This is a genomic window from Pseudomonas baetica (assembly GCF_019733355.1).
Lineage (GTDB): Bacteria > Pseudomonadota > Gammaproteobacteria > Pseudomonadales > Pseudomonadaceae > Aquipseudomonas > Aquipseudomonas baetica_A.
In genome coordinates, this window is sequence record NZ_JAIHLQ010000008.1 from 111,329 (window position 1) to 168,999 (window position 57,671).

Below are 57,671 nucleotides of genomic sequence, written 5' to 3' on the forward strand. Positions count from 1 at the left end.
GGCTTCACCTGGCGCCGCAACCTGCGGCGTCAGCCCTTCTTCATTCGATAGAGAGAAATATCCATGTCCAAGACCAACCACGGCACCGTTGAAGTCACCCTCGGCGACGAAGTCTTCACCCTGAAACCTACGTTGAAAGCCATGAAAGCGATTGAAGGTCGCTTTGGCGGCATCCTGCCTGCAATGCAATCGGTGGGCACTGCGAATCTGTCTACCATCGCCTTCATTGTCGCGATCGGTACCGGCGTAAATTTGGCCAAGAAAGATGCTGCCACTCCAATCGAGGAAGCTGTGTTCGAGGAAGGGATCGATAGCGCCGGCGCCCAAGTCATCCCGTACCTGAAAGGTTTCTTGAACCCTGCCGGTAAAAGTGACGCCGAGCTGGAAGCGCAGGCCGAGTCGGGAAACGAGTAAAGCGGGATCCCGACCTCAGCGTAGTCGATGAGCTATTCAACATAGCCACCGGCTGGCTGGGGTGGTCGCCGAGCGAAGCTTGGAACACGCCCGTCGTTGAGATCGTCATGGCCTGGGATTCGAAGCGTCAGTTCTTGATCGACACGAACCCATTCGGCGGTGGTGGGGAGAAGGACAAGATCGACAGAAAGGCCGTGGCCAAGGAAGCGCGTATGGGGTTTCGTGTTGCGGCCATGGGCAGGAAAAAAGACTAGACACCGATTTACCCAAACCGCGTTGTGCGGTTTTTTTTCGCCTGGAGGAAAGTAAATGGCTGACGCCGACGTTCAAGGCATGCTGATTCGTATCGAGGCTACTACGGCACAGCTCCGCCAGGAGATCGCCCGAGGCGAGGCGGCGGTTGCGCAGTCGGCCGGCAAAATGGATACGAGTCTTGGGCGTATCGATTCTGCGTTTGATCGCGCAGGGGCGAGCGCGCAAAGCGCTGGCGGGCTTATCAAGGGTGCCTTGGCGGCTGCCATTGGCGCCGCTTCTATCGGTACCATAATCAAGACTGCCGACTCCTACTCGCAGATGTCCGACCGTATTGGTCTGGCGACCAAGAGCTTCGGCGAGTACAACACGGTGCAAGAGCGATTGCTTGCCACCGCAAATCGCACCTACCGTCCACTTGAAGAGGCGCAAGAACTCTACATCCGCACCTCCGACAGCCTTAGATCTATGGGGCTTAGCGCTGACCAGTCCATGGATGTCATGGACAGTTTTAGCTACCTTCTGGTGACAAACTCGGCATCTGCTGACAAGGCCAGCTCTGCCATCGATGCGTATTCGAAGTCGCTGCAGACTGGCAAGGTTGAGGCCGATTCCTGGCAGGCGATACTCGCCGCGATGCCTACGATTGTCGACACTCTCTCAAAATCAACAAACAAGTCTGCCGAGGAAATCCGAAGCCTGGGCGCGCAAGGCAAGCTCAGCCTCGACACCTTGACTCAGGGTTTGCGCAAGAGCGCTGAGGCGAACGGCCTGCTCGCTGACAGCATGGGCGTAGCGGTTCGCGATGCAATGGTGGCGCTCAACAACGCTTTCACTGTGTACATCGGGCAGCTCAACGAAACAACTGACGGCACTGGGCTTCTTGCGTCCGGAATATCAGTGCTGGCTGAGAACTTCGGAACAATTGCTGAGGTTGCTGGTGTCGCTGCTGCCGGTGCTCTCGCAGCTTATGCTCGCGGGCTTGCCGCGTCGGCTGCAGGTGCTGTCCTTGCGACGAAGGCGGCCATTGACGACGCGATGGCTCGTCGAGCCCAAGCTACAGCCATATTGCTCGCGGCCCAGGCCGATCAGCAAAAAGCGCAAACGGCGGTTTTCCTTGCAGAGAAGGAGCTTGCCGCCTCGAAGACCCGTATCAGCGGCATGGCAGTTGAAAAGCAACTGTCGCTGCAGCTTGCGGAAGCTCGCATGTTGGAAGCTCGCGCTACGACAGCGGTAGGAGCAGCGCAGGGAGCCATCGTTGGAACTGGTCGAACTCTGCTCGGATTGCTGGGTGGCCCGGCAGGTATAGCGATGCTCGCCATTGGCGCAGCCACTGCGTTTCTCACCCTGCGAGACAATACCGGCTATCTGGAAAAGAAGCTGGGTGATCTTGCTGACCCTATCGAAAAGCTTACCAAGCGGTTCAACGAGCTTGATCGTGCCGGAAAGTCGGTGACTCTGCGCGGGCTTCAGGAAAATATCGCCGATACGCAGAGCAAGGTTGCTCAAATGTCTGGCGCTATGGCCGACAAATTCGAGAATGACCTTCGTAGCATGGGGGCTGCGGGGGCTGACGGCCTCATGGCAGGGTTGGTTAGTCTGCCAGGGGACACACAGGCGGCGCTTGATCGTGTGCGCAAGGCGTCAAAGGACCAGGCCTCTGGCATCGTAGTGGACTGGAAGGCGGTGGCTGATGAGCTGCGGCTTGTTCCTGGTGTCACGGAGGAGATGGCAGTTTCTATTGAGGAAAGTGGCACCTCCTCGGCAACTGCGGCCGCACAGCTCGCCAAGCTGAAGGATACGGTCTCTCAGCTAGCCGGTGAAACCAACGCTCTCACCCAGGCCGAGCGTGAAAACGCTGCGGCAAAGGCGGAAGCGGCTGGCGTGGGCCAGAAATATCTGGAGCAGCTGCAAAAGCAGCTCGCGACCTCTCAGGACAAAACCGCAGTAGAGGCTGCTAATCGATTCATTTCCGAGAACAAGCTTCTCACCAAGGAAATGGCGGCCGAGATCCTTAAGGTTGCGGCCGCGAAGGACGCCCAGAAGGCTGCGGACGATGCAGCCACTAAGGCAACCAAAAGCGGCACTAGTGCCGCTAAGGAAGCGGCGACCGAAGCGAAAAACCAGGCTAAGGCCCTTACCGACCTCAAGGCCCAGGCCGATATCGCCATCCAGTCGGCCACCGGTTTGGCGGCGGCATACCTGGCCGGTACGGACAAATCCCGCGAGTTCAGCCTTCAGCAAAAGGTCGAAGAGGCCCTGCTTAAAACCGGCGCGGCGGCACGGGCGGAAGTGGAGAAGGCACTGAAGGCCCAACAGGACGCGCAGGACAAGCTCAACGTCAGCCAGTCGGCGTACAACCTTCAACAAGAAACGGCGGACTTGATTGCGCAAGCCAAGGCCACCCTGATGGGCGCCGATGCGCTGGCTGCGTACAACGCGGAAAAGGCGCTGACCATTGCGCTTGCCGGCAAGAACATCGAAGTCGGCAGCGAAGAATATAAACAAATGCTGGCTGCGACCGAGGCGCAGAAGGAGGCGCTCAAACTTGTTCAGCAGGCAGGTAGCGCTGGCGGAATCATGGAGCGCCTGTATCCTGAGGCGAAGCTGCTCAAGGATTACACCGCTGATCAGGAAGCACTCAACGCTGCAATGGCGCTGTATCCAAAGAATGCAGCGAGCTACCAGGATGCCCTCGCCAAGCTTGGCAACGAGTACGAGGTCAACCGCAGCAAGGCCACGATCTGGGGGCAGATGACCGAGGGCGCAATCGATCGTATCGACGAGGCCTTTGCCAGTGCTTGGGGCAACATTGGCAGCGGTGCGGAAAGCCTGTGGGATAACCTGAAGAAAGGTTTCAAGCAGACCTTGGGCGAAATCGCTCACATGCTCACCACCAAGCCCCTGCTGGCCTCGATCAGCAACTGGCTGACTGGTTCCGACAACGGCCAGGGCTTATCTTCGGTATGGGGCAAGCTTCTTGGTAGCGCAACGGGTCAGGGCGGATCCGCGGGCGATGCTAACGGCTGGGGTGGCATGGTCAGCCTCGGCAAAAACCTGTATTCGGCGTGGAGCAATCTCACTGGCGTCGGATCTTCCATTGCGTCGGGCTACGCGTCCGGCGGTGTCAGTGGCGCAATCTCGGGCGGTGCAGGCTACTACGGCAACATGCTTTCCAACATCGCCAGCACATTGAGTGGTGGTTTCACCAGCTTGATTGGCGGCAATATCGCTATCACGGGGGCGACCGCTGCCGGGACTGCTGCGACTACCGCCGCTTTGACTGGGGTGACTGCTGCTCAGGCCGCTGCTGCCGCTGCGACGGTGGGCGCCGAAGGGATCACGGCGGCTGCACTTCAGGGCGCTATTGCCGAGGGTGCGGCCTCTATAGGCACGAACATCGGCGTGGCCGGTGCGACCACGGCGGCGGCCTCTCAAGGTATTGCCGCGTCAATCTCGGGCGCACTCAGCAGTGCAGCAGCAATGTGGCCACTGGCAGTCATCATGGGCATGTACCAGTCCGGCAAGCTGTACGATGCCGGGGTTCGCCCAAGCATGAGCGAGATGCAGGCCACTGGCGGCGACACTGCGCTGGGCAAGGCCACCATGGCACCGATTGCCCTGCAATCCGGAATCATGGAGCTGACCGACAAAATCAACAGCAAGCTGGTGGGTGGCAAGCTGGCTGCAATCATCAGCGGATCAACCTTGCACCAGGCGGTTTGGGGTGCGGTGGGCAAGAAGCTGTTCGGCGGCGCTTGGGAAACCAAGGACGGCGGTATCTCGCTCGGCGTGGAAGATGGCGAGTTCGATGCTCAGCAGTACATTTACCAGAAGAAGAAAGGCGGCCTGTTCTCCAGCAGCAAGAAGCGCACGCGCTACAGCGAGCTGGATGCAGACACGGCCGCTTCGCTCGGTGGCGCCTATAACGAGAAGATCCTCAATTCCATGGGGTTGTTCTCGGCACTCGGCGTTCAACTCAGCGAGTCGGTCTTCGACGGGCTGAACGTGGCGGCCACCAAGATCAGCACCCAGGGCAAGACGCCGGAAGCGATCCAGGAGGAGCTGGACAAGTGGTTTTCTGGCTTGGGTGACTCAGCCGTTTCGGCGATCAATGCGGCGACCAACTCCGGCCTGGAGAATTACAACTTCGAGGCGCTGACCACGTTCGTCAACAACCTGTACAGCGTCAATGACTCTTTCGACATGCTGGGTCTGAAGCTGTACGACGTGTCGGTCAGCACGGGCTTTATGGCTGAGCAATTGATTGCCATGGCGGGCGGGCTGGAAGCCCTGAAAGCCGGAGAAATTTCCTTTTTCGAGAATTTCTACACGGACACGGAAAAGGCCGACTACGCGCTGTCGACAGTGAACAAGCAGTTCGAAGCGATGGGCGTGAAGCTGCCGGGTACACGTGATGCGTATCGGGACATGGTCGAAGCGCTGGATCGGACAACCGAGTCGGGTCGGCAGATGTACGTCACGCTTACCGGCCTGTCTGGTAGCGCTGCGCAGTCGTTTTCTATCCTCGAGCAGCGGGCCACGGAGGCGCAGCAGAAAGCGGCCGAGGCGGCTCAGGCCATTATCGATTCGCTGATGGGTGCAGTGACTGGGGCCAGTAGCGCCGTACAACGCGCCATCTCTGCCCAGCAGAAGGCTACGACCGAAGCCTACAACGCTCGCGTCACTTCGCTGAACGACATGGTCAGCACCGCGACGGAAAACGTCACTGGCTTGAAATCTGTTGGCAATGATCTGAGTGCTGCACTCAAAGCTCTGCGCGGCGATTCGGATGACGCCGTGAAGATGCTGCGAGCCCAGGCGCAAGCCACGCTGCAAAGCGCTCTGGCCACGGCTCGCTCCGGTGGGTCGCTGTCAGGCTTCACCGGTCTGGAAGACGCGCTCGAAACCGTCAGCAATAACAACACTGACCTGTACGGCTCCATGGAGGATTTCGCCCGGGATCAGGGGCGCACGGCTAACGTCGTGGCCGAGCTGAACGGCATCAATGGCAAGCAGCTCACCACTGCAGAGAAGTCGCTGAAGGGATTGGAGACGCAAATCGAGCTAGCCAAGGCGGCGTATGACGCTCAGATGGCTCAGTTCGATTCGCAGTTGGCCTTCGCCCAGGCGCAGATGGATGCGCTCAACGGCGTCGACAACTCGGTCATGGGTGTTACGGCGGCCATCAATGCGATGAACGCGGCGGTGGTTGCGGCGCTGGCAGGCATGGGCGGGAAGGGAACAACCAACTCGGCCGCCACCAACGGTACCTTCATTGATTCGGTCTATAAGGATGTGCTCGGCCGCGATGCGGATGACGCCGGCAAGCAGTACTGGTTAGGTCAGGTGGCTAGCGGCAACGTGCCCCTCGATCAACTTGCTCAGGCCGTCGCCAATGCGGCCAAGCTGAACAGCAATGAGAAGGTCAAGGCGGGTTATGCCACCGGTGGCCTTGTCTCCGGTCCTGGCACCGGTACCAGCGACAGCATTTTTGCCCGGCTCTCGAATGGCGAGTACGTCATGCAAGCGTCCGCGGTGAGCATGTTCGGTACCGGTCTACTCGATCAGATGAATGCCGGACTGGTCCCGGCCTTCGCAACTGGTGGTGGCATTGGCGAATCAGGGCCTCAGCTGGAGGTCACAGGCCCGAGCCGGATTTTCAATGCCAACCAGACGGCGTCAATGCTGCGGGGTGGCGGAGATAACGCTGCGCTCTTGTCCGAACTCAAGCAGATGCGTGAGGAAAACAAATCGCAGCGGTTCCAGATCGCCAAGACCAATCAGCAAGTCGCCTCGCTGCTTCAGAAGTGGGACACCGAAGGTGCGCCAAAAGAAAGGGATTACGCCCTATGAGACTCATCAAGCCGGTTGAAATAACACCGGCCAAGTTGATCAGCAGCAACGTGCCTGAAACGGACTTCGCGGCATGGGTTTCGACCACTGCCTACGATATCGATACCAAGGTGATTTGGAATCACCACATTTACCAAGCGCTGGCCGCCGTCCCGGCTGGAGTCAAGCCGGGCGAAGAGGTGATCGACAAGGATCATCCTGCCAAGTGGCTAGATCTGGGCTCTACCAATCGCTGGCGGATGTTCGACAACAAGGTGGAGTCGCTGACTACCAACCCCGGCACGATTGAAGTCACGATCAAGCCGGGGGCGGTGGTCAACTCCCTGGCCTTGTTCAACCTCAAGGGCAAGTCGGTCACCGTCTCGATGGTCGATGCACTGGAAGGGGAGGTGTACCGCAAAGAGATCAGCTTGGTCGATGCTGGAGTGACTAACTGGTACGACTGGTTTTTCGAGCCAATCGGCATTCGCACTGACGTTGTGGTGCTTGATATGCCGGCTTACGGCTCGGCCAATATCGTACTGACCATCGATGCCGGAGCCGAGGTGGCAGCGGTTGGTCATGTGGTGATCGGTGCTGTGAAGCAAATCGGCACGGCACTGTATGGCAGCTCGGTCGGGATCAACGACTACAGCCGCAAATCCACCGACGACTTCGGCAACACCGTAGTCATTCAGCGCTCGTTCTCCAACCGAGCTGATTTCGACATCGCGCTGGACACATCCGAGGTGACTCGCGTTCGGCGCCTTCTGGCTGATCTGCGCGCCACGCCGGTGGTGTGGATCGGCGAAGAATCGTACGAGGCCACCATCCTTTTTGGCTTCTACAAAGACTTTCAGATCGTGTTCTCGGGCCCGACTGTTTCCGACTGCTCCATTACTGTTGAAGGGGTTATCTGATGGCCGTACCTGTTATTTCGAACCTGCCGCCGGCGCCGACGCGGGCGGACGGTTCCGCCGATTTTTCTAGCAAGGCGGATGCGTTGGCCGGTGCGCTGCAGCCGATGGTTGTGCAGGTCAACATTGCCACCCAATGGATGGCCGGGCAATTGACCGAGGCGCAAGCCCAGGCTGCTGCTGCCGCTGCTTCTGCGTTGGCTGCTGCCAATTCCGCCACCGCCGCGAACGCCTCGAAGAACGCCGCTGCCCAGTCGGCCATCGATGCCACCAACAATGGCGCAGCGCAAGTGGCCTTGGCTGCGAATCAGGTAACCCTGGCAGTTAGCGCTAAGAACTCTGCCGAGGCGGCTGCCGCTGCCGCGGGCGCAGCAGCGGGCTTGCCATCACTGGTCGGCAATGCTTATAGAGTGCTCCGCGTTACGGCTAATGGTTTGGCGGTTGAATGGGGCCTCGGACTTCCGGTATTGCCTGGGGTTGGTGGCGCGCCCGGCAAGGTCCTAACAATTGCTCCGAACGGGACCTCTCTGGCATGGGCGGAACCTTTCCAGGTTGGTGACATTTTTACCGGCGCTAGAAATCCGGGTGCGCTCTGGCTTCCGGCTGATGGCTCGATTCGCTTGCAGTCGGCATACCCCGCGCTTTTTGCCGCGGTAGGCTTGGTCGGTAATAGTATCGGCTCTAATTGGCAGACGATCTCCGTCCCTGTTCAACCAAACAATGTCGCATCAGGTGTTAACGGCACTTCACTGTTTATTACCAGTACGGGTACGGTGTACCGCAGTACGGATAAAGGGGCCACTTGGGTGGCTGGTACGGCTACCGGAATAACTCCGGTTGCATTAGCTACTAACGGTGCGGGTCTGTGGCTTGCCATACCATCTTACGGGACGGGGAAAAGGAGCACAGACGATGGGCTAACATGGAGCGATATCACAGTCCCTACCATTAGCGGCGGGGTTAACAAGCTTGCATACGCGGGCGGTAACGTATTTATAGCTACAAGTGGCGCTGCAAATACTACGGTATTAGTGTCGACAAATAACGGGACAGCATGGACCCCTACAGCACATGGGGGTGGCTCTATCGGCATCACTGCCATAGGGAGTGATGAAGCCGGCATTGTGATTATCAGCAGTAGCACCACGCTGCGAAGAAGCACGGACTACGGGCAGACATGGGCAGCGCTAACTGCCCCGGCCTCTGGAATTGCCGCTATCGCCACCAACAAGATGGGGACATGGCTTATTGGCGGGACTAACGGGAATACGAATACTTACCTGAGTACGAACAACGGTGCGGGGTTCGCATTGGTCCCAATGGGTACGACAGCCGGCGCCAACGCGATAATCGCTATGGAGGGAGCCTTCTTTGTGAGCTTCGGTGGTAGTACAACGCAGTACGTGTATAAAGACTCTGTATTTTCACCAGTTATAACGTCGCAGAACATGCCTATTATCGCGCACGCCGGCTCTAACATAATCATCGCCCCGTCGACTAACGCGATTTACCGCGGCCTCCCTTACTCCTACGATCCCGCAACACAGTTCCAGCTACCCGCGATGCCAATAGTTCAGGGGGTAAAAAGTTATATCAAAGCCTTGGGGGCATCAGCATGATTACTTTATCTGTGTGGAATGAACGCGGCATATATACCGGGGATGTCGAAGTCGACGAAACCGGCGCACTTCCGATGCGAAGCACACCGACCAAACCGCCGAAGCTGACCGGTACTCAGGTAGCGCGCTGGACCGGCAGCGACTGGGAAAAACTGTCGGCAGCCCCTGAGCCTGCTCAGGCTCCTAACTGGCCGGAGCTTATTGCTGCCCGCCGCTACACCGCTGAAACGGCGGGCACCACCGTCGAAGGCCTGCCACTCGACACCGGCCGCGACAGCCAAGGCCTGATCACCGGCGCGGCTGTTCAAGCGATAATCGATCCTGCGTATTCGCTGCACTGGAAAACCTCGACTGGTTTCGTTGAGTTGACCGGTCAGCAGATCCTCGGTGTCGCTTCGATGGTCCGGGCACATGTGCAGAGTTGCTTTGATCGCGAGGCGGAGCTGCTTGGGTTCGTGGCCGACGGCTCGATCACCGCCGAAATGCTCGAGGAGGGGTGGCCCGCATGAGCCGATTTATCACCACGCTGAAAACCGACCAGACCGACCGCCGAACCTACAAGCTGCTCGATGACCTGGTGCTGGCCGATGACGATCAACGCACGATCATCGTACCGGCCGGCTTCGTCACTGACTTTGCCAGCATCAAGGTTCTGCACAATGCCTTCCTGTTCGTGCTGTTCGCGCTGGTGTCGGGGTACGGCAACTACGCGGCCACGGTGCATGACTGGCTATACGAAAATGGTGAGCTCAGCCGCGAGGAGGCAGACGCGGTGTTGTATCGGGCGTTGCGGGCAGAAGGGGTCGCTCGATGGAGAGCCTATTTATTCTGGCTGGGTGTCAGGATAGGCGGCGCCAAGCACTACACCAAGACCCCGACGCGTTCGGGGTTTTCTTCGTCTGGTGACTGAAAAGACAAAGCCCCGGTGAGCTGTAATCACCAGGGCTTCTATTTCTCAGATGGGGAACATCCAGAACTTGCCGCAATGCTACCAGCACGGAAGCGAAAGCAAAACCCCGGCGGTTCGCTGTTCGCCGGGGTTTCTATTTTCTCCTGCACCCTTTAATACGGGAGAACGTGGGGAGGATCCTAGTCCAGATGAACGGCGAGGATCAAGGGATAATCGAGTGATATCATACGGCTATGTTTTCACTGGGAAGGCTGAACAACTCAAGGAGTGAGGATGCATCGATTTTTCGTCGCCGTACTTTCTGGACTATTAATCGCTGGATTTTTGTATACCTCGTACGCTGCGCAGCCAGGCTTATTGTCCATGCCTGGATGGGGCGCCTTATAAACAGCCCTTGGAAAATATTATGAGAGAAGCCCGCCACTGCGCGGGCTTTTTTTTGTCTGGAGAACGTATGACCGTAACTGAAAGAGACCGCGACATCCTCGCTCGGACACTTTGGGGTGAAGCTAGAGGTGAGGATCTCATCGGCCAGATAGCCGTAGCCTGGACCATCCGCAATCGCGTGGAAATGGACCTGCACAACGATGGAAAACCGGATTGGTGGGGGGAAGGTTACGCGGGCGTATGCTTGAAGCCATGGCAGTTCAGTTGCTGGAATAAGAACGATCCGAACTATCCATACTTGAGTGGCGCCAAGCAGATCCCGCTTCGTGAGTTCGCGCGCGCGCAGATTGCTGCTGATCATGTGATCGCCGGCACGGCGCCTGACCCTACAGGCGGTGCGACACATTATTACTCCACCACGATGCCAAGGGCTCCGAAATGGACCGAGGGCGCCACGCCCATGCTGAGGCTCGGGCATCACATCTTCTTCGCGCATGTACCGTGAACCCGAGAGCATAAGATTGTGGCACGCGTCTCCCATTGTTCGTGGTGTCGACTTGCCATTGCTGCGCATTGCATGTAAAGTGGCGTCGACTGTCTCCAATAGTCGATGTTGATATAATTAAAAACCCGCACCTCGACGGAGGATGCGGGTTTTTTTTGCCCTTTTTTCAGCGTTTATTTTTACTCACTGAATCAATAAAAATCCGGACAATAAAAAACCCGCCTTTGAAGGGCGGGTTTTTAATTCAACTTGCGACGCGCTGAAGCGCGCCGCAGTTGTCAATCACGCGGCTTTTAAGCTACGTGGCTGATAACACCATTTGCGAAGGAAACTTGCGCGATGTCGGTAACACCAGTCAGAGTGATGACCGAAACTTGATCTGCACTCGAACCGGCCAGGCTGCCGGTCGCTACAGTCGAGCTGCCGAAATCGGAAGCTTCAACGACAGCTTTAACTACACCAGCGTCTTTGATGAAGAATACTTCCAAAGTGCCGTTTTTGCCGCCAGTCAACAGACCGGTGGTAGCATCATAAGTGGCAGTGGAATTCAGGCTGTAGCCTTCACCGATGTAAAGCGCGTCACCTTTGTTGAACTGAGTCGAAGCAGTAGCATTGCCGATTGTGAAGTCATCGGTTGTAACTTTTGCTGCAAAATGGAACAGGTCAGCGCCAGTACCGCCCAAGTTGCTAGCGCCCAAATCTTTGACGTAGTTAGGAACTACTGCTGCATCAGCAGCATCTTCCAAGGCTTGATGACCATCAGCGATAGCTTGAGCTTTGACAACCAGAGCGTCAGCAGCTTTTGCATCAGCCAAAGTTTTGTCAGCAGCGATTTTGTCGCTTACGTCTTGTTTGAAAGCATTACCGGTAGCGCCAGTAATCTCAGCAGCGGTATCCGTTACAGCCTGATCGGCAACGGCTTTAGCGTAATCGGTAGCAGCCAAAGACTTCAAGGTGCCGAAGTCAGTGGAGTTGTTCAGGAAAGTAGAGAATGCCTTGGAGATTGCTTCGACTTGAGCAGGAGTTTTGGTCTTGTCAGTCAAAGCGGTGTACAGCGTAGCAGCGTCGGTGACTGGAACAGTCAGACCGGCGTCAGTGTTTGCTTTTGCCAGGGCATCAGTACCGCCAGTTGCGCCTTTTGCAGCACTGAAGTCAACATCAGTCTTAGCGGTGGCAGAGCTAACAGCAGCACCGTCTGCTTCCTTCAGGCCAGTAGCGGCGGTCAGAGCTGCTTCAAAAGCAACAGCCTTATCTACGTTGCCAGTTTCTGCTTTAGTGTAAGCAGCACGGGTCGCGATCAGATCAGTAGCTGCTTGGCCAGCGAGGGCTTGCAAGACACTGGTCGATGCGCCAATGGCTTCACGCAAGTCAAGAGCGTTATTGATTGCTTGATCAACGTTAGCATAGGTCTGATCTTGGCCTGGAGTTGCAGCAACCAAATCTTCCAGAGTGATTTTCTTGCCAGAAGAAGCGTTCAGGTCAACGACCGCTTTGTTCAAATCGGTCAGTTCGGTAACCTTGCTAGCTTCGAAATCAAGTACAGCTTTGTCAGCGAGAGCATCAGCCTTCAGAGCAGCAACGCCAGCTGGGATAGCGATGCCCGACAGGCTGCCGTCTTCAAGCTTAACGATAGCAGCTGCAACAGAAGCCGAAGTTCCATCAACGCCATCAAGGATAGCAACAGCATCGGCTTTAACGTAGTTTGCGCCGGCAGCGGAGGTGTAGACCTCGGAAACCAGAACCTTGTTGGTGAGCACTTTAGCGTCTGCGGCGCTTGCGCCGTTAACAAAAGCAGTCAGCAGTTGGTCAGCATTGACGGAAGCGCCAGCGCCAGTGGTCCAGTAGGTCAGGCCAGCTGCATCCGGAGTACGGCCAAACAGGTTGTTGTAGATCTTGATAACGGTGTCTTGACGCGACAGGCCGGCATAAGCGTCGGCGTATTCAGGCTGATCGTTTACGAAGTTAGCGCGCAGGTTTTCCAGAGTCAGAACAGCTGGAGTAGCGTTCAGTTCAGCCATCCAGTAGTCCAGGCCAGCTTTGTCAGCGGCGCGGCCAAGGTAAGCGACATACAGCTGTTGTACTTGTGCGGAAGTAGTAGCCATTACAGGTTCATCTCCAATATGAGTCGAAAATTCCAACACAGGCTTCCATCTGGATAAAAGGCCAACCGACCTTCAGCCTGATGCCATCCCTAAAAAGGTGGCGATTTGTGACAGCAAAAAATGCTGACATCTTAGTCAGCTACGAGCGAAGCGGTATTTGTTACCTTAACTCCAATCCCATAGCGGACAGTTGCTCGCGGATCATACATGGCAAAATGGCTTCATCACAATAGGAAAAAACCATCACTGCATGACACGTCACACCTGTATCGCCCCATCCATCTCAAACTTGAGAACGGACATCATGAAAGATCGCAAACGAGCGAAAGTGGTTCAAAAAAATCTACTAGGTGCATAAAAGCCGCGGTGCAGGTGGGTTTTCGACGAGCCACTTTCCTTCAGTCGGTTGGATAGGGCGTGAGCAATTGCTCCGTGCGTCAAAAACATTTGGACAAAAATTGATCAGGGAAGAGTGTATTTGTACAAACTTTGATCAGCACTAAATGTGTGTGTACAAAATTTGAGCGGAAATTATTTACTGGGTTCATCACAAGTCGTAGGGGTGGTCTGGGTCCGCAGACATGTGAAATTGCTCGCCCATGGAAGGCTCCCGATGTCACCGCAGATCTGCGCATCAAGTATTCTCGCCTTCTCCTGACAGGCTCCGCCAGGGTGAGCTGACGCAACGAACTGGTTGCATATCCCCCGCTGCGAAATCATCGCGGTTATAAGGTGGGCAGCCAGTGGGAGGCTCTGCGCGGGGCGTGTAGCGCACTACATACCACTACAAATGCTGTCATTAAGCTGGCATAACCGAGCCAAAACCACCCATTCAGGCACAAAAAAGGCACTTGCGGTAAACGCTAAGTGCCTGATTTGTATAGCTTGTTTGGTGGAGCCGGGGGGATTTGAACCCCCGTCCGCCAGTACTCCGCTGTCGGTACTACATGCGTAGCCGTGTCTATTAAGTTAACCCTCAGCGACCCGACGGGCAGGGTGCTTTGGGCGAGTTGTGTAAGTTTTAGCCGCTTCGTCCACAACGTACTGCACGGCGATTCTGTTCTATATGACAATCATTTTGGGTTTACAGACATCCCCTGATGATTGCTGGACCCGAAGGTACCAGAAGGGAAGGCTAAGGCTGCTTACGCAGCGAGAGCGTATTCCCCGTAGGTTTCGTCATTGGCAACTATAAGAAGTTGCAACAGTGGATTTACGAGTTCTGTTACCAACTCGGCATGCACCTAAAGTTTCGCAACCGGCGTCGAATCCTAAACGGCCCCGAACTCATTGCTCTGTACATCTTGATGAGCAACAAGCCTGCGCAGTGTACGCCAAACGACAGGGGAAGGCCAACCCGAAGGTTGGCCACGCTGTCATTAGTTGGCGGGTTCGTTGGCCAGATTGTCTACGCGTTGCAGCGCTTGCGTGGCCGAGGCGATGCATTTCTTGTCATCACCCGCTTTTTGCGCCATCTCCGCGTCGCCCTGCATGCGCTTGATGTCCATGGTGGTGTTTTCCGACGTGGCCGGGAGGGACGTGACCTTGTCTTTGAGTTCTTGCAGTTTTGAGGTGCACAGATCGTTGTCCGCAGCAAACACGGGGGAGGCCAGCAGTGCGGCGGAAATAAACAAACCAGCAAAAGCAGTGCGTTTCATGGGTATCTCCTTGAACAGTTGGTCTCGGTGCTGCCGGACGATCTGGCGGCTCTGCCGAGGTCGGAACAAGCCACGTTCGTTTAGGGCTTGATTAATCGACTGCGGCTGCGCAGAGGAATTCGTTTTTTTTTACGTTCGGTATGAAAAAGCCGAAACACCTCTCTGCTCGCCTTGAAAAGGGGCGAAATAGCCCCTTTTCAATGCAAATGAATCAGGCAGATTTGGCTTGGGTGACTCGATCGACCAGATAAACCAAGCCGTGATAGTCGATCCCGCCATGCTGCGTCAGGCCGATTTCGCACGTGCGGCTGGTGGAAATCCCTTCACTGCAATGCTGCACTGCGTCCTTGAGTGTGCGTAGCGAGTGGCTGTTCAGTTCCGGTGTGGTGAAGCCCTTGTCGCCGGCAAACCCACAGCAATGAATACCCTCCGGAATCACCACGGTATTGCTGCACTTGCGCGCCAGATCGATCAGCGCCTGGCTTTCGCCCAGATGCTGAGTGCTGCACGTCACATGCACTGCAATCGGTGCGTCCTGAGGCGTGAAGTCCAGCCGATCAAGCAGGTGCGTGCGGATGAAACGCACCGGGTCGTACAGATCCAGACGCAAATCGGCGACGTCCTGCACCAGTCGCAACGTACACGGACTGGTATCGCAATAGATCGGATCAAGCCCGCCGCGACTGGCGTGGAGCAAGGCGCTGATGAGTTCTTGCCGCTTGTGTTCGGCCTGCTCCGCATAGCCCTTTGAAGCGAAGGGCTGACCGCAGCAGAGGTTGTCCTGATTGTCCGGGAAGACGACCTGGTAACCGGCCTTTTCCAGCAAACCACGGGTTTTGTCGTACAGCGACGTCTGCTCTTTATCGCCCGCCGCCGGGCCCATGACCCGTGACACACACGCCGCCAGATACACCACGCGAGGGCGTTCGTCCGACACGCTCGGGCTGAAGCGAATGGCTTTCTCTGGTTGCGGCATCGCGCTCGTCCACAGAGGCACTTGGCCCTTGGATAGACGCGTCAGCGTTGCCGAAAGCTTGGTCAGACGCGGCGCACCGAGCAGCATCCGCGCGCCGTTGGCTACGTGCAGGGTGAAGCGTGCCCCTTGCAGGGTCTTGGCGAAATTTCCTTCGATCCAGTCAGCGGTTTTCTGATGCGTTGCGTGTCGACCACGAAGCTTTTTCACCAGTTCGCCGGTGTTGATACCTACAGGGCATCGTTGCGCACACAAACCCGTCGCGGCGCAGGTCTCGATGCCTTGGTATTCGTAGGCTTCTTCCAGTTCGGTGGTGTCGATGCCGGCACGTTTTTTCGCCTGAATGTCGCGCCAGATCACGATGCGCTGGCGCGGGCTGAGGGTCAGGCCTTTCGACGGGCAGACCGGTTCGCAGAAGCCGCACTCAATGCACTTATCCACAATCTCGTCGGCCGCCGGCAGCGGTTTCAGATGTTTGAGGTGGATCTGCGGGTCTTCGCTGAGCACCACATCCGGGTTGAGGATGCCGTTGGGGTCGAGCAGGCGTTTGAGCTGCCACATCAGTTGATAGGCATCGCTGCCCCATTCCAGCTCAACGAACGGCGCCATGTTGCGCCCGGTGCCGTGTTCGGCCTTGAGTGAGCCGCCGAACTCCACGGCCACCAATTGCGCGACGTCGTCCATGAACGCTTGGTAGCGTGCGACTTCTTCCGCGCTGTTGAAGCCTTGGGTGAAAACGAAGTGCAGATTGCCTTCCAGTGCGTGTCCGAAAAGGATCGCTTCGTCGTAGGCATGTTTGTCTAACAGTTCGATCAAGCGGTTCACACCGATTGCCAGTTGCTCGACCGGGAAGGTCACGTCTTCGATGATCACCGTGGTACCGGTTTTGCGCACGGCGCCGACGGCGGGGAAGGTGTCTTTGCGGATTGCCCAGAGGCGGGCGTTCTCGACCGGGTCTTCAGTGAAATCGACCTGTTTCTCCACCGGGAAACCACTGAGTGACGCCATGATCTGCGCCAGTTGTTCCTGCAGTAATGAGGAAGAAGCCGCGCGGGATTCGATCAATAACGCACAGGCATTGTTCGACAGTTGCTGTACGAAAGCAGGCATGCCCGGTTTGCTCTGCACCGAACGCAGGCTGCGCCGATCCAGCAGTTCCACCGCCGACACCGGTTGGCTTTTCAGTACGGTGACCGCGTTGCAGCAGGTTTCCACATCCGGGAACACGATCAGCGCCGAGGCCTTGTTCGGGTGATCGATAACGGTGTCGTAAGTCACCGCGCTGATGAAGCCGAGAGTGCCTTCAGAACCGACCAGCAAGTGGCTCAAGATATCCACAGGCTCATCGAAGTCCACCAAGGCGTTGAGCGACAGGCCAGTGGTATTTTTCAGACGATATTTGTGGCGGATTCTCGCGGCCAGTTCGGCATTGGCGCGAGTCTCGCGACCGAGCGTCGCCAAACGTTCGAGCAGATCGCCGTGGCTCGCGCGAAACGCCGCCACACTGTTGGCATCTTCAGTATCAAGGCGCGTGCCGTCGGCCAGAACCAGGCGCAGGCCGGCCAGCGTGTGATAGGTGTTTTGCGCGGTGCCGCAGCACATGCCGCTGGCATTGTTGGCCACGATGCCGCCAATTTTGCAGGCATTGATCGAGGCAGGGTCTGGGCCGATCTTGCGTCCGAATGGCGCCAGCCAGGCGTTGGCCTGGGCACCGATCACGCCCGGTTGCAGGCGGATTTGCGTGCCCTGGCCACGAATTTCGCGAGCGTTCCAGTTATCCCCAAGCACGATCAAAACCGAATCGCTGATCGCCTGTCCCGACAGGCTGGTGCCGGCGGCGCGGAACGTGACCGGGACACGGTCGCGTTGGGCCAGTTTCAGCAGGGTCACCACTTCGTCTTCGGACTCGACGCGGATCACCAGTTTGGGGATCAGCCGATAGAAACTCGCGTCGGTGCCAAAAGCCAGGGTTGATAGCGGATCGTCAAAGCGTCGATCAGCCGGAATCAGTTGCTGCGCATCGCGCAGGAAAGCCGCCGGTAGACTCATCGGTCCTCCAGAATCAATACCACCAGGTCTTTCGGGCCGTGGGCGCCATACGCCAGCACTTGTTCGATGTCAGCGGTTTTCGATGGGCCGGACACCAGCAGCGCGTTGGTCGGCATGCCCTGAGCCCATTCGAACTCCTGCTGCACCTGATAGAAGTTGTCGCGGATTTCGCTGGCCTTGAGCAGAGCGAAATGCACCGGCGGCACCAAGCTCATCAGGCGCGGTTCTTCGCGGGTCGGCCAGAGAATCAGGCTGCCTGTTGCAGCAATGGCACCGAGGGTGCCGGTGAGGCTGGCCGGGGTATCGTTGAACAACTCGGCTTTCCATTCTTCCATCGGGCGGTTGTAGGATTTCAGCGTTGGCAGATCAGGATTGTTCGCCCAGTGCTGTGTGACCCGTTGCCCGTGCGCTGTCGTCGGTGCGATCAACAGGCTGGGCAATTGACGGTCGTGCAGCAATTGCTGGAGCAGTGCCGGCCACTCTGCGTCTGAGGTCAGGTGGATTTCGGTGTGCACCGCTTCCATCAGCTTGCGCAGTTGCGGGATGCGTTGTTCGGCGCTGTACGTGTAAGGCTGGGTCACCAGATCGACATCGAAGTCGTCGGCAATCGGCGTGGCGCCGGTCAGACTTTTGCGCAGTTTGCCGAGGATATTTTGCTTGGCACTCATCAGCGATCTCCCTGTTTGGCCAAATGCTCGCGGGCCATGTCATGCAATGAGCGGGCGGCGGGTTTCGGTGCACTGTGGTTCTGCGTCCATGGGCCGACATTGCTAGGCGTCAGGGCGCGCAGGCGCGTGGCGAAGAAACCGAATAACCGATACAGGGTCGGCGAGCTGTTGAGTTTCGCCCAGGCGTTCCAGATGAAACGCTCCTTGCGCGAGTACTTGCTGCCCTGACCGCGCATCACTTGATGAGGGCTGTCGGGGGCTTTGACGTTCTCTTCGCGTAGGCGACGCAGCAATGCCGGGATAGGAATTTTTACCGGGCACACTTCACCGCACGCGCCGCACAGCGACGATGCGCTCGGGTGATCTGGAACCTTCGCCAGACCGACCATGTGCGGGGTGATGATTTTGCCGATTGGCCCCGGATACACCTCGCCATAGGTGTGACCGCCGACCCGGGTGTAGACCGGGCAATGGTTCATGCACGCGCCGCAGCGGATGCAGTTCAACGTCTGGCGCAATTCGCTGTCGGCAAAGGCCTGGCTGCGACCGTTGTCGAGCAGCACCAGATGCACGTCCTGCGGGCCGTCGAGTTCATGCTCCTTGCGTGGGCCGGAGATCATGTTGACGTAAGTGGTGATTGGAATGCCCAGCGCCGAGCGGGTCAGCAGCGACAGCAGCGGGACCACGTCACGCAGGTTTTCCACGACTTTTTCGATGCCGGTGACGGCGATATGGACGGGGGGCACGGTGGTGGTCATGCGCCCGTTGCCTTCGTTTTCCACCAGCAGCAAGGTGCCGGTTTCGGCCACGGCGAAGTTGACGCCGGAGACGCCGATGTCCGCTTCGAAGAATTTCTGCCGCAGGACTCTGCGACCGATCTGAATGAGTTGGTCAACGTCCTTGGTGTATTCCACGCCAAGTTTGTCGTGGAACAAGGACGCGACCTGACCGGCATTCTTGTGGATCGCCGGCATAATGATGTGTGAAGGCTTCTCGTGGTCGAGCTGGACGATGTATTCCCCCATATCGGACTCCAGACATTCAATGTCTTGAGCCTCGAGGAAATGGTTCATCTCCATCTCTTCGCTGACCATCGATTTGCCCTTGATCACTTGCCGCGCCTCGTGAGCGCGGATGATCGATAAGACGATGCCGTTGGCTTCGTCCACCGTTTCCGCCCAGTGCACTGTCACACCGTTGCGGGTCAGGTTTTGTTCCAGTTGCTCGAGCAGGTCGGGCAACTTGGAGAGCGCGCGGGCTCTGATCGAGTTGCCCAGAGCACGCAAGTGTTCTCTTTCGTGGGCATCGCTGAAAGCCGCTGCCCGTTTGGTCATCAGTGAATCCATCGCCGTACGGAAGTTGTTCCGTAGCTGCGGATCACCCAAGGCGTTGTGCGCCCGGGTGCGGAAATCTTCTTCTACGGTGACCGTAGGAATAATCGTCGAGGTACTCATTGCGCACCCCCGGTTCGTTGCCAGAGGAAACTCGCCAGGTGTTGGCCGCGCAGCGCTTCTTTCTGTTTTTCCAGCGAACCGTTGATGTTCATCAAACAGCCGCAGTCCGCACTCAACACCTTGTGTGCGCCGGATTCCTTCAACGCTCGGGTCTTGTCGGCCACCATCGCGCCGGAAATGTCTGGCATACGGACGCTGAATGTCCCACCGAAGCCACAGCATTCGCTTTCGTGGTCGTGATTGACCCGCTCCACGTTGCTCAACTGCGCCAACAACTCTCGGCCATGCAGGTGAGTGTTCATCTCGCGGCGCGCTGAGCACGAGGTGTGCAGCGCGACTTTCACCGGTGCGCCGCTGTCCTTGAGCTGCACCTTGCAGACGAACAGCAGAAACTCCGCTAACTCATAGGTACGGGCCGCGAGGGCCTGAACCTGTTTGAGTGTGTCCGGCTCGTCCTTGAACAAGTCGGCGTAATGTTCTCGCAGCATGCCGGCGCAGGAGCCCGACGGCACGACCACCGGATAATCCCCGGCAAACAGCGCCAGTTGTGAGCGCGCCACCGTCCGTGCCTGCTCGGTGTAACCCGAGGTGTAGGCCGGTTGTCCGCAGCAGCTCTGCCCTGGCGGGTACTCGACCCGGATCCCTTCGCGTTCCAGCAAGTGGATCGCGTCCATCCCGGCTTCCGGGTAGAAGAGGTCGACTACACACGTCCCGAACAGGTAGACCTGCGAGGGTTTCTCGCTGGGGTATTGCCGAGGTTCGGGCAGTGGCGGTGCAACGCGGGTCGCGTTTGGCACCGCGTTGTAAAAAAGCTCGCTCATCAGGCGTGTCTCCGGGTGATCCCGGTTATCCGTCCGCTGAGGCTGCTGAATATAGAACGCGTTGCTTTCAGCAGCCTTACAGACCGGGTTGTGAATTGCTGACGTCGGAATCACGAACCGGCGTCGGTTATTTCCATGTCGCTTGTAGGCTTCTGCCGGTTTTAGTGCACCAGCATGCCAGTGAACCAGTAGGCCTGAGCCAAAGTGATCAGGCCGACAATCGTTGCAAAGAATAGGCTGTGCTTGAGGGTGAAGCGGAACAGATCCGACTCCTTGCCCACCAGGCCTGTCGCGGCGCAGGCCACGGCGATCGATTGTGGCGAGATCATTTTGCCGGTCACGCCGCCGCTGGTGTTTGCGGCGACCAGCAACACATCGCTGACACCGATCTGGTGGGCGGTGGTCGCCTGCAACGAGCTGAACAGGGCGTTGGACGAGGTATCGGAGCCGGTGAGGAACACGCCAAGCCAGCCGAGGAACGGCGAGAAGAACGGGAATGCAGCGCCGGTCGCGGCCAATACCAGCGCCATGGTGGAAGACATGCCGGAGTAATTGGTGACGAAGGCGAACGCCAACACCATGCCGATCGACAGAATGGGCCAGCGCAGCTCGAACAGTGTCTCTTTAAAAGTGGTAAGACCAGTTTTAAAGTTGATCTTCAGTACCAGCATCGAGATCAGTGCGGAAAAGAAGATCGCCGTGCCGGTCGCGGAAATCGGGTCGAGTTTGAACACCGCTGGAATTGCGGTTGGCACGGCCACGATCGGTGCGGTCTTGATCACCAGTTGGTCAAGGTGCGGGATCGCGAAGTTGAACACCCACGCATACATCGAGCCGCCGGCAGCGAACATGGCCTTGAATGGCTTGAGGGTCCAGATGGTCACCAGCACCGTGAGGATCAGGAACGGCGACCAGGCTTTGAAAATTTCCCCGAGGCTGTAAGGCGAAGCCACGGTGGTGCGTTTCTGGCCGAAACCGCCGACGCTGGCGGTGATGGCCGCGCTCGACGTGGCGCCGGCGATTTGCGCGTCTGCGCTGCGTTTCGGCTGCCAGACCTTCAGGAACAGGGTCAGGGAAATCAGGCTGACCAGGGCCGACGTGATGTCCGGCAGTTCCGGGCCAATGAAGTTGGAGGTGAAGTATTGGGTGACGGCGAAGCTCAAGCCCGCAACCAGCGCAGCTGGCCAGGTCTCACGGACGCCGCGCAGGCCATCCATCATGAACACCAGCCAGAACGGTACAAATAACGACAGCAGTGGCAGTTGGCGACCGGCCATGGCGCCGATCTTGAATGCGTCGATCCCCGTCACCTGGCCGGCCACGATGATCGGAATCCCCAGTGCGCCGAACGCTACGGGGGCGGTGTTGGCGATCAGGCACAAACCTGCGGCGTACAACGGGTTGAAACCCAGTCCAACGAGGAGGGCGGCGGTAATCGCCACCGGCGCGCCGAAACCGGCAGCACCTTCGAGGAATGCACCGAAGCAGAAACCGATCAGCAGCACCTGCAAGCGCTGGTCGTCAGTGATCGACAGCACCGAGCTGCGAATAACCTCGAACTGACCACTTTTGACGGTCAGTTTGTAGAGGAATACCGCGGCGACAATGATCCAGGCAATCGGCCATAGACCGTAGGCGAAGCCATACCCGGCAGCGGCGAAGGCCATGTCGACCGGCATCTGGAACGCGAAGATCGCCACGGCAATCGACAGCGCGAGCGTGATGCTGCCGGCTATATGACCTTTGAGACGGAACACCGCCAAGGCGAGGAAAAAGAAAACGATGGGAATGACGGCCGCGAGTGCGGACACGCCGAGACTGCCGAGCGGGCTGTAGAGCTGTTGCCAGGTTTGCATATGGGGTGGCCCCTAATTGTTGTTGGTCAGGCACTGTCAGCGTTCTTGGATAATTGGTAAGACCAATTTACAATCGCTGTTGGCTAGGGTAAAAGCCTTCATGTCGGTGTGTCAATTTGTCGCCCTGAAACTTTTGTCGAATAAGCGGTGCAGATCGCATCTGATCCGGTTCGGGCTAGTGTCGTCTGATAGGTGTCGGCAGGGCGCCGATAGGCCAGAATAGAGAGCCCGGCGAGCGGTCGGGATCGTGGAGAAATGAGTTATGGGGTTTGATCAGATACGTCAGCGCCGTTTGTCTGACGATATTGTCGAGCGACTTGAGGGGATGATCCTCGAGGGCACGCTGAAGTCCGGTGAACGGCTTCCGGCGGAGCGCACGCTGGCCGAACAATTTGGCGTATCACGCCCGTCGCTGCGCGAGGCGATTCAGAAACTGGCGGCCAAAGGTCTGCTGGTCAGTCGCCAGGGCGGCGGCAACTATGTGGTTGAGAGTCTGGGTTCAACGTTCAGCGATCCACTGCTGCAATTGCTTGAAAGCAATCCTGAGGCGCAACGCGATCTGCTGGAATTTCGCCACACTCTGGAGGCATCGTGTGCCTATTACGCTGCGTTGCGTGCTACCGATGTTGATCGCGAGCGGCTGACAGCAGCGTTCGAAGAGTTGCAGGACTGCTATTCGCGACACGACGAAGTCAGTCGTGCAGAGGAGGGGGCTGCGGACGCGAAGTTTCACCTGGCGATTGCCGAGGCCAGTCACAACGCCGTGTTGCTGCACACCATTCGCGGGCTGTTCGATTTGCTTAAGCGCAACGTCGTGACCAACATTGGCGGCATGTACAAGCAGCGCACGGAAACCCGTGACATGCTGATCACTCAGCATCGGGAATTGTATCTGGCGATTATTGAAGGGCGCGCAGAGCAGGCGCGGGAAGTTTCCAGTCGACACATTCTGTATGTACAGGAAGTGCTGGAAGAGGTGCGGCAAGAGGTTCAGCGCATGGCCAGAGCGGAGCGGCGCAAGGGGATGTAGCTTTTTTAAAGGCAAAAAATCTCAGCCGGCTGCGGTTCCTGCGTGTGGGAGATGTATTTCCCTGTAGGAACTGCCGCCGGCTGCGATCTTTTCAGACAGAAAGACTCAGTCTTCCTTGCCCTTGTTGCGCACGGCACGCTGCAACTCACGACCTGCATCGCGTTCACGCTCGGTGTCACGCTTGTCGTATTCCTTCTTGCCCTTACCCAGAGCGATCTCACACTTGACCATGTGTTTGCTCCAGTACCAGGACAGGCATACGCAGGCGTAACCCTTTTGCTGCACAGCGGCGGCGAGTTTTTCAAGCTCGCGGCGGTTGAGCAGCAATTTGCGAGTGCGCACCGGGTCAGCGATGACGTGGGTGCTGGCGGTCATCAGAGGCGTGATGTGACTGCCGAGCAGCCACGCTTCGCCATCCTTGAGCAGCACGTAACTGTCGACCAGTTGCAGCTTGCTTGCCCGTAGACTTTTTACTTCCCAGCCGGCCAGGACCAGACCAGCCTCGAACTTATGCTCGATGAAGTAATCGTGTCGCGCTTTTTTGTTCTGCGCGATGGTCCCTGTTGGGTGTTTCTTCTGTTTAGCCATAGGGGCGGCATTATATGGAGATAAATGGCCGTCGGCTACGGTGATGCTGCGTGCTTGAGCAGGTTGAGTGAATGCCGGACAATGCGGCCTCTTTTTCTAACGCTTGGGCGTGATAAACGATGTCGACAGACAAGGTTTCTGTCCACGGCAGTTGGGCTAGCCGCTGGGTATTCATACTCGCCGCGACCGGTTCGGCCGTGGGACTGGGTAGTATCTGGAAATTCCCCTATATGGTCGGGATGTACGGCGGCGGCGCTTTTGTATTGATGTTTCTGGCGTGCATCGCACTGATCGGCATCCCTGTCATGCTCGCTGAAACCCTGATAGGCCGGCGCGCCCGGCAAAGTCCGGCAAATGCCCTGAAGGTGCTGGCGCTGGAGGCTGGGCACTCGCCCAAGTGGTCGTGGGGTGCGTTTGCCGGGATGATCACGGCATTGCTGATTCTGTCTTTCTATAGCGTTGTGGGTGGCTGGTCGCTGGATTACATCATCGACATGGGGCGCGGCGACTTCCAGGGCGCTACGGCTGATCAGGTCGGCGCCTACTTTGGCAATGTCATTGCCGATCCTTGGCGCCTGACACTTTGGCACACGATTTTTATGCTGCTGTCGGCGCTGGTCATCGCCAAGGGTGTGGTTGCAGGGCTTGAGCGCAGCCTGCGGATCATGATGCCGCTGCTGTTCGTGATGATTCTGGTGCTGCTGGGTTACAGCATGACCACTGGGCACTTCATGGAAGGCGTGCATTTCATGTTCGACTTTCACCCGGAAAAAGTCCTCGACGGTTTGCTGCCCGCCATGGGTCACGCGTTCTTCTCTTTGAGCGTGGGCGTTGGCTCGATCATGATCTACGGCGCCTACATGCCCAAGAGTGCGTCATTGTCCGGCACGGTTGTCGGCGTTGCATTGCTCGACACGTTTGTTTCGCTGGTGGCCGGTCTTGCCTTGTTTCCTATTGTGTTCGCCGGCGGGCTGAACCCTAGCGAGGGGCCTGGCCTGATGTTCGTCAGTCTGCCATTTGCTTTTGGTAACGTGGCTTTTGGTCAGTTGATGGGCGTTGTGTTCTTTGTTCTGGTGGCGGTTGCGGCTTGGAGTTCGGCAATTTCGTTGCTCGAACCCATGGTTGCCTACTTGGTGGAGCGCACGAAAGTCAGGCGCGCCTGGGTGACATTCTGGCTGGCATTCACCTGCTGGTTCGTCGGTTTGGGCACGGTGTTCTCCTTCAATATCTGGAAGGAAGCCAAATTTTTCGTGAACGAAGGCGGGATGTTCCATCTCTACCAATGGGGCGCGCAGAGTGGCCTTGATTTCTTCGGTGTGATCGATTTCTTCACCTCGCGGATCATGTTGCCGTTGGGTGGGTTGTGTTTCGTGCTATTTGCCGGATGGGTGATGGGGCGTGAAGCAGTGCGTGACGAGTTGTCGATTCGTAACCCGGCGCTGTTTGCCCTGTCTTTGTTCTTGATGCGCTATGTGGCGCCCATCGGCATTCTTGTAGTGTTTGCCACCCAGCTCTGGAAGTGACGCTTACATGACGACACATATTCAACGATCGGCGCTGCTGCCGTACCCGGCGCAATTTCTCTACGACCTGGTCAACGACGTGGCGCGTTATCCGGAGTTTTTGCCGTGGTGCTCGTCCGCTGAAGTACTGGAAAGCTCGCCCGAGCATATGCGTGCCAGTGTTGGCGTGGCCAAGGGAGGCCTCAGTCAGCATTTCGTGACGCGCAACACGCTGGTACCTGGGCAATCGATCGAGATGAATCTCGAAGAGGGCCCTTTCAATCAGTTGCACGGCGTTTGGGTGTTCAAGGTGTTGAACGAGAAGGCCTGCAAGATCAGTTTGGATCTGTCCTTCGACTACGCAGGGCCGCTCGTACGCGCCACGCTGGGGCCGCTGTTCAATCAGGCTGCGAATACTCTGGTGGACGCGTTCTGCCAGCGTGCCAAGCAGATGCATGGTTGAAGCGGTGATCGAGATAGAGGTCGTGTATGCGGCCGTTGATCGTCAGGTGCTGCGTACGGTCAGCTTGGTTGAGGGGGCGACCGTGCGATCGGCGGTGTTTGCCTCGGGTATCAATATCGAGTTTCCTGAGTTGAATCTGTCTGAGTGTCCGTTGGGGATTTTTGGCAAAGTGGTTTCCGATCCGGATACAAGGCTTGTTCAGACGGGGGATCGCATTGAGATTTACCGACCGCTGCTCGCCGACCCAAAAGAGGTTCGGCGTTTGCGCGCGGCTAAAGCAGCCGAAGCCAAAGCTCGAAATCAGTGAGTAAGCCAATCTGCAAGCAATAAAAAACCCGGAATTTCCGGGTTTTTTATTGGCTCGCCAATTATTGCGGCGAGGTGTCCAGCGGCTCTGGTGTCGGAACCGGAACGGTTTCTACACCATCAACTTCCTTCTGGATCTGATCCAGCATGGAACCTGGCTTGACCGGTTTTTCCGGTTTTGGCTTCTCGGCGTTTTCAGCAGGAGCGGTCACGGTGGTGTCACTGTCCTTGCCGAGAATGGCTTCGTCACGGCTTACGCCCGGCATGAAGTCACCAGACAGGCTGACAAGCTGGTCGTTTGAGTTAAAAATAACGCTGATGCGTTCCTGTTGGCGTTCACCGCCACCCGGTTGCAGGCTGTACAGATAATCCCAGCGATTGGCATGGAACGTATCGGCAAGCAGGGGGTTGCCCATGATAAACCGTACTTGCGGCCGGGTCATTCCCGGGCGTAACTGGTCTATCATGTCCTGCGTGACGACATTGCCCTGCTGGATGTCGATTTTGTAAACCCCGGGGAATGAACAACCGGCGAGTGCGAGCAGTCCCACAAAGGTGAAACTGGTTAGCAAGAGCTTGGTGTTTTGCATCGGTGGGCGACTTCCACTATCTTGGCTGGGACAACGTAAACGCCGATCATACCCGCATTAAGAGAAGCTGCGAAGCAGCATCGCGAGAAAGCTAACCATGGTTGAAAATAGCGAACTACGCAAAGCCGGCCTGAAAGTGACCCTGCCACGGGTCAAGATCCTGCAAATGCTCGACTCTACCGAGCAGCGTCACATGAGTGCCGAGGACGTCTACAAGGCGTTGATGGAGGCTGGCGAGGACGTCGGTCTGGCCACGGTTTACCGTGTCCTGACCCAGTTTGAAGCGGCTGGTCTCGTGGTCCGTCACAACTTCGACGGTGGCCACGCGGTATTCGAATTGGCCGATGGTGGGCACCACGACCATATGGTTGACGTTGAAACCGGTGAAGTCGTCGAGTTCATCAGCGTTGAAATCGAAAAACTCCAGAATGCAATTGCCGAGGAGCACGGTGTCGAGTTGGTGGATCACAACCTGGTGCTGTACGTACGCAAGAAAAAGTAAGCATGTCGCGCGAATTTCAGGTTCGCGAAACGAGCGAAGGCGACCCAAGGGTCGCCTTCGTGCTTTCAGTCATCTTTAAACTTTGGCGGTGACGACCATCTTTTTCGCGTGCGCCAAGGATTCCTTGGTCAGGTCGATGCCACCCAGCATGCGTGCCACTTCTTCTATTCGGTCGTTCTTGCTCAGCTTGGAGACAGCAGTGTGGGTTGCCTGTTCGCCGCGCACTTTGTGTACAAACAGGTGTTGGTGACCTTGCGCCGCCACTTGTGGCAAGTGCGTCACTGTCAGAACCTGTCCGCGTTCACCGAGGCGGCGGAGCAATTGGCCGACAATTTCAGCGGTCGGGCCGCCAATACCCACGTCCACCTCGTCGAACACCAGTGTGGGGGCGCGGGAGGTTTGCGCGGTAATCACTTGAATTGCCAAGCTGATACGTGACAGTTCGCCACCGGACGCCACTTTCGCCAGTGCCTTCAGTGGTTGACCGGGGTTGGCGCTGACCAGCAGTTCGACTTGCTCCAGCCCGTTGGGCAGAAGTTCTTCGCTGCTGTTGGCGCGCAACTCAATGGTGAATCGCCCGCCCGGCATGCCCAGGCGTTGAATCTCCAGCTCTACCGCGCTGGCGAGGCTGCCGGCCGCCTGATGGCGCAAATCACTCAGCTCGCGGGCCTTCTCTTGATAATGACGAGCATAGGAGGCTAGCTCTTCGCTCAATCGCTCGATGGATTCGTCGTTGGCATTGAGAGTTTCGATTTCATCCAGCAGTTTTTGCTGCATTTCGCTGACTTCGGTTGGTTGAATCCTGTGCTTGCGCGCCAGCGTGTAAATGGCATCCAGTCGCTCTTCCAGATATTGCAGGCGAGCCGGATCGGCATCGAAGTTATCAAGGAAGCGATTGAGTTCACCAACGGCTTCTTCAACCTGGATCTGTGCGCTGGTCAGCAAGCTGCTTGCTTCACCCAGTGCGCCGATTGAATTGTTCACACTCGATAAGCGATTGAGGCTGGCGGTCAGCGCATTCAGCACGTTACCGGAATCGCTTTCGCTGCATTGCTCGACCACTTGTCGACAAATGCCCAGCAAGGTTTCGGCGTTGGTCAGATTTTTGTGTTCTTGCTCCAACTGCTCGAGTTCGTTATCGCCGAGTCCGAGATTTTCCAGTTCTTCGAGTTGGTAGCTGAGCAGTTGATGGCGCGCGCGTTGTTCGTCGCCGGAATTGGAGAGGCGCTCCAGCTCCTGGCGTGTCTGGCGCCAACGCTGCGCGGCCAGATGCACTTGGCGCGCAAGGTCGGTAGCGCCAGCGTATTCGTCCAGCAGTCGGCGATGGGTGTCGGTTTTCAGCAGGGACTGGTGTTCATGTTGACTATGAATATCGATCAGCAATTCGCCGAGGGCCTTGAGATCACCCAGCGGGCAGGGTGTGCCGTTGATATAGCCGCGTGAACGACCTTCGCTGGTGATGACTCGGCGCAGGATGCAGGGGCCGTCGATGTCCAGATCGCGTTCTGCCAGCCAGGCGTGGGCTTCGGGAATATCGACCAGATCGAAAGTCGCCAGGATATCGGCCTTGTCGGCGCCCGGGCGCACTACGCCACTGTCGGCGCGATCGCCAAGGGTCAGGCCCAGGGCGTCGAGCATGATCGATTTGCCTGCGCCGGTTTCCCCTGTGATCACGCTCATCCCGCGATCAAGTTCGAGATCGAGATGTTCAACGATGGCGTAGTTGTGTACAGACAGGTGCACCAGCATAAAGGCCGCTCCCAGGCTTTAGGTCTGGTTATTTATACAGTGTTTTGTTTCGGGCTGACAATGCCCCCTCTTAGCTCGATTCGCTTGAACGGAAAAATTTCTTAGCGCATCGAGGAATGTGAAAGCGGCACTTTTTTGTAGGGTTAATCATTGAAGCCCCTTGAAGCCTGATTTTGCGGCCCCATATATCGGGACAGAAGCGCGAGTCGAACTCGCGGACGATATTGAAAGGAGAATTCTATGGCTGACGAACAGACAGTAGATAAGCAAAACCCAGAAGCCAATCCGGCGCCCGAGGGTTCGGGTGACGACCTGGCGACCCGTGTACAAGTGCTCGAAGAGCAATTGGCCGCCGCGCAGGATCAGTCTCTGCGTGTTGCCGCTGATCTGCAGAACGTCCGTCGTCGTGCCGAGCAAGACGTCGAGAAAGCGCACAAGTTTGCGTTGGAAAAATTCGCCAGTGACCTGCTGCCGATTGTCGACAGCCTGGAGCGCGGCCTTGAGCTGTCGAACCCGGACGACGAAGGTATTCGTCCGATGCGTGAGGGGATCGAGCTGACGCTGAAAATGTTTCACGACACCCTCAAGCGTTATCAGCTTGAAGCGATCGATCCGCATGGCGAACCGTTCAATGCCGTTCACCATCAGGCGATGGCCATGCAGGAAAGCGCCGACGTAGAGCCGAACAGCGTTCTGAAGGTGTTCCAGAAGGGCTACCAGCTCAATGGCCGCTTGTTGCGCCCGGCCATGGTCGTGGTCAGCAAGGCGCCTGCGCCAGTTTCGCCTTCTATTGATGAGCAGGCTTGAAATTAGCCGCAAGGCCCCCATTTAGAAGTCAAGCGTTTAAGTGCTACCGCAGTTAGCCACCACTGCTGCGGCATCCAAATCCAAAGTTTCGGGAGAGTTAACATGGGCAAAATTATCGGTATCGACCTGGGGACTACCAACTCCTGCGTCTCCGTGCTGGAAAACGGCAAAGCAAAAGTTATTGAAAACGCTGAAGGCGCGCGTACCACGCCGTCGATCATCGCTTACGCCAACGATGGCGAAATTCTGGTAGGTCAGTCGGCCAAGCGTCAGGCTGTTACCAACCCGCACAACACTCTGTACGCCGTAAAGCGTCTGATCGGTCGTCGTTTCGACGAAGAAGTTGTGCAGAAAGACATCCAGATGGTCCCTTACAAGATCGTCAAGGCTGATAACAACGACGCTTGGGTTGAAGTGAACGGCCAGAAAATGGCCCCGCCACAAATCTCGGCTGAAATTCTGAAGAAAATGAAGAAGACCGCCGAAGACTACCTCGGCGAGCCAGTGACCGAAGCGGTAATCACCGTTCCGGCTTACTTCAACGACAGCCAGCGTCAGGCGACCAAAGACGCCGGCCGTATCGCCGGTCTGGACGTAAAACGTATCATCAACGAACCAACCGCTGCCGCTCTGGCTTACGGTATGGACAAGGCCAAAGGCGATCACACTGTGATCGTTTACGACCTGGGTGGCGGTACTTTCGACGTTTCCGTGATCGAGATCGCTGAAGTTGACGGTGAGCACCAGTTCGAAGTGTTGGCCACCAACGGTGACACGTTCCTGGGCGGTGAAGACTTTGACATTCGTCTGATCGACTACCTCGTGGACGAATTCAAGAAAGAAAGCGGCATGAACCTTAAAGGTGATCCGCTGGCCATGCAGCGCCTGAAAGAAGCCGCTGAGAAAGCCAAGATCGAGCTGTCGTCCGCTCAGTCGACCGACGTGAACCTGCCGTACATCACTGCAGACGCCACCGGTCCTAAGCACCTGAACGTCAAGATCTCGCGTGCCAAGCTCGAAGCTCTGGTTGAAGACCTGGTTCAGCGCACCATCGAACCTTGCCGCATCGCCATGAAAGACGCAGGTCTGGACGTTGGCGCGATCAACGACGTGATCCTGGTCGGCGGTCAGACTCGTATGCCGCTGGTGCAGAAACTGGTAACCGATTTCTTCGGTAAAGAAGCACGTAAAGACGTTAACCCGGACGAAGCTGTTGCCATGGGTGCTGCGATTCAGGGCGCTGTTCTGGCTGGCGACGTGAAAGACGTTCTGCTGCTCGACGTCAGCCCGCTGACCCTGGGTATCGAAACCATGGGTGGCGTGATGACCGCGCTGATCGAGAAAAACACCACGATTCCTACCAAGAAATCGCAAGTGTTCTCGACTGCCGACGACAACCAAGGCGCTGTGACCATTCACGTTCTGCAAGGTGAGCGTAAGCAAGCCACACAGAACAAGTCCCTGGGCAAGTTCGACCTGGCCGACATTCCACCCGCTCCACGTGGCGTGCCGCAGATCGAAGTGACTTTCGACATCGACGCCAACGGCATCCTGCACGTTGGTGCGAAAGACAAGGCCACCGGCAAGACTCAGTCGATCGTGATCAAGGCTAACTCCGGTCTGTCCGACGAAGAAATCGAGCGCATGGTGCGTGACGCCGAAGCCAACGCTGACGAAGACCGCAAGTTCGAAGAACTGGCCGCCGCCCGCAACCAAGGTGATGCACTGGTTCACTCGACTCGCAAAATGGTCTCCGAAGCTGGCGACAAGGTTAGCGCCGAAGAGAAGACTGCGATTGAAGCCGCTGTGGTTGCGTTGGAAGCCGCCGTTAAAGGCGACGACAAGGCTGCCATCGAAGCTAAAGTTGAAGAGCTGTCGAAAGTCTCCGCTCCAGTTGCTCAGAAGATGTACGCCGAACAGCCTCAGCCAGCTGATGGCGCAGCCCCGCAAGGCGAATCGGCTGAGAAAGCGGAAGACGTGGTCGATGCAGAGTTCGAAGAAGTCAAAGACCACAAGTAAGTTGTTGGTCGGCCGGTTGACTGCCTTTAGGCGGTGACTGGTAGGATGTCGCCGCGCGGGAGCTTGCTCCCGCGTTGGCGTATCTGGAATACGCGAATTTTTACAGCATGCGACAGCGTTCGAATGCTGGCGGTATGGCTGAAAATGCTCCTGCTTTTCACGTCGAAAGTACCGCATGAATCACAGACCAGGATCGTTGAATTGACGTGAGTTGGGTCCGGGCCTGTATTGGGGCTCAACGAGTTTGGCGAGGCTCAGGAGGGGTTTGCCGAACGTCCTTAAGAGTGCAAAGACTTATGGCAAAGCGTGACTATTACGAGGTGTTGGGTGTTGAGCGTGGCGCGAGCGACGCAGACCTGAAAAAGGCCTATCGCCGTTTGGCGATGAAGCATCACCCGGACCGTAATCCCGATGACAAAGCATCGGAAGAACTGTTCAAAGAGGCCAATGAGGCCTATGAAGTATTGTCCGACTCGAGCAAGCGCGCGGCGTTCGACCAGTATGGTCATGCCGGTGTCGACCCAAGCATGGGGGGTGGCGGTGCCGGTTTCGGTGGTCAGAACTTCTCCGACATTTTTGGTGATGTCTTCAGTGACTTCTTCGGTGGCGGTCGCGGTGGTTCCCGTGGCGGCGCTCAGCGTGGCAGCGACTTGCGCTACACCCTGGAACTGAATCTGGAGGAAGCGGTACGCGGCACAACCGTGAATATCCGCGTTCCGACACTGGTCAATTGCAAGCCGTGCGATGGTTCGGGGGCCAAAAAAGGCTCGTCACCTTCGACTTGCCCGACGTGTGGCGGCATCGGTCAGGTGCGCATGCAACAGGGCTTCTTCTCGGTGCAGCAGACCTGCCCGCGTTGCCATGGCCAGGGCAAGATCATTTCCGATCCGTGCGACTCCTGCCACGGTGATGGCCGCGTTGAAGAGTACAAAACCCTGTCGGTCAAAGTGCCGGCCGGCGTCGATACTGGCGACCGCATTCGTCTGTCCGGCGAAGGCGAGGCGGGTACTCAAGGTGGTCCGACTGGCGACCTGTATGTAGTCATCAATGTGCGAGAGCACGACATCTTTCAGCGTGACGGCAAACATCTGTTCTGCGAAGTGCCGATCAGCTTTGTCGATGCAGCGCTGGGCGGCGAGCTGGAAATTCCGACCCTCGACGGTCGCGTCAAACTGAAAATCCCTGAAGGCACCCAGACCGGCAAGCAGTTCCGCGTGCGCGGCAAAGGTGTGGCGCCGGTGCGTGGCGGTGGTGCGGGCGACTTGATGTGCCGTGTGGCGGTCGAGACGCCGGTCAACCTGAATCGTCGTCAGCGCGAATTGTTGGAAGAGTTCCGCAGCTCCTTGGCAGACGACAACAGCCATTCGCCGAAAACCACGGGTTGGTTTGACGGCGTGAAGCGCTTCTTCGGCGATTTGTAAGGAGTCGGCATGCGACGTATTGCAGTGATGGGCGCCGCCGGGCGCATGGGCAAAATTCTGGTGGAGGCCGTGCAGCAGCGCGCGCCTCTGACCGGGTTGACTGCCGCTGTCGTCCGTCCTGGCAGCACGCTGATCGGGGTGGATGCCGGTGAGTTGGCTTCGCTGGGGCGTATTGGCGTGCCGCTGTCCGGTCATGTAGAAGCGGTCGCTGATGAATTCGATGTATTGATCGACTTCACGCTGCCGGAAGTGATGCTGAAAAATCTGGCGTTCTGCCGCAAGGCAGGCAAGGCCATGGTTATCGGCACCACCGGGCTGGATGCTGCGCAGAAGCAACTGCTGGCCGAGGCGGGTAAGGATATTCCCATCGTCTTTGCCGCCAACTTCAGTGTAGGCGTCAACCTTTCGCTGAAGCTGCTGGATATGGCGGCGCGGGTGTTGGGTGATGATGCAGACATCGAAATCATTGAGGCTCATCACCGGCACAAAATCGATGCCCCATCGGGTACTGCGTTGCGCATGGGCGAGGTCATCGCCAGTGCGCTGGATCGTGACTTGCAGAAAGTGGCGGTCTACGGTCGTGAAGGTCATACCGGTGCGCGCGAGCGTGAAACCATCGGGTTTGCCACTGTTCGTGGTGGAGATGTGGTGGGGGATCACACGGTGCTGTTCGCCTGCGAGGGGGAGCGTCTGGAGATCACCCACAAGGCTTCAAGCCGCATGACTTTCGCCAAGGGTGCGGTGCGAGCGGCGCTGTGGCTGGATGGTCGCGAGGCGGGTCTTTATGACATGCAGGACGTTCTCGACCTGCGTTGAGTTGCTGCTGAATCCAGCGCAAACGCCCTGTTTGCGCTGGATTTTCTCCACTGAACGACGTCCTGTCGCATTCTCCGGCCTTTTAGGCTCTTTAGCGGTGGACCAAAAAAGCCTTTTTCTGTAAGCTACAGCTTTAGTGTGTCCACTAAAAGCGAGCAGAATAATTCAGTGAAGAAGCGGGGTGACGTGTCCATACGTCACTCCGCTTTTTTACAACCTGCGATCGCCCTTTCATGCGTTATTTACGGGAGGTCTTCTTGACTAAGCCAGCCATACTTGCCCTTGCTGATGGCAGCATTTTTCGCGGCGAAGCCATTGGAGCCGACGGTCAAACCGTTGGTGAGGTGGTGTTCAACACCGCAATGACCGGCTATCAGGAAATCCTTACCGATCCTTCCTACGCCCAACAGATCGTTACTCTGACTTACCCGCACATCGGCAACACCGGCACCACGCCTGAAGATGCCGAATCCGACCGCGTCTGGTCCGCTGGTCTGGTCATTCGTGACCTGCCGCTGGTAGCGAGCAACTGGCGTAACACGATGTCCCTGTCTGATTACCTGAAAGCCAACAACGTTGTGGCAATCGCCGGTATCGACACCCGTCGTCTGACCCGCATCCTGCGTGAAAAAGGTGCGCAGAACGGCTGCATCATGGCTGGTGACAACATTTCCGAAGAAGCCGCCATTGCCGCCGCGCAAGGCTTCCCGGGCCTCAAGGGCATGGATCTGGCGAAAGTCGTCAGCACCAAGGCCCAATACGAATGGCGTTCCACTGTCTGGGATCTGAAAACCGACAGCCACGCGACCATCGAAGCTTCCGAGTTGCCTTACCACGTCGTTGCCTACGACTTCGGCGTCAAGCTGAACATTCTGCGCATGCTGGTCGAGCGCGGCTGCCGCGTTACTGTGGTGCCGGCGCAAACTCCGGCCGCTGACGTACTGGCTCTGAAGCCGGACGGTGTGTTCCTGTCCAACGGCCCTGGTGATCCGGAGCCGTGCGACTACGCGATCCAGGCGATCAAGGACGTGCTGGAAACCGAAACTCCGGTATTCGGCATCTGCCTCGGTCACCAGTTGCTGGCGCTGGCCTCTGGTGCCAAGACCCTGAAAATGGGCCATGGTCACCACGGTGCCAACCACCCGGTGCAGGATCTGGACACGGGTGTCGTGATGATCACCAGTCAGAACCACGGTTTTGCGGTAGACGAAGAAACCCTGCCAGCCAACGTTCGCGCGATTCACAAATCGCTGTTCGACGGCACCCTGCAAGGCATCGAGCGCACCGACAAGAGCGCGTTCAGCTTCCAGGGTCACCCTGAGGCGAGCCCCGGCCCGAACGATGTCGCGCCACTGTTCAACCGCTTCATCAACGAGATGGCCAAGCGACGCTAAGCGCTCGCCTTGAGACTGTAGAGAGAAGCCCTTCGAGGGCGGCCCCGACGCCGGCGGCCCCCTCGAGACTTCAGAAATCGATCAAGACGGCTTGCCGACTGACCTGCGGATTTGAGTGACAAACCCATGCCAAAACGTACAGACATTAAAAGCATCCTGATTCTCGGCGCTGGCCCGATCGTTATCGGCCAGGCTTGTGAATTCGACTACTCCGGCGCCCAGGCCTGCAAGGCCCTGCGCGAAGAGGGTTACCGCGTCATCCTGGTGAACTCCAACCCGGCCACCATCATGACCGACCCGGACATGGCTGATGCCACTTACATCGAACCGATCAAGTGGCAGACCGTTGCCAAGATCATCGAAAAAGAACGTCCGGATGCGGTGCTGCCAACCATGGGCGGCCAGACCGCTCTGAACTGCGCCCTGGACCTGGAGCGCGAAGGCGTTCTGGAGAAGTTCGGCGTAGAAATGATTGGTGCCAACGCCGACACCATCGACAAGGCTGAAGACCGTTCGCGTTTCGACAAGGCGATGAAATCCATTGGCCTGGCGTGCCCGCGTTCCGGCATCGCCCACAGCATGGAGGAAGCCAACGCGGTTCTCGAAACCCTCGGTTTCCCGTGCATCATCCGTCCATCCTTCACCATGGGCGGCACTGGTGGCGGTATCGCTTACAACCGTGAAGAGTTCGAAGAAATCTGCGCCCGTGGTCTGGACCTGTCGCCAACCAAAGAGCTGCTGATCGACGAATCCCTGATCGGCTGGAAAGAATATGAAATGGAAGTTGTCCGCGACAAAAAGGACAACTGCATCATCGTCTGCTCGATCGAAAACTTCGACCCGATGGGCGTGCACACCGGTGACTCGATCACTGTCGCCCCGGCTCAGACCCTGACCGACAAGGAATACCAGATCCTGCGTAACGCCTCCCTGGCGGTACTGCGCGAGATCGGCGTCGAGACTGGCGGTTCCAACGTTCAATTCGGTATCTGCCCGAACACTGGCCGTATGGTCGTGATCGAAATGAACCCGCGTGTATCGCGTTCCTCGGCGCTGGCTTCGAAAGCCACCGGTTTCCCGATCGCCAAAGTCGCGGCCAAACTGGCTGTGGGTTACACCCTCGACGAACTGTCGAACGACATCACCGGTGGCAAGACCCCGGCGTCCTTCGAGCCGTCCATCGACTACGTCGTGACCAAGCTGCCACGCTTCGCCTTCGAGAAATTCGCCAAGGCTGACGCGCGCCTGACCACGCAGATGAAATCGGTCGGTGAAGTCATGGCCATCGGCCGTACTTTCCAGGAATCCCTGCAGAAAGCCCTGCGCGGTCTGGAAGTGGGCGTTTGCGGTCTGGACGAGAAGCTCGACCTGAGCAATCCGGAAAGCATGAGCGTGCTCAAGCGCGAACTGACTGTGCCGGGCGCCGAGCGTATCTGGTACGTGGCAGACGCCTTCCGTGCGGGCATGACTGTCGAAGACATCTTCGGCATGAACATGATCGACCCGTGGTTCCTGGTGCAGATCGAAGATCTGATCAAGGAAGAAGAGAAGGTCAAGACCCTCGGTCTGTCCGCTATCGACCGTGACCTGATGTTCAAACTCAAGCGCAAAGGCTTCTCCGATCAGCGTCTGGCCAAGCTGCTGGGCGTTACCGAGAAAAACCTGCGCACTCACCGTCACAAGCTGGAAGTGTTCCCGGTCTACAAGCGCGTTGACACCTGCGCGGCCGAGTTCGCCACCGACACCGCTTACCTGTACTCGACTTACGAGGAAGAGTGCGAAGCGGCGCCGTCCGGTCGCGACAAGATCATGATTCTGGGTGGCGGTCCGAACCGTATCGGTCAAGGTATCGAGTTCGACTACTGCTGCGTTCACGCGGCCCTCGCTCTGCGCGAAGACGGTTACGAGACCATCATGGTCAACTGCAACCCGGAAACCGTGTCCACCGACTACGACACGTCCGACCGTCTGTACTTCGAGCCGGTAACGCTGGAAGACGTGCTGGAAATCTGCCGCGTCGAGAAGCCCAAAGGTGTGATCGTCCAGTACGGCGGCCAGACTCCGCTGAAACTGGCTCGTGCTCTGGAAGCTGCCGGCGTGCCGATCATCGGTACCAGCCCTGACGCCATCGACCGCGCTGAAGACCGTGAGCGCTTCCAGCAAATGGTTGAGCGTCTGAACCTGCGTCAGCCGCCAAACGCCACCGTGCGTAGCGAGGACGAAGCGATTCGTGCTGCCAGCAAGATCGGTTATCCGCTGGTCGTGCGTCCGTCCTACGTACTGGGCGGCCGGGCGATGGAAATCGTTTACGAAGAAGAAGAACTCAAACGCTACCTGCGTGATGCGGTGAAGGTGTCGAACGACAGCCCGGTGCTGCTCGACCACTTCCTCAACTGCGCCATCGAGATGGACGTCGACGCAGTTTGCGACGGTACTGATGTCGTGATTGGCGCGATCATGCAGCACATCGAGCAGGCCGGCGTTCACTCCGGTGATTCCGCGTGCTCGCTGCCGCCGTACTCGCTGCCGCTGCACATCCAGGACGAGATGCGCGAACAGGTCAAGAAAATGGCCCTGGAACTGGGCGTTGTCGGCCTGATGAACGTGCAATTGGCGCTGCAAGGCGAAGACATCTATGTCATCGAGGTCAACCCGCGCGCTTCCCGTACCGTACCGTTCGTCTCCAAGTGCATCGGTGTTTCCCTGGCGATGATCGCGGCTCGTGTGATGGCCGGTAAAACCCTGAAAGAAATCGGCTTCACCAAAGAAATCATTCCGAACTTCTACAGCGTGAAAGAGGCGGTCTTCCCGTTCGCCAAATTCCCTGGCGTTGACCCGATCCTCGGCCCAGAGATGAAGTCCACTGGTGAAGTGATGGGTGTCGGCGACACCTTCGGCGAAGCTTTCGCCAAGGCCCAAATGGGTGCCAGCGAAGTGCTGCCGACCGGCGGTACTGCATTCATCAGCGTGCGTGACGACGACAAGCCACTGGTTGCAGGCGTAGCCCGTGATCTGATCAACTTGGGCTTCGAAGTGGTTGCCACTGCCGGCACTGCCAAACTGATCGAAGCCGCAGGCCTGAAAGTGCGCCGTGTGAACAAGGTGACCGAGGGGCGTCCGCACGTGGTCGACATGATCAAGAATGACGAAGTCACTCTGATCATCAACACCACTGAAGGCCGTCAGTCGATCGCTGACTCTTACTCCATTCGTCGTAATGCCTTGCAGCACAAGATTTACTGCACCACCACCATTGCTGCTGGCGAAGCTATCTGTGAAGCGCTGAAGTTCGGTCCTGAAAAGACCGTGCGCCGCTTGCAGGATCTACACGCAGGATTGAAGGCATGAGCATAATCAAGTACCCAATGACTGTTCAGGGCGCTCGCGCCCTGGAAGAAGAGCACACTCACCTGACCAAGGTCGTTCGTCCAAAGCTTAGCCAGGACATCGGTACGGCCCGCGAGTTGGGTGACTTGAAGGAAAACGCTGAATACCATGCCGCTCGCGAACAGCAAGGCATGGTCGAAGCGCGGATTCGTGATATTGAAGGCCGGATTCAGAATCAGGTGATCATCGATGTCACGACGATTCCTCATACCGGTAAAGTGATCTTCGGCACCACCGTTGAAATCGCTAATGTCGAAACTGATGAAAGCGTCACTTACCACATCGTGGGTGAGGATGAGGCTGACTTCAAACTTGGCAAGATTTCGGTCGGTTCTCCTCTTGCTCGTGCTTTGATCGGCAAGGAAGAGGGTGATGTTGTTGCGGTGAAAACGCCAAGTGGCGTTATCGAGTATGAGATTGTCGAAGTCCGTCACATCTGAAACCGGGCGCCCGCTACGTGCGGGCGCCATGCTTTGGCAACTGACCCAGATGTTGTGGGTCGGTGGTCTTTGGTTGATTCATTTTGGTTTGCAGCCGGCGTTGGGCCAGATTGGCCTGGCGCAGTTGCTGATTGATGAAGTCGCCAGTGCATTTGAAGTGCTGGTGGTGGGTTTTTCCGCCGCATGCTTGATTTTTCAGGCCTTGGTGCTGGTACATGCCGAGGGCCTTGGCAGTCTATGGCGAGATTTTCGCGGGCAGGTGCTGTTGATGGCGTTGTATGCGTGTGCGATGTTTGTCGCCGTGCGTGTCGGCTGGCCGGATGCTCAGCGCTGGCAGGTATTCAGTTATCTGGTTCTGGGGTTTTCCGGGCTGGTGCTGGTGCTGCAGCCGGTACCTGGATGGAGTGGCAGGGTGCGCGAAGCACACCCTTGACCCTTGTCATCACTTGAAGCGATGAACGTTCGACAGCTGCTTGTTGGCGCTGAAGTTCTTGCGGTAGACCAGTGCCATCTTGCCGATGACCTGTACCAGGTCAGCCTTGCCGACCTTGCACAGTTCTGCGATGTGCGCCAGGCGCGACTCGCGATCGAGGATGTTGAGCTTGATTTTGATCAGCTCGTGATCCGCCAATGCGCGTTCAAGTTCGGCTAAAACACCTTCAGTCAAACCGTTGTCAGCCACAGTCAACACTGGTTTCAGGTGGTGGCCAATGGATTTGTACTGTTTCTTCTGCTCTTGAGTGAGCGGCATAATCTGACCCTTTCGTCTGGATTCTGTAAAATGGCGGCCATTTTACCCGAGGGTTCGTGGATCCGCCCAATTAATCACGACCCTTATCATCGAGGTGCCCAATGGCGCGTTCCAAGACAAGCCTTGGTTGGCTGAAAAGACATGTCAATGATCCCTATGTGAAGCAAGCGCAGAAGGATGGCTACCGCTCGCGTGCGAGTTACAAGCTTCTGGAGGTTCAAGAGAAGTACAAGTTGATCCGTCCTGGCATGAGTGTTGTCGATCTGGGGGCTGCGCCTGGTGGCTGGTCGCAGGTCACTAGCCGGCTGATCGGTGGTCAGGGGCGTCTGATTGCCTCGGACATCCTGGAAATGGACAGCATTCCGGACGTGACTTTCATCCAGGGCGACTTCACCGAGGATGAAGTGCTCGCGCGGATCCTTGAAGCCGTGGGTAATTCGCAGGTAGACCTTGTGATTTCCGATATGGCCCCCAATATGAGTGGTACGCCTGAAGTGGATATGCCCAAAGCCATGTTCCTTTGCGAGCTGGCGCTTGATCTGGCGGAGCGGATACTCAAGCCGGGTGGTAATTTCGTTATCAAGATTTTTCAGGGTGAAGGGTTTGATGTTTACCTGAAGGATGCTCGTCGGAAATTCGACAAGATCCAGATGATCAAGCCAGACTCTTCCCGTGGCAGTTCCCGCGAGCAATACATGCTGGCTTGGGGCTACCGCGGTAGCAAGTAATGAGGTTTTTTGGCAGGGTGATAGGTTTTTCGTATTTTGCCACGCGTGCATAAGCGAATATTGTGTAGAAAGTGTTTCACAAAGGGTTACAGACGGCGCCTGCCAGAGTTGTAGGTAATGTAGTAAGTTAGGCCGGTGAATATCATGCGAAGCGCGCGCCAGTAGCGGAGCTTGCTTCAGAGGGTAGTTAATTGAACGATATGGCAAAGAATCTGATCCTGTGGTTGATCATCGCGGCTGTCCTGGTGACGGTGATGAACAACTTCTCCAGCCCTAACGAGCCGCAGACCCTCAACTATTCCGACTTTATCCAGCAGGTCAAGGATGGCAAGGTCGAGCGCGTAGCGGTTGACGGCTATGTGATTACCGGCAAGCGCAACGACGGCGACAGCTTCAAGACCATTCGTCCCGCGATTCAGGACAATGGCCTGATCGGCGATCTGGTCGACAACCATGTTGTGGTCGAAGGCAAGCAGCCTGAGCAGCAAAGCATCTGGACCCAGCTTCTTGTGGCCAGCTTCCCTATCCTGGTGATTATCGCTGTGTTCATGTTCTTCATGCGCCAGATGCAGGGCGGCGCCGGTGGCAAGGGCGGGCCGATGAGCTTTGGCAAGAGCAAGGCGCGTCTGCTGTCTGAAGATCAGGTGAAAACCACCTTGGCTGACGTAGCCGGATGCGACGAAGCCAAGGAAGAGGTCGGCGAACTTGTTGAGTTCCTCCGTGATCCGGGCAAGTTCCAGCGCCTGGGCGGTCGCATTCCTCGCGGTGTGCTGATGGTTGGTCCTCCGGGTACCGGTAAAACCTTGCTGGCCAAGGCGATTGCCGGCGAAGCCAAGGTGCCGTTTTTCACTATTTCCGGTTCTGACTTCGTCGAGATGTTTGTTGGTGTTGGCGCTAGCCGCGTTCGTGACATGTTTGAGCAGGCCAAGAAACACGCGCCTTGCATCATCTTCATCGACGAAATCGACGCCGTTGGTCGCCATCGTGGCGCGGGCATGGGCGGTGGTCACGACGAGCGTGAGCAGACCCTCAACCAGTTGCTGGTTGAGATGGACGGCTTCGAAATGAATGACGGCATCATCGTGATCGCTGCAACCAACCGTCCTGACGTACTTGACCCAGCATTGCTGCGTCCGGGCCGTTTCGACCGTCAGGTTGTGGTAGGTCTGCCAGATATTCGTGGTCGCGAGCAGATTCTCAAGGTTCACATGCGAAAAGTGCCAATGGGTGACGACGTTGCTCCGGCTGTCATCGCTCGCGGTACTCCGGGATTCTCCGGTGCCGACTTGGCTAACCTGGTCAACGAAGCGTCGCTGTTCGCTGCTCGCAGCGGCAAACGCATCGTAGAGATGAAAGAGTTCGAACTGGCCAAAGACAAGATCATGATGGGCGCCGAGCGCAAATCGATGGTCATGTCGGAGAAAGAAAAACAGAACACTGCTTATCACGAAGCTGGCCACGCGATTGTTGGCCGTGTCGTGCCTGAGCATGATCCCGTTTACAAAGTGTCGATCATTCCGCGCGGTCGTGCGCTGGGTGTGACTATGTTCTTGCCGGAAGAAGATCGTTACAGTCTGTCCAAGCGTGCGCTGATCAGTCAGATCTGCTCGCTGTATGGCGGTCGTATTGCTGAAGAGATGACACTTGGCTTTGACGGTGTGACCACCGGTGCCTCCAACGACATCATGCGTGCCAGTCAGATTGCGCGGAACATGGTGACCAAGTGGGGGTTGTCGGAAAAACTCGGTCCACTGATGTATGCCGAAGAAGAGGGCGAAGTGTTCCTCGGGCGTGGTGGTGGCGGTCAGGGCGCCAGTTTCTCTGGTGAGACTGCCAAGCTTATCGATTCTGAAGTGCGCAGCATCATTGATCAGTGCTACGGCACGGCCAAGCAGATCCTCACGGACAATCGTGACAAGCTGGATGCAATGGCTGACGCGCTGATGAAGTATGAAACGATTGATGCTGAGCAGATCGACGACATCATGGCCGGCCGCACGCCTCGCGAGCCTCGCGATTGGTCGGGTGGTGCGGGTACGCCGCCGCCTCCTGTCGTTCAGGATGAGCGTCCGGAAAAACCGATTGGCGGTCCGGCTGCTGATGTTTAAGGTTTGAAATGACTTCTGTACAGTCCCTGACCCGGTTGCCTTGCGGCAACCGGGTTCTTGATTTTTCCCAGACGCATGTCATGGGCATTCTCAATGTCACTCCCGATTCCTTTTCTGATGGTGGCCGTTACAGCCAGCTCGACGCGGCCTTGCGCCACGCCGAAGCCATGGTCGCCGCTGGCGCGACGCTGATCGATGTGGGGGGCGAGTCCACCCGTCCTGGCGCCCGTACGGTTTCGCCGCTGGAAGAGCTTGGGCGCGTGGCGCCAATTGTCGAGCTGATCAATCGCGAACTTGATGTCATCATCTCGGTCGATACGTCGACTCCGGCGGTGATGCGCGAAACTGCGCGACTGGGTGCCGGATTGATCAATGATGTGCGTTCGTTGCAGCGCGACGGTGCGCTGGATGCGGCGGCGGCGACAGGCTTGCCGGTCTGCCTCATGCATATGCTCGGTGAGCCGGGTGATATGCAGGACAATCCGCACTATCAGGATGTCACTCGGGAAGTTGGCGAGTTTCTCTGCGAGCGCATGCAGGCGTGTGCGTCGGCGGGTATTCCTGCCGAGCGCATCATCCTTGATCCAGGTTTCGGCTTCGCCAAAACACTGCAGCACAATCTAAGCTTGTTCAAGCATATGGAAGCCCTGCATGCATTGGGCCGGCCTTTGTTGGTGGGTGTTTCACGCAAGAGCATGATCGGACATGCGTTGAATCGTCCTGTGGGTGAGCGTCTGCATGGTGGTCTGGCACTGGCTACGCTCGCGTCAATCAAGGGTGCGCGTATATTGCGCGTCCATGATGTGGCGGAAACGGTAGATGTGGTGCGGATGATCGCGGCCGTTGAGTCGGCGGAATAAGAACGATGGAGCAGTTATGAGCAAGAAATACTTTGGTACTGACGGCATTCGTGGTCGAGTCGGGGAATATCCGATTACTCCTGACTTCATGCTCAAGCTCGGCTGGGCTGCTGGCATGGCGTTCCGCAAGATGGGCGCCTGCAAAGTGCTGGTTGGCAAAGACACACGGATCTCCGGTTATATGTTTGAGTCGGCGCTTGAAGCTGGCCTGACTTCGGCGGGTGCGGATGTAATGCTGCTTGGCCCGATGCCGACGCCGGCCATTGCCTACCTGTCGCGCACGTTCCAGGCTGAAGCCGGAATCGTGATCAGTGCTTCGCACAACCCGCATGATGATAACGGCATCAAATTCTTCTCCGGTAAAGGCACCAAGTTGCCGGATGAGCTGGAATTGATGATCGAAGAGTTGCTCGATACTCCAATGACCGTGGTTGAGTCGAGCAAGATCGGCAAGGTGTCGCGGATCAATGATGCCTCTGGTCGTTACATTGAATTCTGTAAGAGCAGTGTGCCAACCGGTACCAATTTCGCCGGTCTGAAGATCGTCATCGACTGCGCTCACGGTGCGACCTATAAAGTTGCGCCGAGTGTTTTTCGTGAGCTGGGCGCCGAGGTCGTGGTGCTTTCAGCCCAGCCAAATGGTCTGAACATCAACGACAATTGTGGCTCCACTCATATGGGGCAGCTGCAGGCGGCGGTGCTGGCTGAGCACGCTGATCTGGGTATTGCTTTTGACGGGGATGGTGATCGGGTCCTGATGGTTGACCATACGGGTGCCATTGTTGACGGTGATGACCTGCTGTTCATCATTGCTCGCGATCTGCAGGAGCGTGGAAAGCTGCAAGGAGGAGTGGTAGGCACTCTGATGAGTAATCTCGGTCTGGAGCTGGCCCTTGCCGATCTTTCGATTCCGTTTGTTCGCGCCAATGTCGGCGACCGTTATGTGATTGCTGAGTTGCTTGAGCGTAACTGGTTGGTCGGTGGTGAGAACTCAGGGCATATCGTCTGTTTCAATCACACCACGACCGGTGACGCGATCATTGCTGCTCTGCAAGTGCTGATGGCGCTCAAAACGCGTAACGAAGGTCTGGCGTTAGCTCGACAAGCTTTGCGCAAGTGTCCTCAGGTGCTGATCAATGTGCGTTTCGGTGGAGGCGAAAGTCCGCTGGAACATCCGGCTGTCAAGGAGGCCAGCGCGCGCGTCACTCAGGCAATGGCCGGTCGCGGGCGTGTGCTTTTGCGCAAGTCCGGCACAGAGCCTTTGGTGCGTGTGATGGTTGAAGGGGAGGATGCAACCCAGGTTCGCGGCTATGCCGAAGAGCTGGCAAAACTGGTAACTGAAGTTTCTGCCTGATTCGGCTTGCCAGCCATGATTGTGTTGGGTAACATCTGCGCCCACTTTGACCGACGAGGTACAGCATGCGTCGCCCTATGGTAGCTGGTAACTGGAAGATGCACGGTACCCGCGCCAGCGTCGCTGAGCTGATCAACGGGCTTCGTCATCTGGCCTTGCCAAGCGGTGTTGATGTCGCGGTATTCCCGCCTTGCTTGTATATCAATCAAGTGATTGATGGCTTGAAAGGCAAGTCGATCTCGGTCGGCGCGCAGAACTCTGCGGTGGAGTCCATGCAAGGTGCGCTGACTGGTGAAATTGCGCCGAGTCAGTTGATGGATGCAGGCTGTTCCCTTGTGCTTGTCGGGCACTCCGAGCGCCGCCAGATTATGGGTGAGCGAGACGGGATGCTGAATCGCAAGTTCGCAGCGGCGCAGGCATGTGGCTTGATTCCGGTGTTGTGTATAGGGGAAACCCTGGAGCAGCGCGAAGCCGGTAAAACTCTTGAAGTTGTCGGGCGTCAGCTTGGCAGTATCATTGAGGAGTTGGGTGTAGGTGCCTTTGCCAAGGCAGTAATAGCTTACGAGCCGGTCTGGGCTATTGGCACCGGACTGACTGCAACACCGCAACAGGCGCAGGATGTGCATAAGGCCATTCGGGAGCAGTTGGCGGCAGAGAATTCTGAAGTCGCACGAGGTGTGCGGCTTCTATACGGCGGCAGCGTGAAGGCGGCCAATGCGGTCGAACTGTTCGGCATGCCGGATATCGATGGGGGGCTCATTGGTGGAGCTTCCCTGAATGCAGATGAGTTCGGTGCGATTTGTCGCGCCGCGGGAAACTGAAAAAATGCTGGAAACAGTCGTAGTCGTTTTTCATCTGCTGGGTGCATTGGGCGTAGTTGCTCTGGTTTTGCTGCAGCAGGGTAAGGGTGCGGACGCTGGTGCGTCTTTCGGAGCAGGTGCTTCAAATACTGTGTTCGGAAGCCAAGGTTCCTCTACCTTTCTTAGTAAGTTTACTGCTATACTTGCCGCCGGTTTCTTCATAACCAGCTTGGGGTTAGGTTACTTTGCTAAAGAGAAAGCTCATGAGCTGACTCAAGCAGGTTTGCCAGATCCAGCAGTGTTGGAAGTGCCTAAGCAGCAACAACCGGCTTCTGATGATGTACCGGTGCTTCAAGAGCAAAAGTCGGCTACTCCAGCGACTGACGTACCTCCAGCTCAAGAGCAGAAGTGAGAAGAGTTTCAAACGTAGTTTTGCCGAGGTGGTGGAATTGGTAGACACGCAACCTTGAGGTGGTTGTGCCCATAGGGTGTAGGGGTTCGAGTCCCCTTCTCGGTACCAATTAGTCAAGAGAGCCCGCTGTTGCGGGCTTTCTTGCAGGTGGAAGGTTACATTGACCCTGCAAGGGATCGGTCGTATACTTCCGCCCCAGCTTTGTCGCGGGGTGGAGCAGTCTGGTAGCTCGTCGGGCTCATAACCCGAAGGTCGTCGGTTCAAATCCGGCCCCCGCAACCAGTTTAAGGAGCCCCTTTTAAGGGGCTTTTTGTTAGCTGGACACTTTCGACGCCGCTGTTCGGCGGCGTTTCAAGGATGGGCGTTAGGCCCATTTTTTTATTTTGCATAGCATGCACATATCATGCACTAGGGGGTTCAGGTGTCGAGCAAGCTAGAAGAGTTGCAGGCCTTGCTGGCCCCGGTGGTCGTGGCCCTAGGCTATGAATGCTGGGGTATTGAGTTTTCGGCTCAAGGTCGTCACTCGATGTTGCGCGTTTATATCGATAAAGAGGGTGGCGTGCTGGTGGACGATTGCGCCATTGTCAGCCGTCAGATCAGCGGTGTGCTGGATGTTGAAGATCCAATCTCCGTTGAATACACCCTCGAAGTTTCCTCGCCTGGCATGGAGCGCCCACTGTTCACTCTTGAGCAGTTTGCAAAATTTGCCGGTGAACAAGTGAAGATCAAGCTGCGCTCGCCTTTTGAAGGTCGACGCAACTTTCAGGGCCTTCTGCGCGGTGTAGAAGAGCAGGACGTCGTGGTGCAGGTAGATGACCATGAGTTCCTGTTGCCGATCGATATGATCGACAAGGCCAACATTATTCCCAGTTTTGACTGAGACGCGGATCCCGCGGATCCAATGGCTTGCGAAAGGCGAGGCGTACGATGAGCAAAGAAGTACTGCTGGTTGTTGAGTCGGTATCCAATGAAAAGGGCGTACCGGCAAGCGTAATTTTTGAAGCGCTGGAGCTGGCTCTGGCCACTGCTACCAAAAAGCGTTTTGAAGACGAAGTTGACCTGCGTGTGGAAATTAACCGCCACACCGGTTCTTACGAAACTTTCCGTCGCTGGACGGTCGTCGAAGAAAACGATCTCGACGATCCGGCTATCGAAACCTGGCCGAGCAAGGTTGCTGAAACGCATCCTGGCGCCAATGTCGGCGACGTTGTTGAAGAAAAGATCGAATCCATAGAGTTCGGCCGCATTGCTGCACAGACTGCCAAGCAAGTCATTGTGCAGAAAGTGCGTGAAGCCGAGCGTGCTCAAGTGGTCGACGCCTATCGCGAGCGCCTGGGAGAAATCATCTCCGGCACCGTGAAGAAGGTCACCCGCGATAACGTGATCGTCGATCTGGGCAATAACGCTGAAGCGTTGCTGGCCCGTGAAGACATCATTTCTCGCGAAACTTTCCGTGTCGGCGTGCGTTTGCGTGCGCTGCTCAAGGAAATCCGCACCGAGAACCGCGGCCCGCAGTTGATCCTGTCGCGTACCGCGCCGGAAATGCTGATCGAGCTGTTCCGTATCGAAGTGCCGGAAATTGCCGAAGGTCTGATCGAAGTCATGGCTGCGTCCCGTGATCCGGGTTCGCGTGCCAAGATCGCCGTCCGCTCCAAGGACAAACGCATCGACCCGCAGGGCGCTTGCATTGGTATGCGCGGTTCGCGCGTCCAGGCAGTGTCGGGTGAGTTGGGCGGTGAGCGTGTTGATATCGTCCTGTGGGACGACAACCCGGCTCAGTTCGTGATCAACGCCATGTCCCCGGCCGAGGTTGCGGCAATTATCGTTGACGAAGATGCCCACGCCATGGACATCGCCGTTGGCGCAGACAATCTGGCTCAGGCCATCGGTCGCGGTGGTCAGAACGTGCGTCTGGCGAGCCAGTTGACTGGCTGGACCCTGAACGTGATGACCGAATCGGACATCCAGGCTAAGCAGCAAGCAGAAACCGGCGACATCCTGCGCAACTTCATCGACGAGCTGGAAGTCGACGAAGAGTTGGCACAGGTGCTGGTTGATGAAGGCTTCACCAGCCTGGAAGAGATTGCCTACGTACCGTTGGAAGAAATGCTCAACATCGACGGCTTTGACGAGGACATCGTCAACGAGCTTCGCGCTCGTGCCAAGGATCGCTTGTTGACCAAAGCCATCGCTACTGAGGAAAAGCTGGCAGACGCCCATCCGGCCGAAGACCTGCTCTCGCTTGAGGGTATGGACAAGGATTTGGCGATGGAACTGGCGGTGCGCGGCGTAATTACCCGCGAAGACCTGGCCGAGCAGTCTATTGACGACCTGCTCGACATCGACGGCATTGACGATGATCGTGCCGGCAAGTTGATCATGGCCGCCCGAGCCCATTGGTTCGAGTAATTAGGCGCGGCCTGAGGAGAGAAGTGCATGACGCAAGTCACGGTGAAACAACTGGCCGATGAGGTCAAAACACCGGTAGAGCGCCTGTTGCAGCAGATGCGTGAGGCAGGTCTGCCGCACACCGCCGCCGAAGAAAATGTGACTGACAGTGAGAAGCAATCTTTGCTGACTCACTTGAAAAGCAGCCACAAGGCGAAAGTGGAAGAACCACGCAAGATCACGCTGCAGCGTAAAACCACCAGCACCCTGCGCGTGGCTGGTAGCAAGAGCATCAGTGTTGAAGTTCGCAAAAAGAAAGTTTTCGTACAGCGTAGCCCGGAAGAAATCGAAGCCGAGCGCAAGCGTGAACTGGATGAGCGTCGCGCAGTAGAAAATGCTGCGCGTCAGAAGGCTGAAGAAGAAGCCAAGCAGCGCGCCGAAGAAGAAGCGCGTCGCCAGCCTGCTGCTGCCAAAACCGCTACCAACGACGCCGTTTCGGCGCCGGCTGCAGCTGCCCAACCAGTACGCGAAAGCGCACCGGTGGCCGCCGCTGCTCCAGCACCGTCTGCTGACGCTCGTAACAAGCAGAACGAGCAGCGTCGTCCGGACAAACCACGTGCCGACGACAACAATCGTCGCAGTGGCGGTGGTGACGGCGAGCGTAAAAACGCTCCGCATCGCGCATCGGTCAAAGAAAAAGCGCCAGCGCCACGTGTCGCGCCACGTACTACCGACGAAGAGAGCGACGGCTTCCGTCGTGGTGGTCGCGGCAAGTCCAAGCTGAAGAAGCGTAACGCTCACGGTTTCCAGAGCCCAACCGGCCCTGTCGTGCGTGATGTGCAGATCGGCGAGACCATCACCGTTGGCGATCTCGCCAATCAGATGTCGGTCAAGGCTGCTGAAATCATCAAGTTCATGTTCAAACTGGGTACTCCAGCGACCATCAACCAGGTGCTTGATCAGGAAACTGCTCAACTGGTAGCCGAAGAACTGGGCCACAAAGTGACCCTGGTCAGCGACACCGCTCTGGAAGATTCCCTGGCCGAGTCCCTGAAGTTTGAAGGTGAGTCGTTCTCCCGTGCGCCAGTCGTGACCGTAATGGGCCACGTTGACCACGGTAAGACCTCGCTGCTCGACTACATCCGTCGTGCCAAGGTTGCTGCTGGCGAAGCCGGCGGTATCACCCAGCACATCGGTGCTTACCACGTTGAAACCGAACGCGGCATGGTCACCTTCCTTGATACCCCGGGTCACGCCGCGTTTACCGCAATGCGTGCTCGTGGTGCCAAGGCGACCGACATCGTGATTCTGGTTGTTGCAGCCGACGACGGCGTAATGCCGCAGACCATTGAAGCTGTTCAGCACGCTGTAGCGGCTGGCGTTCCACTGGTGGTTGCAGTGAACAAGATCGACAAGCCGGGTGCTGATCTTGATCGCATCCGCAGCGAACTGTCGGTTCACGGTGTGACGTCGGAAGAGTGGGGCGGTGATACGCCGTTCGTACCGGTTTCGGCGAAAGTCGGTACTGGCGTGGACGAACTGCTCGAAGCCGTATTGCTGCAGGCTGAAGTTCTCGAACTGAAAGCGACTCCTTCGGCTCCTGGCCGTGGTGTCGTGGTTGAATCGCGTCTCGACAAAGGTCGTGGCCCGGTTGCAACCGTGCTGGTCCAAGACGGTACCCTGCGCCAAGGCGACATGGTGCTGGTCGGTTCGAACTATGGTCGCGTTCGCGCCATGCTCGACGAGAACGGCAAGCCAATCAAGGAAGCCGGTCCTTCCATCCCTGTCGAGATTCTCGGCCTGGACGGTACCCCGGACGCTGGCGACGAGATGAGCGTAGTGGCTGACGAGAAGAAAGCCCGTGAAGTGGCTCTGTTCCGTCAAGGCAAGTTCCGAGAAGTCAAACTGGCTCGCGCTCACGCCGGCAAGCTGGAAAACATCTTTGAAAACATGGGTCAGGCTGAGAAGAAGACGCTCAACATTGTCCTCAAATCCGACGTCCGTGGTTCGCTGGAAGCGTTGAACGGCGCCTTGAATGGCCTGGGCAACGACGAAGTACAAGTGCGCGTAGTGGGCGGCGGTGTCGGTGGTATCACCGAGTCCGACGCTAACCTGGCACTGGCTTCCAACGCTGTACTGTTCGGTTTCAACGTGCGTGCCGATGCTGGCGCACGGAAGATCGTCGAGCAGGAAGGTCTGGATATGCGTTACTACAACGTGATCTACGACATCATCGAAGACGTCAAGAAAGCCCTGACCGGTATGCTCGGCAGCGATGTTCGCGAGAACATCCTGGGTATCGCCGAGGTGCGTGACGTGTTCCGTTCGCCGAAGTTTGGCGCGATCGCTGGTTGCATGGTGATCGAAGGTGTTGTGCACCGTAACCGTCCGATCCGTGTACTGCGTGAAGACATCGTTATCTTCGAAGGCGAGCTGGAATCCCTGCGTCGCTTCAAGGATGACGCTTCCGAAGTACGTGCCGGCATGGAATGCGGTATTGGCGTCAAGAGCTACAACGACGTCAAAGCTGGCGACAAGATCGAAGTTTACGAGAAGGTTCAGGTTGCTCGCAGCCTCTAACTCGCGCACTTCAGGAGCCGTGATGGTCGGCCGCACTGCAATGTGTGGCGCATCACTCGGACTCTAAACGCAACGCCCGGTCTGGCTTCTGTCAGGCCGGGCGTTTGCCGCTTTCAGACCTTGCGGGTTTCACCGTAGGGCAGTAACAGGTAACAAATCATGGCAAAAGAATACAGCCGCACCCAACGTATCGGCGATCAGATGCAGCGTGAGCTGGCCCAACTGATCCGTCGTGAAGTCAAAGATCCGCGCGTCGGCCTGGTCACCATTACCGCTGTGGAAGTCAGCCGTGACGTCGGTCACGCGAAGATCTTCATCACCGTGATGGGGCAGGACAATGCCGAAGACATCGCGCAAAGCATCAAGGTACTGAATGCCGCCGCAGGTTTCCTGCGTATGCAATTGGCCCGCGAAATGAAGTTGCGCAGCGTGCCGCAATTGCACTTCCACTACGACGAAAGCGTCGTGCGTGGTGCGCACCTGTCGGCCCTGATCGAGCGCGCCGTGGCTGAAGACAATCAGCATCCGGCAGTTGCTGAACCTGAAGACACCAAGGAGTAATTCGGTGGCTCAGGTCAAACGTATCCGTCGTAACGTCAGCGGTATCATTCTGCTCGACAAGCCGCTGGGGTTCACCTCCAACGCCGCGTTGCAGAAGGTGCGCTGGTTGCTCAACGCCGAAAAGGCTGGGCATACCGGCAGTCTCGATCCGCTGGCCACTGGCGTTTTGCCGCTGTGCTTCGGCGAGGCCACCAAGTTTTCGCAATATCTGCTCGATTCCGACAAGGGTTACGAAACCCTGGCGCAACTGGGCAAGACCACCACCACGGCAGATGCCGAAGGTGAGGTTTTGCAGGAGCGTCCGGTGACCGTTGGTCGCACCGATGTCGAGGCGGTTCTGCCGAAATTTCGCGGTCAAATCAGTCAGATACCGCCGATGTACTCGGCGCTCAAGCGAGATGGTCAGCCGCTGTACAAGCTGGCTCGTGCAGGCGAAGTAGTGGAGCGCGAACCGCGTTCTGTTACTATTGCGCGCTTGGAATTACTGGCCTTCGAGGGCGATACTGCGCGCCTTGCGGTGGATTGCAGCAAGGGCACCTATATTCGCACCCTGGTGGAGGATATCGGTGAGCAACTCGGTTGTGGTGCGTACGTCGCAGAATTGCGCCGTACCCAGGCCGGGCCTTTCACCCTGGCGCAGACCGTGACTCTCGAAGAGCTGGAAGCCGTACATGCCGAAGGCGGCAACGAAGCGGTCGACCGCTTCCTGATGCCATCGGACAGCGGCCTGCTGGATTGGCCGTTGCTCCACTTCTCTGAAGCGAGTGCGTTCTACTGGCTTAACGGCCAACCGGTTCGTGCTCCGGATGCTCCGAAGTTCGGCATGGTGCGGGTACAGGATCACAATGGTCGCTTCATCGGTATCGGTGAAGTGAGCGAAGACGGGCGCATCGCGCCACGTCGCTTGATTCGGTCAGAATGACCGGAACCGGCCTGTGTAACAGCAGGTCGGCGAGTGTGGCTGTTAACAGGCACGGTCACGACTCATTTATAGATACAGGGATTTGTCCCTGGCCTGTTGAAGCTGTTTCCTTGAAACAGTTTCCTGATAAAAGGATTGCCTCATGGCTCTCGACGTTCAAGAAAAAGCTCAAATCGTTGCTGACTACCAGCAAGCTGTTGGTGACACTGGTTCGCCAGAAGTGCAAGTTGCACTGCTGACCCACAACATCAACAAACTGCAAGGTCACTTCAAGGCCAACGGTAAAGATCACCACTCCCGTCGTGGTCTGATCCGCATGGTAAACCAGCGCCGCAAGCTGCTGGACTACCTGAAAGGCAAGGATCTGGGTCGTTACCAGACTCTGATCGGTCGCCTGGGTCTGCGTCGCTAATCAGCGATTGCGCTATGAGGTTGGTTGTCTGTCAGGCGTCAGCGGTTTACCGCTGGCGACTTGCAGGCTTCCAGCCTCAAGTTTTATCTGGATACACGTTTTACCCTGGACAGGCGTTGGGCCGACTCCCGACATTGCCCAAGAATTTCGCAAGAAACCAGTTCCCCCAAGAGCCACAAAAGAAGGTAGGACACCGTGAACCCGGTAATCAAAAAATTCCAGTTCGGTCAGTCGACCGTTACCCTCGAGACTGGCCGTATCGCCCGTCAGGCCTCCGGCGCAGTATTGGTCACCGTTGACGACGACGTCAGCGTATTGGTGACTGTTGTTGGTGCCAAGCAAGCTGATCCGGGCAAGGGCTTCTTCCCTTTGTCCGTTCACTACCAGGAAAAGACTTACGCTGCCGGTAAGATCCCTGGCGGTTTCTTCAAGCGTGAAGGCCGTCCTTCCGAGAAAGAAACCCTGACTTCCCGACTGATCGACCGTCCGATCCGTCCGCTGTTCCCAGAAGGTTTCATGAACGAAGTGCAGGTTGTCTGCACCGTCGTTTCCACCAGCAAGAAGACCGATCCGGACATCGCTGCGATGATCGGTACCTCGGCTGCCCTGGCCATTTCGGGTATCCCGTTTGACGGCCCGATCGGCGCCGCTCGTGTAGCTTTCCACGAAAGCACCGGCTACCTGCTGAACCCGACTTACGAGCAACAAGCTGCTTCGAGCCTGGACATGGTCGTTGCCGGTACTTCGGACGCTGTGCTGATGGTTGAGTCGGAAGCCAAAGAGCTGACCGAAGACCAGATGCTGGGCGCGGTACTGTTTGCTCAAGACGAGTTCCAGGTTGTGATCAACGCCGTTAAAGAGCTGGCTGCCGAAGCTGCCAAGCCAACCTGGACCTGGGCTCCTGCTCTAGAAGCCACCGAGTTGCTGGGCGCGATCCGTGCCGAATTCGGCGAAGCGATCTCCCAGGCTTACACCATCACCATCAAGGCTGACCGCTACGCACGTCTGGGCGAGCTGAAAGACCAGGTTGTTGCCAAGCTGTCCGGCGAAGAAGGCCAGCCTTCTGCCAGCGAAGTCAAAGCGGCTTTCGGTGAAATCGAATACCGCACCGTTCGCGAAAACATCGTAAACGGCAAGCCACGTATCGACGGCCGTGACACCCGCACCGTACGTCCGCTGAACATCGAAGTCGGCGTTCTGCCGAAGACCCACGGTTCGGCTCTGTTCACCCGTGGCGAAACCCAGGCTCTGGTCGTCGCGACGCTGGGCACAGCCCGTGACGCACAGCTGTTGGATACCCTGGAAGGCGAGAAAAAAGACCCGTTCATGCTGCACTACAACTTCCCTCCGTTCTCGGTGGGCGAATGTGGTCGCATGGGTGGCGCAGGTCGTCGTGAAATCGGTCACGGCCGTCTGGCCCGTCGTTCGATTTCGGCCATGCTGCCTGCCGCTGACGTGTTCCCGTACACCATTCGCGTGGTTTCGGAAATCACTGAATCCAACGGTTCGAGCTCGATGGCTTCCGTTTGCGGCGCTTCCCTGGCCCTGATGGACGCTGGTGTACCGATGAAGGCACCGGTTGCCGGTATCGCCATGGGTCTGGTTAAGGAAGGCGAGAAATTCGCAGTCCTGACCGACATCCTGGGCGACGAAGACCACTTGGGCGACATGGACTTCAAAGTAGCCGGTACTGCCAAAGGCGTTACCGCACTGCAGATGGACATCAAGATCAAGGGCATCACCGAAGAGATCATGGAAATCGCTCTGGGCCAAGCCCTGGAAGCGCGCCTGAACATCCTCGGTCAGATGAACCAGATCATCGGCCAGTCGCGTACCGAGCTGTCGGCCAACGCTCCGACCATGATCGCGATGAAGATCGACACCGACAAGATCCGTGACGTTATCGGTAAAGGTGGCGCGACCATCCGTGCGATCTGTGAAGAAACCAAGGCTTCGATCGATATCGAAGATGACGGTTCGATCAAGATCTTCGGCGAAACCAAGGAAGCGGCTGAAGCAGCTCGTCAGCGCGTTCTGGGTATTACCGCTGAAGCCGAGATCGGCAAGATCTACGTCGGCAAGGTTGAGCGCATCGTCGACTTCGGTGCATTCGTCAACATCCTGCCGGGCAAGGACGGTCTGGTTCACATTTCGATGCTGAGCGATGCTCGTGTTGAGAAAGTGACCGACATTCTGAAAGAAGGTCAGGAAGTGGAAGTGCTGGTACTGGACGTGGATAACCGCGGCCGTATCAAGCTGTCCATCAAAGACGTGGCAGCTGCCAAGGCTTCGGGCGTTTAAACACCCCGCAGCGTTAGCGCAATAAAAATGCCTCGCCGTGAAAACGGCGGGGCATTTTTTTGTCTGTTGAAATCAACCGTACCAAGCCCCGAGTTGCCGGACCTCAAGAGCGGTGCTAGGTTTAGCCCACCGCCCGTGTAGCTCAGCCGGTAGAGCAGCGCACTCGTAACGCGAAGGTCGCAGGTTCGATTCCTGTCTCGGGCACCATCTCCTTATTTCACCTTGCGATTCAAATCCTCAACGGTGCGTTTGAGCTGGTCCATCGCCCGATCCTGATCGTTGATCTTCTGCTTCAGGTTTGAAATCTCGCTGCTGTTCGAGTTGGAGCTCGAGCCACTGTTGCGCTTGAGGTCTTCGACCTGACGGCCAAGTGTGTCCAATTCACGATCCTGCTCTTTGACTTTGTTCTTCAGCTCATCGATTTCCTTGCTGCTGGCACTGCTACTCGAACCGCTGTTGCGTTTGAGCTCTTCTATCTGGCGCGACTGATCATTGACGGTGTCGCGCATCTTTTTCAGTTCATCGATGCTGATGTCGCTTCTGATGACGACCTCTTTGCCGTAATCATTGTGAATCAGAGAAACCTTGTCGCCATAGGAGGGGCTGCTGGTGCTCAGTTCAACGGCCATTGCACTGGCCGGCAGGGCCAGTGCAGCCATTAAAGTGGTGACGGAGACAATGGAGGAAATCTTCGAAAAGCTGCGCATCACTGGTTTTCCTTGTGAACAGCGGAGAGGGTGCCGAAGTGGCACATCGCTATGACTCGAAATCCACCGTTATGTTCCGCAGGTCAACTTTTTGTGGGAGAGATGTAAAGAGCCGTGTAATTCGTCATGCAAACGTCCTATATTCGGTGCCTGCATGAGCATCGCCCAGCAGTTTTCAGATGATCCCGAATGGTTCCGAAGGCCGGACAAACCGCGTCAGAGAGATCCTTGATGATCCAGATCCATCCTCCATTCTTATGATCAGCGAGAACGCCATGACCGAATTAACTCAAGAGCAACGTCACGAACAAGCGCTGGAGAAATACAAACTCGACGTGCCCCAATTGATGGACGAGATCAAGGGCTTGAGTCCCGACGATCAGAAAGACCAGATTCAGTGGTCGTTCGAGGATGAAGCCGAAGCCCAGGGCCTGCAGCCGTGGGAGCTGACACTCAAGTACACGAGCACGCCAGAAGCGTTCGAAGCTCAACGTCTTGTCCTGCACAAAGAAGCAGCCGAAGTGCTGGGCGTCGAGTGGCAAGAGTATTGCGAGATGAACAATCTGGTGGTCTGAAACAAAAACGCCAGCCTCAACCGGGCTGGCGTTTTTTATCGCGTGAAGGTCTTAGAGACTCAGTCGCATCGACAGATCCACCGCTTTGACATCCTTGGTCATCGCGCCAATCGAGATGTAATCGACCCCGGTCTCGGCGATCGGCAGCAGCGTGCTTTCGTTGATGCCGCCACTGGCCTCCAGTTTTGCCTTGCCGCCGTTCAGGCGCACGGCTTCGCGCATGTCGTCCAGGCTCAGTTCGTCGAGCATGATGATGTCCGCGCCGGCCGCCAGTGCTTCTTTGAGCTCATCCAGACTTTCCACTTCGATTTCCACCGGTTTGCCCGGGGCGATCTTGTGCGCGGCGGCAATGGCTTGCGCGATGCCGCCGCTGGCAGCGATGTGGTTTTCCTTGATCAGAAACGCGTCGTACAAACCGATGCGGTGGTTATGGCAACCGCCGCAGGTCACTGCGTATTTCTGCGCCAGGCGCAGGCCTGGTAGGGTCTTGCGGGTGTCGAGCAGCTTGACCTGAGTGTCGGTCACGAAGTCCGCCAGGTATTGCGCATGCGTTGCCACGCCAGAGAGCAGTTGCAGGAAATTCAGAGCACTGCGTTCGCCGGTCAGCAGCGAACGGGCCGGGCCTTCCAGATGAAACAGCGGCTGATTGGGTTTCACCCGCTCGCCATCAGTCACCTGCCAATGCACGGCCACCCGTGGATCGAGTTGGCGAAATACTGCATCGACCCACGCGGTGCCGCAGATGACGGCCGCGTCCCGGGTAATGATGGTGGCTTTG

48 protein-coding genes, 3 tRNA genes and 1 other RNA gene (1 of these 52 cut by a window edge) are annotated in these 57,671 nt (G+C 57.2%); 38 read left to right on the top strand and 14 right to left on the bottom strand.

Translation table 11 applies throughout. From position 1 onward, the window contains the following. Positions 1 to 63 precede the first annotated feature (63 nt). The 8 genes from K5E40_RS10070 to K5E40_RS10105 all read left to right on the top strand — a co-directional run bounded on the left by K5E40_RS10070 (position 64) and on the right by K5E40_RS10105 (position 10,839). Positions 64 to 414 carry a hypothetical protein gene (locus tag K5E40_RS10070; RefSeq protein WP_024011547.1) on the top strand — a complete coding sequence of 117 codons (351 nt, stop codon included), beginning with the start codon at positions 64 to 66 and terminating at the stop codon, positions 412 to 414. A 107-nt stretch (positions 415 to 521) separates the two neighbouring features. Then, positions 522 to 668: a hypothetical protein gene (locus tag K5E40_RS10075; RefSeq protein WP_215729522.1), complete on the top strand. Its 147-nt coding sequence runs from the start codon at positions 522 to 524 to the stop codon at positions 666 to 668. Positions 669 to 723: 55 nt separating this feature from the next. Then, positions 724 to 6,522, top strand: coding sequence for a tape measure protein (locus K5E40_RS10080; protein WP_221730583.1), 5,799 nt, complete (start codon positions 724 to 726; stop codon positions 6,520 to 6,522). Continuing rightward, positions 6,519 to 7,421, top strand: coding sequence for a hypothetical protein (locus K5E40_RS10085; protein ID WP_221730584.1), 903 nt, complete (start codon positions 6,519 to 6,521; stop codon positions 7,419 to 7,421). The genes K5E40_RS10080 and K5E40_RS10085 overlap by 4 nt, the downstream gene beginning before the upstream one ends. Further along, positions 7,421 to 9,037, top strand: a complete 1,617-nt coding sequence (locus K5E40_RS10090; protein WP_221730585.1) for a sialidase family protein — start codon at positions 7,421 to 7,423, stop codon at positions 9,035 to 9,037. The genes K5E40_RS10085 and K5E40_RS10090 overlap by 1 nt, the downstream gene beginning before the upstream one ends. Further along, the gene (locus K5E40_RS10095; protein WP_221730586.1) at positions 9,034 to 9,546 is read left to right on the top strand and encodes a DUF4376 domain-containing protein; all 513 of its coding nucleotides are present in this window, start codon (positions 9,034 to 9,036) and stop codon (positions 9,544 to 9,546) included. Before K5E40_RS10090 ends, K5E40_RS10095 begins: the two co-directional genes overlap by 4 nt. Then, positions 9,543 to 9,947 (top strand): DUF1353 domain-containing protein, encoded by a 405-nt coding sequence (locus tag K5E40_RS10100; protein WP_221730587.1) that lies wholly within the window; start codon positions 9,543 to 9,545, stop codon positions 9,945 to 9,947. Before K5E40_RS10095 ends, K5E40_RS10100 begins: the two co-directional genes overlap by 4 nt. A gap of 454 nt (positions 9,948 to 10,401) precedes the next feature. After that, complete coding sequence (locus K5E40_RS10105; protein WP_221730588.1) at positions 10,402 to 10,839, top strand: cell wall hydrolase; 438 nt, start codon at positions 10,402 to 10,404, stop codon at positions 10,837 to 10,839. Positions 10,840 to 11,132: 293 nt separating this feature from the next. Here K5E40_RS10105 and K5E40_RS10110 read toward each other — a convergent pair whose 3' ends face one another. The 8 genes from K5E40_RS10110 to K5E40_RS10145 form a co-directional block, all read right to left on the bottom strand. Continuing rightward, on the bottom strand, positions 11,133 to 12,941 hold the full coding sequence (locus K5E40_RS10110; protein WP_221730589.1) for a DUF4214 domain-containing protein: 1,809 nt from the start codon (positions 12,939 to 12,941) through the stop codon (positions 11,133 to 11,135). An 890-nt stretch (positions 12,942 to 13,831) separates the two neighbouring features. Then, positions 13,832 to 14,224, bottom strand: a transfer-messenger RNA (tmRNA) gene (ssrA, locus tag K5E40_RS10115). Between the two features lie 96 nt (positions 14,225 to 14,320). Continuing rightward, a complete protein-coding gene (locus tag K5E40_RS10120; RefSeq protein ID WP_221730590.1) occupies positions 14,321 to 14,599 on the bottom strand; it encodes a hypothetical protein in 279 nt (92 codons plus the stop codon). A 211-nt stretch (positions 14,600 to 14,810) separates the two neighbouring features. Continuing rightward, positions 14,811 to 17,621, bottom strand: a complete 2,811-nt coding sequence (locus K5E40_RS10125) for an FAD-binding and (Fe-S)-binding domain-containing protein (RefSeq protein WP_221730591.1) — start codon at positions 17,619 to 17,621, stop codon at positions 14,811 to 14,813. After that, positions 17,618 to 18,289 (bottom strand): lactate utilization protein, encoded by a 672-nt coding sequence (locus tag K5E40_RS10130; protein ID WP_221730592.1) that lies wholly within the window; start codon positions 18,287 to 18,289, stop codon positions 17,618 to 17,620. Before K5E40_RS10130 ends, K5E40_RS10125 begins: the two co-directional genes overlap by 4 nt. Next, complete coding sequence (locus K5E40_RS10135; protein ID WP_221730593.1) at positions 18,289 to 19,743, bottom strand: LutB/LldF family L-lactate oxidation iron-sulfur protein; 1,455 nt, start codon at positions 19,741 to 19,743, stop codon at positions 18,289 to 18,291. Before K5E40_RS10135 ends, K5E40_RS10130 begins: the two co-directional genes overlap by 1 nt. Beyond that, positions 19,740 to 20,564 (bottom strand): (Fe-S)-binding protein, encoded by an 825-nt coding sequence (locus tag K5E40_RS10140; protein WP_221730594.1) that lies wholly within the window; start codon positions 20,562 to 20,564, stop codon positions 19,740 to 19,742. The genes K5E40_RS10135 and K5E40_RS10140 overlap by 4 nt, the downstream gene beginning before the upstream one ends. A 161-nt stretch (positions 20,565 to 20,725) precedes the next feature. After that, entirely contained in the window at positions 20,726 to 22,420 is a 1,695-nt protein-coding gene (locus K5E40_RS10145; RefSeq protein ID WP_221730595.1) for a lactate permease LctP family transporter, read from the bottom strand. A gap of 262 nt (positions 22,421 to 22,682) precedes the next feature. On the opposite strand from K5E40_RS10145, the gene K5E40_RS10150 reads away from it, so the two are divergent. Further along, positions 22,683 to 23,450 carry an FCD domain-containing protein gene (locus K5E40_RS10150; RefSeq protein WP_007915207.1) on the top strand — a complete coding sequence of 256 codons (768 nt, stop codon included), beginning with the start codon at positions 22,683 to 22,685 and terminating at the stop codon, positions 23,448 to 23,450. A gap of 105 nt (positions 23,451 to 23,555) precedes the next feature. Here the strand turns inward: K5E40_RS10150 and smpB are convergent, their stop codons facing one another. Beyond that, positions 23,556 to 24,038, bottom strand: a complete 483-nt coding sequence (smpB, locus tag K5E40_RS10155) for an SsrA-binding protein SmpB (protein WP_007915208.1) — start codon at positions 24,036 to 24,038, stop codon at positions 23,556 to 23,558. A 119-nt stretch (positions 24,039 to 24,157) separates the two neighbouring features. Here smpB and K5E40_RS10160 point away from each other — a divergent pair, with 119 nt between their 5' ends. From K5E40_RS10160 to K5E40_RS10170, 3 genes are read left to right on the top strand one after another with little or no spacing between them, the layout of a single operon-like run. Next, positions 24,158 to 25,561, top strand: coding sequence for a sodium-dependent transporter (locus tag K5E40_RS10160; protein ID WP_221730596.1), 1,404 nt, complete (start codon positions 24,158 to 24,160; stop codon positions 25,559 to 25,561). A gap of 7 nt (positions 25,562 to 25,568) precedes the next feature. Beyond that, positions 25,569 to 26,003: a type II toxin-antitoxin system RatA family toxin gene (locus tag K5E40_RS10165; RefSeq protein ID WP_016986510.1), complete on the top strand. Its 435-nt coding sequence runs from the start codon at positions 25,569 to 25,571 to the stop codon at positions 26,001 to 26,003. Then, entirely contained in the window at positions 25,996 to 26,310 is a 315-nt protein-coding gene (locus K5E40_RS10170) for an RnfH family protein (RefSeq protein ID WP_221730597.1), read from the top strand. The genes K5E40_RS10165 and K5E40_RS10170 overlap by 8 nt, the downstream gene beginning before the upstream one ends. Positions 26,311 to 26,371: 61 nt before the next feature. Here K5E40_RS10170 and K5E40_RS10175 read toward each other — a convergent pair whose 3' ends face one another. After that, on the bottom strand, positions 26,372 to 26,899 hold the full coding sequence (locus tag K5E40_RS10175) for an outer membrane protein assembly factor BamE (protein WP_221730598.1): 528 nt from the start codon (positions 26,897 to 26,899) through the stop codon (positions 26,372 to 26,374). Between the two features lie 97 nt (positions 26,900 to 26,996). Between K5E40_RS10175 and fur the strand changes: the two genes are divergently transcribed. Beyond that, a complete protein-coding gene (fur, locus tag K5E40_RS10180; RefSeq protein WP_221730599.1) occupies positions 26,997 to 27,401 on the top strand; it encodes a ferric iron uptake transcriptional regulator in 405 nt (134 codons plus the stop codon). A gap of 75 nt (positions 27,402 to 27,476) precedes the next feature. Here fur and recN read toward each other — a convergent pair whose 3' ends face one another. Then, entirely contained in the window at positions 27,477 to 29,150 is a 1,674-nt protein-coding gene (gene recN, locus K5E40_RS10185) for a DNA repair protein RecN (RefSeq protein ID WP_221730600.1), read from the bottom strand. A 240-nt stretch (positions 29,151 to 29,390) separates the two neighbouring features. On the opposite strand from recN, the gene grpE reads away from it, so the two are divergent. The 8 genes from grpE (at position 29,391) to K5E40_RS10225 (ending at position 39,867) form a co-directional block, all read left to right on the top strand. Continuing rightward, positions 29,391 to 29,957, top strand: coding sequence for a nucleotide exchange factor GrpE (gene grpE, locus K5E40_RS10190; RefSeq protein ID WP_221730601.1), 567 nt, complete (start codon positions 29,391 to 29,393; stop codon positions 29,955 to 29,957). A 102-nt stretch (positions 29,958 to 30,059) separates the two neighbouring features. Continuing rightward, complete coding sequence (gene dnaK / locus K5E40_RS10195) at positions 30,060 to 31,976, top strand: molecular chaperone DnaK (RefSeq protein ID WP_221730602.1); 1,917 nt, start codon at positions 30,060 to 30,062, stop codon at positions 31,974 to 31,976. A 296-nt stretch (positions 31,977 to 32,272) separates the two neighbouring features. Then, entirely contained in the window at positions 32,273 to 33,397 is a 1,125-nt protein-coding gene (gene dnaJ / locus K5E40_RS10200) for a molecular chaperone DnaJ (protein WP_221730603.1), read from the top strand. Positions 33,398 to 33,406: 9 nt separating this feature from the next. Then, positions 33,407 to 34,213, top strand: coding sequence for a 4-hydroxy-tetrahydrodipicolinate reductase (gene dapB, locus K5E40_RS10205; protein WP_221730604.1), 807 nt, complete (start codon positions 33,407 to 33,409; stop codon positions 34,211 to 34,213). Positions 34,214 to 34,470: 257 nt separating this feature from the next. Beyond that, positions 34,471 to 35,607: a glutamine-hydrolyzing carbamoyl-phosphate synthase small subunit gene (carA, locus tag K5E40_RS10210; protein WP_221730605.1), complete on the top strand. Its 1,137-nt coding sequence runs from the start codon at positions 34,471 to 34,473 to the stop codon at positions 35,605 to 35,607. A gap of 126 nt (positions 35,608 to 35,733) precedes the next feature. Further along, positions 35,734 to 38,955, top strand: coding sequence for a carbamoyl-phosphate synthase large subunit (carB, locus tag K5E40_RS10215; protein WP_221730606.1), 3,222 nt, complete (start codon positions 35,734 to 35,736; stop codon positions 38,953 to 38,955). 2 nt (positions 38,956 to 38,957) lie between these two features. Beyond that, a complete protein-coding gene (gene greA / locus K5E40_RS10220) occupies positions 38,958 to 39,434 on the top strand; it encodes a transcription elongation factor GreA (protein WP_221730640.1) in 477 nt (158 codons plus the stop codon). Between the two features lie 28 nt (positions 39,435 to 39,462). Beyond that, entirely contained in the window at positions 39,463 to 39,867 is a 405-nt protein-coding gene (locus tag K5E40_RS10225) for an MFS transporter (protein ID WP_221730607.1), read from the top strand. Positions 39,868 to 39,876: 9 nt separating this feature from the next. Here the strand turns inward: K5E40_RS10225 and K5E40_RS10230 are convergent, their stop codons facing one another. Next, on the bottom strand, positions 39,877 to 40,185 hold the full coding sequence (locus tag K5E40_RS10230) for a YhbY family RNA-binding protein (RefSeq protein ID WP_129388960.1): 309 nt from the start codon (positions 40,183 to 40,185) through the stop codon (positions 39,877 to 39,879). A gap of 101 nt (positions 40,186 to 40,286) precedes the next feature. Here K5E40_RS10230 and rlmE point away from each other — a divergent pair, with 101 nt between their 5' ends. The 16 genes from rlmE to K5E40_RS10310 all read left to right on the top strand — a co-directional run bounded on the left by rlmE (position 40,287) and on the right by K5E40_RS10310 (position 55,818). Continuing rightward, a complete protein-coding gene (gene rlmE, locus K5E40_RS10235; RefSeq protein WP_221730608.1) occupies positions 40,287 to 40,913 on the top strand; it encodes a 23S rRNA (uridine(2552)-2'-O)-methyltransferase RlmE in 627 nt (208 codons plus the stop codon). A gap of 200 nt (positions 40,914 to 41,113) precedes the next feature. After that, the gene (ftsH, locus tag K5E40_RS10240) at positions 41,114 to 43,021 is read left to right on the top strand and encodes an ATP-dependent zinc metalloprotease FtsH (protein WP_221730609.1); all 1,908 of its coding nucleotides are present in this window, start codon (positions 41,114 to 41,116) and stop codon (positions 43,019 to 43,021) included. Positions 43,022 to 43,029: 8 nt separating this feature from the next. Continuing rightward, on the top strand, positions 43,030 to 43,881 hold the full coding sequence (folP, locus tag K5E40_RS10245; RefSeq protein ID WP_221730610.1) for a dihydropteroate synthase: 852 nt from the start codon (positions 43,030 to 43,032) through the stop codon (positions 43,879 to 43,881). A 16-nt stretch (positions 43,882 to 43,897) separates the two neighbouring features. Then, positions 43,898 to 45,235, top strand: a complete 1,338-nt coding sequence (gene glmM, locus K5E40_RS10250; protein ID WP_221730611.1) for a phosphoglucosamine mutase — start codon at positions 43,898 to 43,900, stop codon at positions 45,233 to 45,235. Positions 45,236 to 45,300: 65 nt separating this feature from the next. Beyond that, positions 45,301 to 46,056 (top strand): triose-phosphate isomerase, encoded by a 756-nt coding sequence (gene tpiA, locus K5E40_RS10255; RefSeq protein ID WP_221730612.1) that lies wholly within the window; start codon positions 45,301 to 45,303, stop codon positions 46,054 to 46,056. A gap of 4 nt (positions 46,057 to 46,060) precedes the next feature. Then, the gene (secG, locus tag K5E40_RS10260) at positions 46,061 to 46,447 is read left to right on the top strand and encodes a preprotein translocase subunit SecG (protein WP_095191056.1); all 387 of its coding nucleotides are present in this window, start codon (positions 46,061 to 46,063) and stop codon (positions 46,445 to 46,447) included. A 22-nt stretch (positions 46,448 to 46,469) separates the two neighbouring features. Next, positions 46,470 to 46,555 (top strand) — tRNA-Leu (locus K5E40_RS10265). A 97-nt stretch (positions 46,556 to 46,652) separates the two neighbouring features. Next, positions 46,653 to 46,729: transfer RNA gene (locus tag K5E40_RS10270), tRNA-Met, on the top strand. Positions 46,730 to 46,868: 139 nt separating this feature from the next. Further along, entirely contained in the window at positions 46,869 to 47,327 is a 459-nt protein-coding gene (gene rimP / locus K5E40_RS10275) for a ribosome maturation factor RimP (protein WP_007915250.1), read from the top strand. Positions 47,328 to 47,374: 47 nt separating this feature from the next. Further along, entirely contained in the window at positions 47,375 to 48,856 is a 1,482-nt protein-coding gene (gene nusA / locus K5E40_RS10280) for a transcription termination factor NusA (RefSeq protein ID WP_221730613.1), read from the top strand. 27 nt (positions 48,857 to 48,883) lie between these two features. Beyond that, on the top strand, positions 48,884 to 51,415 hold the full coding sequence (infB, locus tag K5E40_RS10285) for a translation initiation factor IF-2 (protein WP_221730614.1): 2,532 nt from the start codon (positions 48,884 to 48,886) through the stop codon (positions 51,413 to 51,415). A gap of 159 nt (positions 51,416 to 51,574) precedes the next feature. Next, the gene (gene rbfA / locus K5E40_RS10290; RefSeq protein WP_095191053.1) at positions 51,575 to 51,976 is read left to right on the top strand and encodes a 30S ribosome-binding factor RbfA; all 402 of its coding nucleotides are present in this window, start codon (positions 51,575 to 51,577) and stop codon (positions 51,974 to 51,976) included. Between the two features lie 4 nt (positions 51,977 to 51,980). Then, on the top strand, positions 51,981 to 52,898 hold the full coding sequence (gene truB / locus K5E40_RS10295) for a tRNA pseudouridine(55) synthase TruB (RefSeq protein ID WP_221730615.1): 918 nt from the start codon (positions 51,981 to 51,983) through the stop codon (positions 52,896 to 52,898). Between the two features lie 142 nt (positions 52,899 to 53,040). Continuing rightward, positions 53,041 to 53,310, top strand: a complete 270-nt coding sequence (gene rpsO / locus K5E40_RS10300; RefSeq protein WP_003177875.1) for a 30S ribosomal protein S15 — start codon at positions 53,041 to 53,043, stop codon at positions 53,308 to 53,310. 195 nt (positions 53,311 to 53,505) lie between these two features. Further along, on the top strand, positions 53,506 to 55,611 hold the full coding sequence (gene pnp, locus K5E40_RS10305; protein ID WP_221730616.1) for a polyribonucleotide nucleotidyltransferase: 2,106 nt from the start codon (positions 53,506 to 53,508) through the stop codon (positions 55,609 to 55,611). 131 nt (positions 55,612 to 55,742) lie between these two features. Further along, a tRNA-Thr gene (locus tag K5E40_RS10310) sits at positions 55,743 to 55,818 on the top strand. Positions 55,819 to 55,823: 5 nt separating this feature from the next. Here the strand turns inward: K5E40_RS10310 and K5E40_RS10315 are convergent. Continuing rightward, positions 55,824 to 56,318, bottom strand: coding sequence for a hypothetical protein (locus K5E40_RS10315; RefSeq protein WP_221730617.1), 495 nt, complete (start codon positions 56,316 to 56,318; stop codon positions 55,824 to 55,826). A gap of 275 nt (positions 56,319 to 56,593) precedes the next feature. Between K5E40_RS10315 and K5E40_RS10320 the strand changes: the two genes are divergently transcribed. Then, positions 56,594 to 56,893: a DUF6388 family protein gene (locus K5E40_RS10320; protein ID WP_221730618.1), complete on the top strand. Its 300-nt coding sequence runs from the start codon at positions 56,594 to 56,596 to the stop codon at positions 56,891 to 56,893. Positions 56,894 to 56,944: 51 nt separating this feature from the next. Here K5E40_RS10320 and nadC read toward each other — a convergent pair whose 3' ends face one another. After that, on the bottom strand, positions 56,945 to 57,671 hold the 3' portion of the coding sequence (gene nadC, locus K5E40_RS10325; RefSeq protein WP_221730619.1) for a carboxylating nicotinate-nucleotide diphosphorylase. The gene runs 122 nt beyond the window's last position; only the last 727 of its 849 coding nucleotides appear in the window; its start codon lies beyond the right edge, outside the window; the stop codon is at positions 56,945 to 56,947.

Bases quoted from the DNA above. Each gene is read 5' to 3' on its own strand.
- K5E40_RS10070 (WP_024011547.1), top strand. From the start codon at position 64: ATGTCCAAGACCAACCACGGCACCGTTGAAGTCACCCTCGGCGACGAA.
- K5E40_RS10075 (WP_215729522.1), top strand. From the start codon at position 522: ATGGCCTGGGATTCGAAGCGTCAGTTCTTGATCGACACGAACCCATTC.
- K5E40_RS10080 (WP_221730583.1), top strand. From the start codon at position 724: ATGGCTGACGCCGACGTTCAAGGCATGCTGATTCGTATCGAGGCTACT.
- K5E40_RS10085 (WP_221730584.1), top strand. From the start codon at position 6,519: ATGAGACTCATCAAGCCGGTTGAAATAACACCGGCCAAGTTGATCAGC.
- K5E40_RS10090 (WP_221730585.1), top strand. From the start codon at position 7,421: ATGGCCGTACCTGTTATTTCGAACCTGCCGCCGGCGCCGACGCGGGCG.
- K5E40_RS10095 (WP_221730586.1), top strand. From the start codon at position 9,034: ATGATTACTTTATCTGTGTGGAATGAACGCGGCATATATACCGGGGAT.
- K5E40_RS10100 (WP_221730587.1), top strand. From the start codon at position 9,543: ATGAGCCGATTTATCACCACGCTGAAAACCGACCAGACCGACCGCCGA.
- K5E40_RS10105 (WP_221730588.1), top strand. From the start codon at position 10,402: ATGACCGTAACTGAAAGAGACCGCGACATCCTCGCTCGGACACTTTGG.
- K5E40_RS10110 (WP_221730589.1), bottom strand. From the start codon at position 12,941: ATGGCTACTACTTCCGCACAAGTACAACAGCTGTATGTCGCTTACCTT.
- K5E40_RS10120 (WP_221730590.1), bottom strand. From the start codon at position 14,599: ATGAAACGCACTGCTTTTGCTGGTTTGTTTATTTCCGCCGCACTGCTG.
- K5E40_RS10125 (WP_221730591.1), bottom strand. From the start codon at position 17,621: ATGAGTCTACCGGCGGCTTTCCTGCGCGATGCGCAGCAACTGATTCCG.
- K5E40_RS10130 (WP_221730592.1), bottom strand. From the start codon at position 18,289: ATGAGTGCCAAGCAAAATATCCTCGGCAAACTGCGCAAAAGTCTGACC.
- K5E40_RS10135 (WP_221730593.1), bottom strand. From the start codon at position 19,743: ATGAGTACCTCGACGATTATTCCTACGGTCACCGTAGAAGAAGATTTC.
- K5E40_RS10140 (WP_221730594.1), bottom strand. From the start codon at position 20,564: ATGAGCGAGCTTTTTTACAACGCGGTGCCAAACGCGACCCGCGTTGCA.
- K5E40_RS10145 (WP_221730595.1), bottom strand. From the start codon at position 22,420: ATGCAAACCTGGCAACAGCTCTACAGCCCGCTCGGCAGTCTCGGCGTG.
- K5E40_RS10150 (WP_007915207.1), top strand. From the start codon at position 22,683: ATGGGGTTTGATCAGATACGTCAGCGCCGTTTGTCTGACGATATTGTC.
- smpB (WP_007915208.1), bottom strand. From the start codon at position 24,038: ATGGCTAAACAGAAGAAACACCCAACAGGGACCATCGCGCAGAACAAA.
- K5E40_RS10160 (WP_221730596.1), top strand. From the start codon at position 24,158: ATGTCGACAGACAAGGTTTCTGTCCACGGCAGTTGGGCTAGCCGCTGG.
- K5E40_RS10165 (WP_016986510.1), top strand. From the start codon at position 25,569: ATGACGACACATATTCAACGATCGGCGCTGCTGCCGTACCCGGCGCAA.
- K5E40_RS10170 (WP_221730597.1), top strand. From the start codon at position 25,996: ATGGTTGAAGCGGTGATCGAGATAGAGGTCGTGTATGCGGCCGTTGAT.
- K5E40_RS10175 (WP_221730598.1), bottom strand. From the start codon at position 26,899: ATGCAAAACACCAAGCTCTTGCTAACCAGTTTCACCTTTGTGGGACTG.
- fur (WP_221730599.1), top strand. From the start codon at position 26,997: ATGGTTGAAAATAGCGAACTACGCAAAGCCGGCCTGAAAGTGACCCTG.
- recN (WP_221730600.1), bottom strand. From the start codon at position 29,150: ATGCTGGTGCACCTGTCTGTACACAACTACGCCATCGTTGAACATCTC.
- grpE (WP_221730601.1), top strand. From the start codon at position 29,391: ATGGCTGACGAACAGACAGTAGATAAGCAAAACCCAGAAGCCAATCCG.
- dnaK (WP_221730602.1), top strand. From the start codon at position 30,060: ATGGGCAAAATTATCGGTATCGACCTGGGGACTACCAACTCCTGCGTC.
- dnaJ (WP_221730603.1), top strand. From the start codon at position 32,273: ATGGCAAAGCGTGACTATTACGAGGTGTTGGGTGTTGAGCGTGGCGCG.
- dapB (WP_221730604.1), top strand. From the start codon at position 33,407: ATGCGACGTATTGCAGTGATGGGCGCCGCCGGGCGCATGGGCAAAATT.
- carB (WP_221730606.1), top strand. From the start codon at position 35,734: ATGCCAAAACGTACAGACATTAAAAGCATCCTGATTCTCGGCGCTGGC.
- K5E40_RS10225 (WP_221730607.1), top strand. From the start codon at position 39,463: ATGCTTTGGCAACTGACCCAGATGTTGTGGGTCGGTGGTCTTTGGTTG.
- K5E40_RS10230 (WP_129388960.1), bottom strand. From the start codon at position 40,185: ATGCCGCTCACTCAAGAGCAGAAGAAACAGTACAAATCCATTGGCCAC.
- rlmE (WP_221730608.1), top strand. From the start codon at position 40,287: ATGGCGCGTTCCAAGACAAGCCTTGGTTGGCTGAAAAGACATGTCAAT.
- ftsH (WP_221730609.1), top strand. From the start codon at position 41,114: ATGGCAAAGAATCTGATCCTGTGGTTGATCATCGCGGCTGTCCTGGTG.
- folP (WP_221730610.1), top strand. From the start codon at position 43,030: ATGACTTCTGTACAGTCCCTGACCCGGTTGCCTTGCGGCAACCGGGTT.
- glmM (WP_221730611.1), top strand. From the start codon at position 43,898: ATGAGCAAGAAATACTTTGGTACTGACGGCATTCGTGGTCGAGTCGGG.
- tpiA (WP_221730612.1), top strand. From the start codon at position 45,301: ATGCGTCGCCCTATGGTAGCTGGTAACTGGAAGATGCACGGTACCCGC.
- secG (WP_095191056.1), top strand. From the start codon at position 46,061: ATGCTGGAAACAGTCGTAGTCGTTTTTCATCTGCTGGGTGCATTGGGC.
- nusA (WP_221730613.1), top strand. From the start codon at position 47,375: ATGAGCAAAGAAGTACTGCTGGTTGTTGAGTCGGTATCCAATGAAAAG.
- infB (WP_221730614.1), top strand. From the start codon at position 48,884: ATGACGCAAGTCACGGTGAAACAACTGGCCGATGAGGTCAAAACACCG.
- rbfA (WP_095191053.1), top strand. From the start codon at position 51,575: ATGGCAAAAGAATACAGCCGCACCCAACGTATCGGCGATCAGATGCAG.
- rpsO (WP_003177875.1), top strand. From the start codon at position 53,041: ATGGCTCTCGACGTTCAAGAAAAAGCTCAAATCGTTGCTGACTACCAG.
- K5E40_RS10315 (WP_221730617.1), bottom strand. From the start codon at position 56,318: ATGCGCAGCTTTTCGAAGATTTCCTCCATTGTCTCCGTCACCACTTTA.
- K5E40_RS10320 (WP_221730618.1), top strand. From the start codon at position 56,594: ATGACCGAATTAACTCAAGAGCAACGTCACGAACAAGCGCTGGAGAAA.